We start from the raw sequence: 54,579 nt of genomic DNA, 5'->3' as shown, positions 1-54,579 counted from the left end.
TGCGGAGTGTCAGACACATAAATGCTGGATTACACACCGCGTTCGCCAGCAAGCCGGCTCCTACAGTTGGATCGCGGACAACAACACCGCGCGCCAAGCATACTTTTCAAAACGTAAATACAGGCATATCTCCATTAGTTCTAAAAATATGGAATTCAGTTCTTTTACGGAATAAATCACAACCTCTATAAATAGCCGACTTATTCCCAATTCCCAAAGCCACTGATTCCGCTCGAAGGATTTCTCATGGATGTTTTCTGGTTTCTACCGACACACGGCGACGGCCACTTTCTGGGTACCACCAAGGGTGCACGCCCGGTCACGCTCAACTACCTGAAGCAGGTAGCTCAGGCTGCCGACGATCTGGGTTTCCACGGCGTGCTGATCCCGACCGGTCGTTCCTGCGAAGATTCCTGGGTGATCGCCTCAGCGCTGGTGCCGCTGACCGAGCGTCTGCGTTATCTGGTAGCTATTCGTCCGGGCATCATCTCCCCGACCGTTTCCGCGCGTATGGCGGCCACGCTCGATCGCCTGTCCGGCGGTCGTCTGCTGATCAACGTCGTTACCGGCGGCGATCCTGACGAAAATCGCGGCGACGGCAGCTTCCTCAGTCACAGCGAGCGCTATGAAGTCACCGACGAATTCCTGAAAATCTGGCGCCGCGTGCTGCAAGGCGAAGCGGTGGACTTCGAAGGCAAGCACTTGAAGGTGCAGAACGCCAAGGCGTTGTACCCGCCGATCCAGAAGCCCTACCCGCCACTGTATTTCGGCGGTTCTTCAGAGGCCGCTCACGAGTTGGCCGCCGAGCAGGTCGACGTGTACCTGACCTGGGGTGAGCCGCCTGCGGCAGTCGCCGAAAAACTGGCCGATATCCGCGAACGCGCCGCGCGCAACGGCCGTACGGTCAAGTTCGGGATTCGTCTGCATGTGATCGTGCGTGAAACCAGCGAAGAGGCATGGAAAGCCGCCGATACCCTGATCGAGCACATCAGTGACGAAACCATCGCCGCTGCACAGAAATCCTTCTCCCGCTTCGACTCCGAAGGCCAGCGCCGCATGGCCGCACTGCACGACGGTCGCCGCGATAACCTGGAAATCGCCCCGAACCTGTGGGCCGGCGTCGGCCTGGTGCGTGGCGGTGCCGGCACTGCATTGGTCGGCAACCCGGAAGAAGTCGCCGCGCGGATCAAGGAATACGCGGACCTGGGCATCGAAAGCTTCATCTTCTCCGGCTACCCGCATCTGGAAGAAGCCTACCGCTTCGCCGAGTTGGTGTTCCCGCTGCTGCCTGAACCGTATCGCAGCCTGGCCGGTCGCGGCATCACCAACCTGACCGGGCCATTCGGCGAGATGATCGCCAACGATTTGCCGCCGCAGAAGTAACCCCCTGGGGGTGAGCTTGCACCAAGAGGTCGGCACATTCGCCACCTCTTCAGCGGATGTGAAACAGCATTCGTGAGCACGCTCACTTCCTCAGCAAACACCGTTTGCCGCGTAACTGTGTTGATCGTTCCCACACCTGCGTGGGAACGCATTCCCGGACGCCCTGGGTCCACTGTCTGACGCAGAGCGTCGTGGTTGCCATCCCCGCGCGAGCGTGGGAACGATCAGCCGCCGCGACAAGGAGTCCCCGAATGACCGCCAGCGTTCCGCTTCAACCACAAGTGATCCCCATGCAGCTACTGACGTTACCGCCCTCCCCGGCCCTGGCTACCTCGATCCGCGCCACTGCGCAGGTTTTCGAAGACCCCAAATCCCAGGCACTGCTGGCCCACGTGCAACAGGTCGCGCCGAGCGACGCCAGTGTGCTGATCATCGGCGAAACCGGCACCGGCAAGGAACTGGTCGCGCGTCATATCCATAATTTGAGCGGTCGTCGTCATCAGCCCTTCGTGGCGGTGAACTGTGGTGCGTTTTCCGAATCCCTGGTGGAGGCCGAGCTGTTCGGTCATGAGAAAGGTGCCTTCACCGGCGCCCTGACCGCCAAGGCCGGCTGGTTCGAGGAAGCCAACGGCGGCACGCTGTTCCTAGACGAAATCGGCGATCTGCCGATGGCCATCCAGGTCAAACTGCTGCGCGTATTGCAGGAGCGTGAGGTGGTGCGCCTGGGCTCACGCAAGAGCACGCCGATCAATGTGCGCGTACTGGCGGCTACCAACGTGCAGCTGGAACGGGCGATCAACGCCGGGCATTTCCGCGAAGACCTGTTCTACCGCCTCAACGTGGTCAACCTGGAGTTGAGCACGCTGCGCGAGCGCCCCGGCGATATCATGCCGCTGACGCACCACTTCATCGACGTCTACCGTCAGCGTCTGGGCTGCGGGCCGATTCAGATCAGCAGCGACGCCGAACACAAGCTGCGTACCTACAGCTGGCCGGGCAATATTCGCGAGCTGGAAAACGTGATTCATCACACGCTGCTGATTTGCCGCAATGGCGTGATTCAGGCCAGCGATTTGCGTCTGTCGAACCTGCGTCTGGAGCGCCAGGAAGAATCGGCACCGGTGGTCGACGACTCCACCGACGCCCTGCTCGCCCGGGCCTTTCAGAAGCTCTTTGAAGAGCAAGCCGGCGCCCTGCATGAAAAAGTCGAAGACGCCCTGTTGCGCGCCGCTTATCGATTCAGTCACTACAACCAGGTGCATACCGCGCAATTGCTGGGCCTGAGCCGCAATGTGATTCGCGCGCGACTGATCAAGATCGGGGAACTGGCGGTGAACAAACGTCGGCCCGGCGAACAGCTGCAGGGCGACCGGATGATGCAGCTGTCGGTTTGACGCCTTCTGCGTGGCCAGGGGGACGTCTCGCGAATGACGTGCTGGATGGATCGGCAGCGATCCTGCCGCCGCCACCGCAAGCCGGACCGCTAAAGCGGCAACAGCGTTTTCTGATCAGCGCGGCGCGACGGTTTCCCCCACCATTTCATAGGCATTGAACGTCATCGCCGTGGCGCGGTGGGTGCGGATCATTTCCCACAAATCCCCTTCCCCCTGCTCGGCATTCTCCAGCGCTTTTTCACAGTCCATTTTCGACCGCCACAGCACGTGACTGAGCACGCGCTTTCGATCTTCGCTCACATGCACGCTGGCGCGGATAAAGCCTGGGTAGGTTCGGGTGATGCGCTCGAAGCGCTCGTTCAGGGCCGTCACCAGACCGGCGTGATGGCGCGGATCTACTGCAAACTCGACGAACTGACTGAAAGGAAGGTTTGAGTCTTGTGACGTCATGAACGCTCTCCATTGATGACTGATGTCGCTGCACAGGATGCTGCTTCGCCCATTCACACAAACTACGTTTCTTGCGCTGTATAGCCTGTTGCGAACCGACGCCGCGAAGGGTAGAACCTCCACTTAGCTAGAGGTCAAGCTTCTTATTCCCGTCAATAGGCCATTAAAGGAACCGCATGCACACCACCGATGCACCGCAACTCGCCCGGGAATTGACTGTAGGCCAACTATCGGCACGTAGCGGCGTGGCGATTACCGCGCTGCGTTTCTATGAAGCCAAGGGGCTGATCAGCAGCCAACGAAACGCGGCCAACCAACGCCGCTATACCCGCGACGTGCTGCGGCGGGTGGCGTTGATCAAGACCGCGCAACGCCTGGGCATTCCCCTGGCGACCATTCAAGCGGCCCTGCAAACGCTGCCCCAGGATCATCCTCCCAGCCTTGACGACTGGACGCGGCTTTCAGAACGCTGGAAAAACGACCTCGATGAGCGCATCAATCGCCTGACCGCCCTGCGCGATCAGCTCAGCGGTTGCATCGGCTGCGGCTGCCTGTCCATGCAGGCCTGCCCGCTGCGCAACTGGGGCGACAGCCTGGGGGAAAGCGGCGCCGGGCCGCGCCTGCTGGATCAGGATTGAAGGTTCTGCGGGCTGGCCAGCGTCCCTGCCAGCGGGGGACGACGCAATGGTTCGCCACTCCGGTGGTAGTAATTGCACCAATGCCACCGCCGGCAAGCCGTGCTGCTACAGCGGATTGACGATCATTCGACAGCCACCAACCGCGCCGCCAGTGCCTTGGCCTGCAACGCCACATCGGTCACAGCCGTGCTTTCCCACCACAGGCCACGCAACGGCGGGCCCATCGCGAACAGGCGATCTGAAACCTCACCCGACGCGTCCAGCACTGCGCCTCCCGGATCCGCCGCGATCCCCAGTGCCAAGGGCCCCGGCTGAATCAGACCGCGCGCCAGCAACTGCCGAGGCAAAGGGCGATCAACGCGGCGCCAGTCGTATTGAATGCCGGTGGAATTGATCAACGCCGCGCCACTCACTTCGGTCGACTGATCTTCGCCGCGATAGCGAAGGTTGATTCGTACCTGCCCTGCCTCATGAGCCTGCACTGCCTGTAACGATGCGGCGTGAATGTTCAACCGCCCTTCGTGCAGCAACCGATCCAGCAACTGCGCGCTGGGCGGTGGTGAGCGGTGGTGATGACTTTCCCACCATGGCCGCACATGCCGCACGAACTGTCGACGCTGAAGGTCAGTCGCCTGCCCCCACAGCCGTGGGATATGCACCCGCACTGTGTCCAGCGGCGCCTGCCAGTCGATGCCCTGAGTGATCGCCTGTTCGCAGTGCTCACGCAGCGCACGGACCAGTTGCCGGGTGCTGCGAATGCTGTGATCGGCGGCGAGAAAGTCAGGCCAACTCGGTGGCTGACGGCGCACATGGGGCAGCAGACCATGGCGGGAGAACACATCGATGGGGCCACGATGCCCGGCCTGTTCCAGCGAGACCACGGCATCGACCATCGTCAGGCCAGAACCGATGATGAGCACCCGACCCTGGGGATCGAGCTGGCGCATCGCCTCGACATCCCACGGGTCCACTGCTGCGGCATTCAGGGTGTCGGATTTCCCGTCAGCGTTGCGTTGCGGCGTACGGGCGGCGGCGAACATGCCGGTGGCCAGCACGCCGAAGCGCCCGCTCAACTGGGTGTTGTCGGCCAGAGTAAGGCGGATGCCCGGGGCGTCGGTTTGCAGGTCGACGACCTCACCGCGCACATGCTCGACCGTTGAGCCATATTGCGCGCCTGCCTTCTGGGCTTCGGCGAGACGTTGCTGAACATACAGCCCGAAAATCCCGCGCGGCGGAAACAGCTCGGCGACCGGGACGTGTTGCTGGTCCGACTCCGGCCAGCCGCCCGCGGCAATGAATTCGCCCAGCCAGCGGGTCAGGTCGTCGCTATCGTCCGGGTCGACACTCATGCGCGCGGCATTGCCATTGAGGGTGTGACCCAGCTCGGTGGCGCTGTAGGCCTCGCCCCGACCCAGTTCGCTGCGAGTTTCGACGATCACGATTCGGCGCTGGCCCGGCTGACGCAACAACTGCACCGCGAGCATGGTGCCGCTGAGGCCGCCACCGACGATCAAGATGTCAGCGTCGGGTCGATTGTTCTCTGAAGTCATTGTTGTTCGCCTTTTCTCCGCCGTGACGGCGCGCATGCCCGATTATGGCGAGCATGGGGATGGATTCAAACAGGACCTTGGAAGGACTGTTTCGGTATGAAGGATGCAAGGCACGGAGAATGCCGGAATAGAAGGGATTTGCTGGGTACAAAGCGGGCAAAGTGTTGATCGGCTGTTGCCTCATCAACATTGGCGGCCCGGCAATCCCCTTGTGGAAGCGACTTCATTGGCGATTGGCGAGCGATACATCTTTATTGCCTGACATATTGTTCGCCAATGAATTCGCTCCCACAGGGGATCCACGGTCAACCGAAATATCTGCGATCACGAACTCTGCGACATCGCCTCACAGCACCACATTACGCACAAACCGCAGCCCCACCGCACCATCATTGCGATAGGCATGCGGCCGGTTGCTGGCGAACATGAGGAACTCCCCCGCCGCGACCTGTCGGGTTTGCTCCGGCAGGGCCACGGTCAGGCAGCCTTCGATCACGTAGACTTGCTCGCTCCAGCCATCGGGGTCTGCCTCGGCAACGTAGGCCTCGCCCGGTTCCAGCGTGAATTCCCACAGTTCCACGCCGCTGCGCGCCACCGCCTTGGCCAGCAATACTGCCTTGCTACCCGGCAACGACCCTGCCCAGGCGAGCTCATTGATGCGACTCGGGTCGCGCTCGTCCGGTGCCTGGATCAAATCGCTGAACGCCACGTTCAACGCCTCGGCCACACGATCGAGGGTCGCCAGACTGACGTTCTTCTCCCCCGCCTCGATCGCCACCAACATGCGCCGACTGACCCCGGACTTTTCCGCAAGTGCGGTCTGACTCAAATCCGCCGCATGCCGCAGACGCCGCACATTCAGGCTGACGTGTTGCAACACCGACGCGCGTTGCGAATGTTCCTTGTGCACTGGATCACTCCCCGTTGGCATCTTGCGCAATATATTGCCCGGCTTTCGGCAGCGTACGAATGGCTTCCTGTCGCAGTGCATCTCTGTAGCAGCGCGGCTTGCCGGTGGCAGCCATCTCGAAAACGCCACCGCCGGCAAGCCGGACTGTCACAGGGGCAAGGTATCTAAGCGGGGCTTACGCCTTTTGCTTCATATCCAGCCGCCGCAGATGGCAGGTGACTTCCTCGCGATCGTGGTACAGCTGTTTGCAGCCAATCGATACTCTGACGCCTCGGGCCTTGAAGCCTTCTTCGATGCGGTCCAGTAGCCGTCGCACTTCAGCATAACGTTGCTTCATCGGCAGCTTGAGGTTGACCACCGCCTCGCGGCACAGTCCCTCGCCCAGCCAGGTTTCCAGCAATGCCGCATTGCGCGCGGGTTTCTCGACAATGTCGCAGACCATCCAGTCCACTGGCTGACGCGGCTTGTAGGTAAAGCCGTCAGCCATCAGATGCTGCACCAGCCCGGTGTCCATCAGGCTCTCGGCCATCGGACCATTGTCGATGGCAGTGACCAGCATGCCGCGTCTGACCAACTGATACGTCCAGCCGCCGGGCGCTGCGCCCAGATCGACACCGGTCATGTCCCCGGACAGACGTTCGTCCCACTGCTCGCGGGGGATGAAGTGATGCCAGGCCTCTTCCAGCTTCAGTGTCGAACGGCTTGGCGCTTCACGGGGGAATTTCAGACGGGGTATGCCCATCGGCCACATCGCCGAATTGTCGGCATCGGCCAGCCCCAGAAACACCTCGCGCCCACTTTTGAAGGTCAGCAGCAGACGCGGCAAGCGCGGGTTGTCTACCAGCTTGCCGGCTTTCTCCAGCGCCTTGCGCAGTGGACCTTCAAACTTGCGGCAGAAAGTCGAAAGCTCCTTGCCGTCGTTGGTGTCGACCACTTCCAGCCACAGGCTGCCGCAGGTCGCAAAATCGACCATGTGCTCGAGGATGACGCTGATGCGGTCGGTTTCCGGCAACTGGAGGAACACCCCGCGGGCCCATTGCCGAGGGAAGATCAGATCGGTGAAACGCACCCCGTTCATCAGACGTTCGGCGCCATCCGGCTCGGTGCACACGAACTCGGCGCAGGCTGCATTGGGTTTGGCTTTGGCATAGCCGGACACGCCCAGGAGCGCGGCGTGATCGCTGATTTCCGAGCAGACCTCGCCCTCGAAACCGGGACGGCAATGCATGAAAAGGGTGTTCACTGAATCTTCTCCACGGCGCGTCGGTGAGGAATTCCACGCGGCCTATACTTGAGGCTTTCACCTCAATGACTCGAAAGCCGCGCATGATAGCGGAATCAGGAACCACTGGCGCAGGCCAAAGGTCCAGTACTATTCAATGACCGTTTAAAGCCGCCTGTCAGAGGGCCGACACATCGTCTTACCGTTTTGCGTGTTTCACCCGTCCGTACCGTGCGGACTCGTCAAGGAGTTAGTTCATGCCCTCCCTCGATAGCCTGAAAAGCCTCAAGACACTCGACGTCAACAACAAAACCTATCACTACTTCAGCCTGCCCGATGCCGCCAAAACACTGGGCGATCTGGACAAGCTGCCAATGTCGCTCAAGGTGCTGCTGGAAAACCTGTTGCGCTGGGAGGACAACAAGACCGTCACCGGCGAAGACCTCAAGTCCCTGGCCGCCTGGCTCAGCGAGCGCAAATCCGACCGGGAAATCCAGTACCGCCCTGCCCGCGTGCTGATGCAGGATTTCACCGGCGTGCCCGCCGTGGTCGACCTCGCCGCCATGCGCGCCGCGGTGGCCAAGGCTGGCGGCGATCCGCAGCGCATTAACCCGCTATCACCGGTGGATCTGGTGATTGACCATTCGGTGATGGTCGACAAGTTTGGCGACAAGCAGGCCTTTGGCGAAAACGTCGACATTGAAATGCAGCGTAACGGCGAGCGATATGCCTTCCTGCGCTGGGGCCAGAGTGCGTTCGATAACTTCAGCGTAGTGCCGCCGGGCACCGGGATCTGCCACCAGGTCAACCTCGAATACCTGGGCCGTACCGTATGGACCAAGGAAGAAGACGGCCGTACTTATGCCTTCCCGGACACACTGGTGGGTACCGATTCCCACACCACCATGATCAACGGCCTCGGCGTGCTGGGCTGGGGCGTCGGCGGGATCGAAGCGGAAGCGGCGATGCTCGGTCAGCCAGTGTCGATGCTGATCCCCGAAGTGATCGGCTTCAAACTCACCGGCAAGCTCAAGGAGGGCATCACGGCCACCGACCTGGTGCTGACCGTGACCCAGATGCTGCGCAAGAAAGGCGTGGTCGGCAAATTCGTCGAATTCTACGGCGACGGCCTGGCGGAACTGCCGCTGGCGGATCGCGCAACCATCGCCAACATGGCGCCTGAGTATGGCGCGACCTGCGGTTTCTTCCCGGTCGATGACGTGACGCTGGAATACCTGCGTCTGTCGGGGCGTCCGGATGACACCGTCAAACTGGTCGAAGCCTATTGCAAGGCACAAGGGCTGTGGCGTCTGCCGGGCACAGAACCGGTGTTCACCGATGCACTGGAGCTGGACATGGGGTCGGTGGTCGCCAGCCTCGCCGGCCCGAAACGGCCACAGGATCGCGTCGCATTGCCGGACGTTTCCCAGGCGTTCAGCGATTTTCTCGGGCTCGCACTCAAACCCAGCAAACACGATGAAAGCCGTCTGGAAAGCGAGGGCGGCGGTGGCGTGGCGGTGGGTAATGCCGAACAGGTCGGTGAAGCGGAATATGAATACCTGGGCAATACCTACCGCCTGAAAAACGGCGCGGTGGTCATTGCGGCGATCACCTCCTGCACCAACACCTCGAACCCCAGTGTGATGATGGCGGCCGGTCTGCTGGCGAAGAAAGCCGTGGAAAAAGGCCTGCAGCGCAAGCCGTGGGTGAAAAGCTCGCTGGCCCCCGGCTCGAAAGTGGTGACCGACTACTACAAGGCAGCAGGCCTTACCGAGTATCTCGATAAACTGGGCTTCGATCTGGTCGGCTACGGTTGCACGACCTGCATCGGTAACTCCGGGCCACTGCCCGACCCTATTGAAAAAGCCATTCAGCAGTCCGACCTGACCGTCGCTTCGGTGCTGTCAGGCAACCGCAATTTCGAAGGCCGCGTGCATCCGCTGGTGAAAACCAACTGGCTGGCCTCTCCGCCACTGGTGGTCGCTTATGCGTTGGCGGGCAGCGTACGCCTGGACCTCAGCAGCGAGCCACTGGGCGAAGGCAGCGACGGCAAGCCGGTCTATCTGCGTGACATCTGGCCGACACAACAGGAAATCGCCGACGCCGTGCTGAACGTCAGCACCGGCATGTTCCACAAGGAGTACGCGGAAGTTTTCGCCGGTGACGAGCAGTGGCAGGCGATTCAGGTCTCCAAGGACCCGACTTACGTATGGCAGGACGACTCCACCTATATTCAACATCCACCGTTCTTCGACGACGTCGCGGGCCCGTTGCCAGTGATAGCCGATGTGCAGAAGGCGCGGGTGCTGGCGCTTCTCGGCGACTCAGTGACCACCGATCACATCTCACCGGCTGGCAACATCAAGGCCGACAGCCCTGCGGGCCGCTATCTGCGCAGCAAAGGCGTGGAACCCAAGGACTTCAACTCCTACGGTTCGCGACGCGGCAACCATGAAGTGATGATGCGCGGCACCTTCGCCAATATTCGTATACGCAACGAAATGCTCGGCAATGAAGAAGGCGGCTACACCCTGCACGTGCCGAGCGACGAGAAGCTGCCGATCTATGACGCGGCCATGCGCTATCAACAGGAAGGCACGCCGCTGGTGGTCGTCGCCGGACAGGAATACGGCACCGGCTCCAGCCGCGATTGGGCGGCCAAAGGCACCAACCTGTTGGGGGTGAAGGCAGTTATCGCCGAGAGTTTTGAACGCATCCACCGCTCCAATCTGGTGGGCATGGGCGTGCTGCCGTTGCAGTTCAAGAATGGTCAGAGCCGCAAAACCCTGGAGCTGACCGGCAAGGAAGTGCTGAACATCACCGGCCTGACCGGCGCGACCCTGCAACCGGGCATGAGCCTGACGCTGCAAATCACTCGGGAAAACGGCCAACAGGAAAACGTCGATGTACTGTGCCGAATCGACACCTTGAACGAAGTGGAATACTTCAAGGCCGGGGGGATTCTGCACTATGTATTGCGACAGTTGATTGCGGCGTGAGTTGATCTTCTGTAGCAGCACGGCTTGTCAGCGGTGGCGCCTTTGGAATCGCCATCGCCAGCAAGCCATGCTAGCGGTGGCGCCTTTGGAATCGCCATCGCCAGCAAGCCATGCTGCTATAGATCGGTACGCCGCCCGCTGCCTCCCGCCAGAAGCCAGGCAATCTTCGTCTGCCCTCAGAAAAAACCTACAACGGCCCGCCGAATTCCTCACCAGATTTTCAGACACCTTTCATCCCGTTCCCACATACACACCTGTTTAATCAACGTTAAAATCGCCGGCCTCATTTCACGTTCAAGGACGACACCATGCCGGCGCTGCGCTGGAGCACGCTTACGCTCCTGTCCCTCGGTTACTGCATCGCGCTGGTGTACGGGCAACTGAGCATTCCCGTGGCGGTCATCGTCGGTCTGTTGATCATGGCGGGGATCTGCGTCAGTCATTTCACTCATTGGGCCGTCCGTGCCTTCGGCCACGCACTGTTTATCGCTTTGGCGGCGGGTCTGGCCAGCCATTGGCTTCCCGGCTTTTATAGCGCCAGGGTCATCGCCGCCGTGCGCTTTACCCCGGAAGCCGCGCCTTTTTCGATGTATATGAACCTCGATAAACCCTTGATCGGCTTCTGGGTTGCGCTGGCCTGTCCGTGGGTGTTTACCGCCATATCGGTACGCCGCTCGCTGATCACCACCAGCATGACGTTGCCGGTCACGGCCGCGGTATGCCTGATGATTGCCGTCGCGATGCACCAGACAGGCTGGGTACCGAAATGGCCCGAGCAAGGCGGCATCTGGGTGCTGAACAACCTGCTGCTGGTGACTCTCACCGAAGAACTGGTCTTTCGCGGTTACGTTCAAGGGGGCCTGACCCGTCTGCTGAAGCGCGCGCCTTGCCACCAGACATTGGCAATCATCATCGCCTCGCTGCTTTTTGGATTCGCCCATATGGGGGCCGGCTGGCAATGGACGGTGCTGGCGAGTATCGCCGGTATCGGTTACGGCATCGCCTATCGTTTCGGCGGCTTACCGGCGGCGGTCATCAGCCATTTCGGGCTCAATCTCGCGCATTTCAGCCTGTTCACCTATCCGATGTTCGATCGCTGACGCCTGATCTACCGCAAGCGCTCCATGATGCACTTCACAAAACGCTTAATTTCCTGGCAACCGGGCCGATAACCCATCAAAGCCTTCCCGGATTGAACAGCTTATGCGTAATAACCAGCCCATCACCCAACGCGAACGAACCTTCCCGGCGCAGCAACGGCTGATCTCGACCACCGATGCGCGCGGCGTGATCACCTACTGCAACGACGCGTTCGTCGAGATCAGCGGTTTCTCCCATGAGGAACTGCTCAAGGCGCCGCACAATACCGTGCGCCATCCGGACGTCCCGTCGGCGGTTTTCGAACACATGTGGAGCACCCTCAAGCAGGGCCTGCCGTGGATGGGCATCGTCAAGAACCGCTGCAAGAATGGCGACCATTACTGGGTCAACGCCTATGTCACGCCGATCTTCGAAAGCAAACAGGTTGTGGGCTTCGAATCGGTGCGGGTCAAACCTACCGCCGAGCAGATCCGCCGCGCCGAAGCGCTGTATCAACGCCTCAACAGCGGCAAATCCGCCGTGCCGACCCGCGATACCTGGTTGCCAGTCCTGCAGGACTGGCTGCCGTTCATTTTGGTCAGCCAGCTGAGCTTCCTGATCGGCGTGTGGCTCAACTCCTACTGGGGCTTCGCCCTGGCTGCGGCCTTGTCCGTGCCGCTGGGCTTGCTGGGCCTGAGCTGGCAGCAGCGCGGCATCAAACGTCTGCTGCGCCTGGCCGAACAGACCACCTCCGATCCGTTGATCGCGCAAATGTACACCGACAGCCGTGGCCCGCAGGCGCGTCTGGAAATGTCCATTCTCAGTCAGGAAGCACGTCTGAAGACCTGTCTCACCCGCCTGCAGGACACCGCCGAACACCTGAATGCCCAGGCGCGGCAGTCCGACAGTCTGGCGCAGGCCAGCTCCAGCGGTCTGGAGCGTCAGCGCGTGGAAACCGAACAGGTCGCCACCGCTATCAACCAGATGGCCTCCACCACCCAGGAAGTCGCGAGCCACGTTCAACGCACCGCCGACGCCACCCAACAAGCCAACGAGCTGACCCGCCGTGGTCGTGACATCGCCAGCGAAACCCGCGAAGCCATTCAGCGCCTGTCGGCCTCGGTGGGCGAAACCGGGCTGACCGTCACCCAACTGGCCAAGGACAGCGATGAAATCGGTGGCGTGGTCGACGTCATCAAAGGCATCGCCGACCAGACCAACCTGTTAGCCCTGAACGCTGCCATCGAAGCCGCCCGCGCGGGCGAAATGGGTCGTGGTTTCGCGGTCGTGGCCGACGAAGTTCGCCAACTTGCGCAACGCACCACCGAATCCACCGGCCAGATCCACTCGCTGATCGCCAAGCTCCAAGCGACCGCCAACAATGCCGTGCAGACCATGAACACCGGTCGCCGTCAGGCGGAAGAAGGCGTAGAACAGGTCATGGAAGCCGACAAGGCACTGGTGGGCATCAGCGACGCGGTGGCCAACATTACCGACATGACCACCCAGATCGCCGCCGCCACCGAAGAGCAAAGCTCAGTCGCCGAAGAAGTCAGCCGCAACATCACCACCATCGCCCAACTGGCCGACCAGACGTCCGACGAAGCTCGCCGTTCCGCCACCCTCAGCGCCGAACTGACCAACACTGCCAACAGTCAGTACTCGCTGGTGGAACGCTTCAACCGCTGATAATCAAAACGTTTACCCCAAGCCCCGGCAGCGAACCTGCCGGGGCTTTTTTATTGCTCGGTGAAAAAGTAGGAAGTTTCTGAAGTTTTTTGTCTGATAGTTTTTTAAGGCTTTAAGGGGAATTGCAGGGTTGACAGAGAAGGGAGATCGCTATTAGTTGAAATTCAGATAGCGATAAATAAATAACACCGCGAGGGTGTTTTCGCTGATCTAAGCCACTTAATAAATTGAGCGCTCGTCCTGCAGAAGGATCCAGATGACTATGCTTTATGGAGAATGTTATGAGCGATATAAATGTGAAAAGACCTCTTCCTCTGTCCCTACCCATCGTTTCTATTGCATACCCCGACGGGTTATTGAAATCAGCGGACCTTAGCTCGCCAATTCCAGTGCTGGTCGAGATGTGGGAGGCCGCTGAACCGGGTTATTACTTCCAACTCACGCTGAATGGCGAATTAGTGGGGGACATAAGGGCATTCACTGAGACAGACAAAAACGGAGAGCTGTTCACGGTTTTTCTTAGCGAAGACCTGTTGGCCGAGCATGGAAACTATCGACTGGGATACATGGCGTCCAGCCCTTATTCAGATTCACATACGCCTTCGCCGGAAGTCACGCTGAAGGTTGACCGCTCGGCCCCCGGCGCCGCGCTGCTCGCGCCGATGATGTTACAGACCATGCAGTCGGCGAGCGTTTCACCGGACTGGTTCCAGGCTACGCTGGCATGGAATCGGGCGACATCATCCAGATCACATGCAACGGGACCGCCGGGCCTATCCACACCGTACAGCCCGACGAACTGACCATCCGCCCCATCGAGATTGTTTTTGAACGCGAAGCTCTGCAGAGCTTTGCAGCCCAAAACGTGGTCATCGACTACTCGGTTACCGACCGGGCGGGCAATCACTCGATCAAATCCCTACCAGTGACCTTATCACTCACTTTGTAACAGCATAATTTAGATATTCGTTCGAATATTTGAGGGATAGACCTCCATGCATATGCGTAGGGGTTTGCTTAAACAATGCTCAACAGGAATTATCTAGATTTATTTTTTCTGCGCTTATTTCCCCAAAACCTACAGCCACGTAGGAATGCTCCGGATTTCAAACACGGTTCACAACAGAGTATGCGGTACATATGTACTTACAGACCCTTCAGAACAGGCGAAACATGGAGAAATTCACATCACAGCATTTTCTTCAAGTGAAAAAAATTATTCCGCGAAGCTATGTAAACCTCTGCAAGTCGCTTGATTGACAGTGGCTTTCTGCGAATCGAACATATGCAACCGAGACGCTCGCTTCCTACAAATTAGGTTGTCGCCGTCTGATTTTTAAACACTGAAACAACTATCTGACCAAGGAGCTTCCATGGAAGACGAAATGGACATCCAGCCACCCGCCAATCCACAAGATAACCACTTGGATAACCATAAAAAATCAACGAAAGATCAGTTAATGGATGACAGTGAGAAGTTTGACGAATCAACACTGCGCAAGGCTTCAGTTCCGCATTACGAAGACCTGCATGCCACTCAACCTCCCGGAGCCACGGCGAACGAAACCGCCACCTTCTACACCGAGCACCTGCAGGGCGCCTTGGGCTTTCCCTGGGAGCTTGACCAGGAGGCAATGAAAGCCACGCCTACCCTCCCTGCACCCTTTCTTACCGGCGATAAGGATGGCGTCGTAACCGAGGAACAACTCATCACCGGTATATACATCAACATCCCTCGTTCGGCCAAAATCTGGGCCGGCGATCAACTGAAGATGCGCTGGGGCAACAGCACGTTCTATACCACTGTCGGTGAGGCCAATGGTCGCTCCGGGCCGCGCATGATCCAGTACCTCAACGCCGAGAAACTGGGCAGCTACAAAACCGGCGCGGTGGAGATTCGCTACGAAGTGGTGCGTCGTGCGCGTCTGGTCGGGGTTTCGGAAACCTTGCAGATCGTGCTGCGCAGCGACGGGAAAAACCATCCCAAGACCCTGCGCGGCCGAGCGATTCGGCGACGCAAGCTGCAGCAATAACACCGTCTGGCGCGTCCAGTACTCGGGACCACCTGGATACAAACCGCTAAACCTACAGCTGAAAAAAGCCCCGGCTGCATTGCCGCAGTCGGGGCTCATCGAACGACATGAAAGCGATCAAATGCCGAAGATCAGAACGCCAGGCGCAGACCCACGTTGGCCCCCCATGGCTGCTCGACATGCTTGCCCTTCATGTAATCGAAGTCGGCATGCACTTGCAGCCGCTCGGACAGCGACACCGACACACCAGCGCCCAGCTCGGCCCGCGAACCAAACAGATCGTTGTCGAAACGCTGGTCGTTGACCCTGACGTCATTGCTACGGGAGAACTCATGAGCCCCCGCCACACGCACATAAGGCTGCACCACGCCGCCATCGGCAAGGGTGAACTGACGCCCCAGCGTCGCTCCGACCTTGCCCAATATCGACTGAGTCTGGCTAGTCTTGGCCTGCAGGCCATTGTCCAGGGTGTAGCTGTCGCCACCGATCCACACGCTCGACAACTGCGCGAACGGCGCCACGAAGTAATCGTCAGGCAGCTTGATGTGCTTGCCGAATTCCACGGATCCACCGACCGCCATGTTGCTGTAGTCGCCCTTGGCCTTCTCGCCATCGCTCATCGCCACCTTCGACGCGTTGTGGAACTGGTTAACCTTCACCACACCGTCCAGGTAATAGCCGTCCTCCGACAACCAGGTGCCATAGGCACCGATGTAGTAACTGTCCACCTCGCCAGACGTGCCACGTCCCATGTCCAGATCGGACTTGCTGTAGCCGCCCATCAAGCCCACCAGCAATTGTCCGTCGCTGACAGGCACCGGCGCATCGGCGCCGAACGACAACCCGCGCTGCTTCTGCCGATAATCCAGCCCCGAGTCCAGCGACGCATTGAAGCGGCTGCCATAACTGCGCATCCAGCCGCCGCCCTGCTCCTGCCCCCGCACCTCGCCCATGCGACTGCGCAAGGTGCTCAGCTCGCTGTTCCAGATCGTCGGACCGACGTTGAACAGCGCCAAAGCGCTTTCAGTGGACGGACTGATGATTTTGCCTGAACCGACGATGAACCAGTCGGTGCCTTGTTGCTCCAGCTCATAGGAATAGGCGCCAAGATCGGCACGCGCGCCTCTGAGCCGGAACTGAGCGTCGCCGCCTTCGGTATGAACCACCCGCAACGCATCAAACTCCGATGGCACGGTTTCCTCGCCGGTATTGCGGATATTGAGCAGATGATTGCCTGAGGCCTCGCCTTCGACATTCAGCAGGTCGCCCGCAGCATTCGCCAAGTCTATACGCATATCGAACCGGCCCCGCCCCGACAGCTGCCCGAGGGTCAGGGTATGAAAGCCTTCTTCGGAAAACCCCACGCTGCCACCGTCAATGGCCAGCGACTTGACCTCGTTATCGGCCTGGAGCTGCCAGTGGCCGCTTGAGTCGATGATCAGCGAGTTGCCGTTGATGATGTTGCCGTCCAGGCGACCGTGATTGCGTAAAATCACGTTCAGCGTGCTGGTGTCGTCGGCTACGAAGTCGCCGTTCAGGGCACTGTCGTTGACCTCAACCTTGGCGGAGCTTTCCTGCTTTACATCGACCAGACGGCCGTTGCCAGCTTCAAGAATGGAATGGTTGGCGATCAGGATATCCGCCGTCGTTTTCTCGTTCTGGATTTCGGGGCTTCTGATCACCTCTATAGCTGACCCGACGCGGGCCGTGACCGTAGAGCGATCAATCTCGAGGATATTCTTTTCCGAGTAGTAGCCCTTCGTTCCATTGAAAATTCGGACACCGGTCTCGTCCCCTGTTACATGACTGGCATCACCTATGTGCGCGATGCCTCCAGCCAGCGATAACCCTCCGTTGCTCCCTAGCGCTCCTGGACCACTACCTTCCAGGCTGGATCGCGTGAGCCACAATTCGCCCCCCCCCGATACAAGCGCACCGAAGCCTTTACCCTGGAGCTGACTGTCCGCGACGTGTGCCGTCGATTGGGTAAGAGGATCCCGTTCATCCACCCCGAGGATCAACGCCTCATTGCCAGTACTGATGACCCTTGCAGCGGTAATAGTTGCCGTCCCTTTCGTCACGTCAACTCCATCCAGAACCTCCGCTCCATTGACGTTTAGTTCTGCCCCAAAGACTCGAACGTGCTCGACCACTCCACCGCTCTCGACAGTCAGCACACCTCCGTTTGTGACCTGATAGCTTGCCATGGGCATTGAGCTATCAACAGTGAGCGGTACGCCATTGACTATCACAACCCTTTTCTGAACACCGTGCACCTCCAATACCCCAGTACCGATTCCGTTTGTCATCCCTTCCGCCTGTTTTCCCTCCGCCTCGCCCGCCCATGTTAGTGGCGAAAAGACACTGACGGACAGTGCGAGCAAGCTGCGCTTGAACCCAATTGACGACACATTCCCGATAGACACCCGCAATCCTCCTGTGTGTGAGAACCGCAAGTTTGCGAACAAATATCGTCTTCTTTAAAAAAATAAAAAAAAATCAAAGTAGGAAGTTTCCCAAGACAATGGCGTTTTTTCCTACTCCAAAAAAGACAACTGCTCCATATTTCAAGGCCAAGTCCGAAAAACCCTGCAGAGCTTTTTTTGAGTTTTTTTCAAACGTCCTACATAAATTAAAAAGCTCCTACAAACGTGGATTCTTACCACATTGACCACGGAAGAATCTTGCGATTAGTTTATTCGCAGAACAGGGAAATCCTGCTCACTCAGCGACGCTCGAAACGATTTCCGTTTCGCGCTGTTGGAGAAGCACATCGAGAAGGACTTTTATGAACGACATGAGCCAAACCCCCACTATTCTGCGCACCGGTAGCGGTTGGGCGCCTATTCCAATGCAGGCACCCGATATCGCGGTCGCCTTTCATGATGAAGATAGTCTGGGATTACTGCCCGTATCCGCGCTGGATGAGCCAATTGTGGTTGATCTCAAAGTGTGGGAAGGCGCACAGCCCACCTACACTTATCAACTTATGTGGAATGGTCAGCTTTACGGAGCCATCAAAGAGATTCAAGCGACTGAAACACCTGGAGACCCGCTTACATTGGAACTGCCAGTGGTGCTGCAAACCGAAGGCATTCATAGCCTTGCCTTTGAGGCAACAAGCCCGATCACTGGCGCCACCGCAGTATCGGAAACTTCCAGAGTTGTGATTGATCGGACAGCACCCGGTAAGCCGCGACTGGCCGCCATCCAATTCCCTGTTGAAGTCATCAACGGACTAACACTCGCCGAACTGGAACACCTGGGCAATAAACTTACCGTCGAAGTTGCCGGTTATAACGGCATGACTAAACATGACTTAATTCAAACATACTGGGGCGATGTTGAAGGCCCTTTTGCCACAGTCGACGAATCCGACATGGGATTGAATAAGGTCATCTTCGACTTCTCCCGTGAATTTCTTGAGTCCATCGCCGCAGGCCCGAAACAGGTCAAATACAACGTTACCGACCGAGCGGGCAACGTTTCAGAATATTCACTGCCCACCGAGATCATCCTGCTGCTCGAGGAGATTCCGGAAGACTACCCGGCACCGGTGATAGACCCTACCGTAGGCGACTTGATCGACTTCATCGAAGCCCGGCCAGGGGTACAAGTAGATATTCCGCACTATCCGGGCGCCGCGGCTTTCGATCAGATTACGCTGTACTGGGGAGAAGACAGACCCATGTTCCCGGTCGAGTTGCCAGCAGGTGGTGAAAACGAAGCGATTGTGGTTTCTTTGCGAGTGCCCTATGAAACCATCGCTGCCAAACCGGTGGGCGAGGTAGCCGTCAGCTATAAGATTTCCCGGCAAAATCAACTGAATGGCTCTTCGCTGCCGACCACCATCGATGTCTACGTGACGCTGCCAGTTCCAGAACCGGCAACGCCTCCGGTTATTCAAGGAACCAGCGTAGAGAATCCGAACAAGGCTGACAACTTCATCGATGAAGACGACTATGAACTCAATAGTAATGCAATTGTGGAGTGGAGTGATGACTTCCGTCTCAATGACAATTTGAATCTGGTCTGGGGTGATCAAGAGCGCCTGCAATGGCATCAGATCAGCGAAACCGATATCGCTGCAAAACAAGACCTCATCATCCCGATTGCAAACTCTATCATGAAAGCGCAAGGAACAGGCGCCGAAATCCAAGTTCGCTATACAGTCAGCCGTCAAGGCAATCCTAATACTACATCTTCGCCGACACAGAAGGTAACGGTACGCTCAAGGGAGGAGTTACCTGGCGGCGAAGATGGTATTGAAGGGCCGGAATTCGAATTGACAGCTACTGGCTATCTTGCCGTGACAGTTGCCCCCGACGGAACAAGCGGATTTATCAAGCCGTATGTCAATATGGTTGAACATCAAAAACTGTTTTTCATATTTAAAGGTTTTTATGACAACGGCAATCCGATTGAGGCAGCTACGGTGACAGCAAGCCGAGAACTTTATGAGGAGGACCTTATCAACGGTTGCAGCTTTGCTGTTCCGTATAACAGTCTTCGTTCTATCTGCACCGGTTATTGCGAAGCCTACGTCCGAGTAGAACCTGCACCCGGAAGCAACCAAAGTGCTGTAACTTCAAAAGTAACTCGAATCCCTGTCGACATGCGTTTTCCGAACGAAAACTTCTGCAGCCTTCGCCCTTAAAACGATATAACGCGCAGGCAGGTGCGGCACTTGTCGCCCTGCCCTTTCCATGAAAACAGAGGACTCAAAGATGAATCCGAAGGACATTGCAACACCCAGGGAGCCCATTCCTCTGGATCTAGCAACTATTCCCGTCGCCCTCGAAGGAGGGCTGATTCCAATTGAACACCTGGAATCCCCCGTCGTGGTTAACTTTCCGGTATGGCCGGCCGCCGAGCCTAGATATACCTATCAACTGGTGTTCGATGGAGAGCGAGTGGGACCGGAGAAAGATATTCTGGAAACGGACAAACCCGGTGATGTACTCACCGTCGAAGTGCCTGTGGAACTGTTAACCGAAGGTGACCACGCGGTTTCCTATCGGATTTTTAGCCCGAATACCCAAGCAGAGGTGTTCTCCGACAGCACGCCCATGCGCATCGACCGCACCGCCCCCGGCACCCCCGATCTCGCCCCCATCATCTTCCCCTCCGACATTCAGGACGGCCTGACTTCAGACGAACTGGAAGCAATGAACAACATTCTGCCCGGTCGTATCGCCAGCTACAACGGCATGACTGAAGGGGATGTGGTTCGCACGTATTGGGGCGAGCTGGAAGGCCCGTTGGTGACAGTCGATGCCAACGACATGGGCTTGAACAGTGTGACGGTGAACTTCACCCGTGAATTGCTGGAGCAGGCGGATGGTGTGAGTTCGCAGGTGTATTACACCGTCACTGATCTGGCGGGTAACGTCTCGATGAAGTCCGAGGCGTTGTCGATCGATCTGCGGCTGTCGGTGCTTAATCCCCTGCCCCTGCCCACCATCAAGGAAGCCACCAACGACATCCTCGACCCGGCCAATGCCGCCAACGGCGCGACGGTGGTGATCGATGCGTCGGCGAATCTGCGCGAAGGCGAGAAGTTCGTGGTGCGTTGGGAGGGTCCAAAAGGCAGCGATGTCAAAGAACACGTGGTCACCGCCGAGCAGGCTGGCCAGGAGGTTTCTCTGACATTTGCGGCTGCCCTGGTGACGGTCAACGACGGTCAGACGGTGGAGGTTTCCTACAGTGTCATGCGGCGCAGCGGTGTGGTGCAGGATTCCGGGAAGGTGGCGTTGAAGGTTCTCAGCGCGGCCCTGGATCTGCCAGCGCCGACGGTGGACACGGTGGGGCCAGACGGGGTGTTGCGGCCTTCGTTGATCTCGGGCGCGGAGGCGGTTGCGCGCGCCAGTTATCGGGGTATGGCGGCGACTGATGTAGTGAAGGTGCGTTGGGCGGGCAAGACCACCTACGACGGTGAGGCGCAGACGGTGGGCGACAGCACTCACCTGAAGTTCGGCATTCCCCGGCAGTACATCGACGAGGCCGAGGGCGGTAACGCGACGGTGTCGTATTTCGTCACCCGTGAGGGGGTTGAAACGGAGTCGCACAAGCTGGAATTGACGGTTCGTGAGGGCATGGTGCTGGACACTTCGCCGGTGGCGTTGCCGGGCAAAGTCTATCTGTTACCCGCTTATCCCGACCTGCTGCCGGCGTTCCCCACCGGTACGACGGTCAAGCGCGCCGCTGTGGGCGGTCTCCCTCCTTACACCTACACCTCGAACGATCCCAAGGTAGCGCATGTGAACGAGGAGGGACTGACGTCGGTGCGGAGTAAGGGCAGCGCGACGATCACTGTCACCGATGCCTCCGGCGAAAGCAAAAGCTATACGGTGTCGGTGACCGGCGTCATCGAGTGTCATGGCGTGGGAGCCGGCAATCTGACCCAGGTATCGGCGGCTGCTTCCAGAATTGGCGGTCGCGTGCCGAGTATTCAGGAGCTGATCGAGATATTTAATACCTATGGCAATCGCTGGCCAATGGGCAATGGTAACTACTGGTCGTCCACGGTCGCGAAAAATATTTTGGGCGCCAAGTGGTACTACGTGAAAAATCTGAATACCGGGAAGGATTTCAAACTGCTTCACATCAATCCGAGCCTCTGTGTCGCCATACGCTGATACAGACGCTTTGAACAATCACCATCTGACTGACAGATTCGCGTCCCGAGGACATTGCGACTGCAAGGCGGTGTCCTCGGCACGTGGATTTTCTATGCATTCATCCAATCAAAAGAGAAGCCATGGAAAACATTACTCATCTGCCGTCCCCCGGCTTTCCTCGCGACTCCGGCCAAGGCCATTTCCACGCCCTGATCAACAACAAACCCTTTACTACCACTGATCTGCAGGGGCTCTTATGCCTGCGCTCCGAGCTGGTGGGTCAGCGCACGTGCAGAATCTGGAAGATCCAAGCCACGGGCAAAGTCGCGCATCGTCGAACGGTGTTCGGCTTCTTCATTGACCAATCGCTGGAGCCCGGGACTTACGATCTGGTGCGCAACGAGCGCCTGACTGCGGTTTATCACCTGACCCCCAAGCAGCAGGCGCAGGTCTATCACTCGCGGGATTTTCAGCACGGCAGCGTGACGTTGATCGAGTGCAACGCTGAAACCGGCCGGCTGCGCGGAACGTTCGAGTTTTCGATGTCGGCGATCGATTTCACCGTATCTCATGGGGAATTCGATCTGCGCTGTAGCCCCGGAAAAGACCTCGCCGCCTCAGCCCGCTAGTCGTTTGGCGATCTGTTCGGCCGCATCCTGCAGACAAGCCTGGTAACTGACGCCCGCCGCCTTCAATGGCTTGAGGTCATGGTTGGCGGTGGGTAACCAGTGAACGAGGATCTGGCGTGAGAGTGTGTAGCCTTCGACGGCTTCGCGGTTGCCCAGCGCGTCGCGTTCGCCTTGAATGATCAGGGTCGGCGTCAGCAAATCGGCCAGGTGCGCGACTCTCGGTTTTTCCGGTTTGCCCACGGCGTAGAACGGGTAGCCCAGACAAATCAGCGCGTCGGGTTGCAGCTCGTCGGCGAGCAGGCTGGCCATGCGCCCGCCCATGGATTTGCCACCGATCGCCAGGCGACCCCGGATATTCAGGCGTATCTCTGCGTAGACCTCGCGCCAGCATTCGAGCAACTGCGGCTGAGGATTTGGTGGGCGTTTGCCGCCGTCGATCCGGCGCTGGGCCATGTAAGGAAATTCGAAACGCAATACGCCGACGCCCAAAGCAGCGAGACGTTCGGCGATGTCATTCATGAACTCACTGTCCATCGGCGCCCCCGCACCATGGGCGAGAATCAGCGTCGCAGGCGTGCCGTGATCGGCAGGCGCGGCTGCGCTCCACAACCACCCGTGGGTTTGTGCAAGGTGCGCACAGCGATCGGCGTCGGTGCTTGTTGGGTGTTCTTTGCTCATGCTTGTCTCGATCTGTCCTGCCCGTGAAGGTGACGCGCAAATGTGCCCATTATGCCGCGCCGGTCCCGGCGCCGGGCGCAGATCTGCTGCAAGGCCCGGCACCCGAGGAAATTCTCCGTCATACGGCCGCCGGGACCGGTGACATGAAGATCCTCACTCGAGACAGCCGCGGTTCAGTTCCGGGTACTTACCCTGCCAGCACACTTCGGCAGAAAAGCAACGTCAGCATGAGCGCCCCAAACCACACGTAACCGGGCCGGTTCATTGACGAAACAGCTCCTCCTGTCCGGTGCCGGTCGATCAACCGTGACGATCTCCGGCCTTGTCTGTCAGCTCGGGCCAAATTTTTGGGCAGTAAAAGTGCAATTGTCATCGGCTTTTGTATACAACTTTCGATGTCGAAACGCTCGATCAATACGCATGGAATGCAGGGAGGGAAACGTTTCAGCGAGCATCGAAAACGGGTAAATGCCGCGTCCCGCAAAGGGCGCGGCAACCTGCCCTCTTCACGTGGCGAAGTGTCGCAGCGTGCGTTCTTACGGCTTCCATCGCCGAGCAAACCCGTCTAAGCTACGTCCCACAGTGGTCCGGCAGCAGCTGGCCACAGGCTCAGTGAAAGGATTGTGCACGACCCCGCAACCCTCTTGCAGACAGACAGCGCAGCCATGTCCGTCACCCGCAGGGTTGTATCCAATTTTTCTCCACTCACGCGCGCTGCCTCACCGCCTGTTCCCCCGCCCCCTTCGGCCCACTTGGGCAGATCGCCTCGGCGCACCTTCGCGCAGGCATCTGCTGGAGCACCACAGCAGTCGATCAGTTGGCCCCGACACACGCTCCGGCGCGGCAAAAGGTCTACGCTTAAATCGATGTTGCGGCCATTACCACACTAATAAAATACCCAAACCGTGGAACCTTAGAATGAGCACTGCAATCACTCCGACTGCTTATAACTATAAGGTAGTCCGCCAGTTCGCCATCATGACGGTGGTCTGGGGGATCCTTGGCATGGGGCTCGGTGTTTTCATCGCCTCACAGCTCGTGTGGCCTGATCTGAACTTCGGTCTTGAGTGGACCACGTTCGGACGCTTGCGCCCTTTGCACACCAACCTTGTGATCTTCGCCTTCGGCGGCTGCGCGCTGTTCGGCACCTCCTATTACGTCGTGCAGCGAACCTGTCAGACGCGACTGATCTCCGATGGCATGGCCGCGTTCCACTTCTGGGGCTGGCAAGCAGTAATCATCGGCGCGATCGTGACCCTACCGATGGGCTACACCACCACTAAGGAATACGCCGAACTCGAATGGCCGATCGCGATTCTGCTGGCCATCGTCTGGATCACTTACGCAGCGGTGTTCTTCGGCACCATCGTCAAGCGCAAGACCAAGCACATCTATGTCGGCAACTGGTTCTACGGTGCCTTCATCGTGGTCACCGCCATGCTGCACATCGTCAATCACATGTCGCTGCCGGTGAGCCTGTTCAAATCCTATTCGGCCTATTCGGGCGCCACCGACGCGATGATCCAGTGGTGGTACGGGCACAACGCCGTAGGCTTTTTCCTGACCACGGGTTTCCTCGGGATGATGTACTACTTCGTGCCGAAACAGGCCGAGCGCCCGATCTATTCGTATCGTCTTTCCATCGTCCACTTCTGGGCCTTGATCACCCTGTATATCTGGGCCGGCCCGCACCACTTGCACTACACCGCCCTGCCCGACTGGGCACAGTCGCTGGGCATGGTGATGTCGATCATCCTGTTGGCTCCCAGCTGGGGCGGCATGATCAACGGCATGATGACCCTCTCCGGCGCCTGGCATAAGTTGCGCACTGACCCGATCTTGCGCTTTTTGGTGGTCTCCCTGGCGTTTTACGGTATGTCGACGTTCGAGGGGCCGATGATGGCGATCAAGACCGTCAACTCGCTCTCGCACTATACCGACTGGACCATCGGCCACGTTCATGCGGGCGCCCTGGGATGGGTGGCAATGATTTCCATCGGCTCGGTCTACCACATGATTCCGCGTCTCTACGGCCGGCCACAGATGCACAGCATCGGTCTGATCAATACGCACTTCTGGCTCGCGACCATCGGCACCGTGCTGTACATCGCCTCGATGTGGGTCAACGGCATCACGCAGGGCCTGATGTGGCGTGCGATCAATGACGACGGCACCCTCACCTATTCCTTCGTCGAGGCGCTGCAGGCCAGCCATCCGGGCTATATCGTGCGTGCCGTGGGGGGTGCCTTCTTCGCCAGCGGCATGTTGTTCATGGCCTACAACGTGTTCCGCACCGTGCGTGCATCGAACGCCGAAGAAGCCGACGCTGCCACCCAGATCGCTGTCGTGGGAGCCCACTGATGATCAGACACGAAGCACTCGAAAAGAACATCGGGCTATTGGCGCTATTCATGGTCATCGCGGTCGCGGTGGGCGGCCTGACACAGATCGTCCCGCTGTTTTTTCAGGACGTCACCACCAAGCCGGTCGAAGGCATGAAGCCGCGCCCTGCTCTGGAAGTCGAAGGCCGCGATGTGTTCATCGCCAACGGTTGCGTCGGCTGTCACTCGCAGATGATCCGGCCGTTCCGCGCCGAAACCGAACGCTATGGCCATTATTCCGTGGCGGGCGAAAGCGTCTGGGATCACCCGTTCCTGTGGGGCTCCAAGCGCACCGGGCCGGACCTGGCCCGCGTCGGCGGCCGCTACTCGGATGATTGGCACCGCGCGCACCTGTATAACCCGCGCAACGTAGTACCGGAGTCGATCATGCCGGCCTATCCGTTCCTGGTGGAGCACAAGCTCGACGGCAAGTTGACCGGTCGCAAACTGGAAGTCCTGCGTAGCCTTGGCGTGCCGTATACCGATGCAGACATCGCCGGTGCCGCAGATGCCGTGAAGGGCAAGACCGAGATGGACGCGCTGGTGGCCTACCTGCAGGGCCTGGGCACCCTCATCAAGAGCAAACGGTGATCGCTATGGATATCGGAATGATTCGAGGCCTGGGCACCGTGGTCGTGATGGTGGCCTTCATCGGTCTGGCGCTCTGGGTTTTCAGCCCGCGGCGCAAAGCCGAATTCGACGATGCGACCCTGCTGCCGTTTGCCGATGACCCCGAGGCCATCAAGCACCTCGAGCAAGAAAAAGCCTCCAGGAGCCACAAAGAATGACTACGTTTTGGAGCCTGTACGTCACCGTACTGTCGTTGGGCACGATCTTTTGCCTGACCTGGCTGCTGCTGGCGACCCGCAAGGGCCAGCGCGCCGATACCACCGACGAGACCGTCGGCCATTCCTTCGATGGCATCGAGGAATACGACAACCCGCTGCCCAAGTGGTGGTTCATGCTGTTCATCGGCACCATCATCTTTGCCTTGGGCTACTTGGCGCTTTATCCAGGGCTGGGCAACTGGACGGGCCTGCTGCCGGGTTACGACTACGCCGACAACGACAAGAAAATCGCCTTCTCCGATGGCAAGCAAGGCTGGACCGGCGTGCACGAATGGGAAAAGGAAATGGCCCGTTCCGATGCGCGCTTCGGTCCGATCTTCGCCAAGTTCGCCGCCATGCCGATCGAGGAAGTCGCCCAGGACCCACAAGCCTTGAAAATGGGCGGTCGGCTGTTTGCCTCCAATTGCTCGGTCTGCCACGGCTCCGACGCCAAAGGCGCCTACGGCTTCCCCAACCTGACCGACACCGATTGGCGCTGGGGCGGCGAGCCGCAGACCATCAAGACCACCATCATGGGTGGACGTCACGCGGTAATGCCTGCCTGGGGTGAAGTGGTCGGCGATCAAGGCGTGCGTGACGTTTCGGCCTATGTCTTGACCCAACTGGACGGCCGCAAATTGCCGGAAGATGCCAAGGCCGACCCTGCTGCCGGGCAGAAAATCTTTGCCGCCAACTGCGTCGCCTGCCACGGCCCCGAAGGCAAAGGAACCCCCGCCATGGGCGCTCCCGACCTGACCCACCCCGGCGCGTTCATCTACGGCTCCAGTTTCGCCCAACTGCAACAGACCATTCGCTACGGCCGCCAGGGGCAGATGCCAGCGCAGGAATTTTTGCAGGGGAACGACAAGGTGCATTTGCTGGCGGCGTATGTGTATAGCTTGTCTCATGGGGAAAAGCAGACGGAGGGACAGGAATAGAACGGTAGCGACATCCTCACAGCTTTTTGATTCTGCCCGGAGGGCGATATCGGACGCGATCCGACGCTTTTGATTCTGCCCGGAGGGCGTAGGAGCTTGGCTTGCCAGCGATCGGCTGCGAAGCAGTCGTAAACCCTGACACTTCGTCGGTGTCAGGCATGCCGCATTCGCCGGATTTGCTGCCGCTTCGCGCCAGATCGCGAGCAAGCTTGCTCCTACGGCCTCCGGCCAGAGTCAAAAGCCATCAAGCTTTTGCGTCTACCTGGAGGGCAATATCGGACGCGATCTGTACGGCCTCCGACCAGAATCAAAAGCCATCAAGCTTTTGCGTCTACCCGGAAGGCAATATCGGACGCCATATGTACGGCCTCCGGCCAGAATCAAAAGCCATTCGGGGTCTAAGGCACTGCAACGAGGCGACCCGATGCCACACCCCTCGACTAAAATCACAGGGGGTAAGATGCGCGGCTTTACACCACACACGACCCCCGACCGGCACGCACTGGCCGGAGCAACTTTCCCCTGCCGTGGGATGTTTTCGATGAGTAACCAGATTCCGGTACACAACGTCACGCCGCCTGCCAGGAAGGACGGTGACAGCGTTGACCTCTACGCATCCCGGGAGAAGATCTACACCCGGGCGTTCACCGGTGTGTTTCGCAACCTGCGAATCGGCGGCGGGATTGTGCTGTTTCTGCTGTATTTCGGCACCGTTTGGCTCAACTGGGGCGGGCATCAGGCGGTCTGGTGGAACCTGCCGGAGCGCAAGTTCTACATCTTCGGCGCGACCTTCTGGCCCCAGGATTTCATCCTGTTGTCCGGCATTCTGATCGTCAGTGCGTTCGGACTGTTTTTCATCACCGTTTTCGCCGGCCGCGTGTGGTGTGGCTATACCTGCCCGCAGAGTGTCTGGACGTGGATTTTCATGTGGTGCGAAAAGGTCACCGAGGGCGACCGCAATCAACGCATGAAGCTGGACAAAGCGCCGATGACCGCCAGCAAATTCGGACGCAAACTCGCCAAACATAGCCTTTGGCTGTTGATCGGCCTGATCACGGGTCTGACCTTCGTTGGCTACTTCTCCCCCATACGCGAATTGACCCTGCAATTCTTCACCGGCCAGGCGGATGGCTGGTCGTACTTCTGGGTTGGCTTCTTCACCCTCGCGACCTATGGCAACGCGGGCTGGTTGCGCGAGCAGGTGTGTATTTACATGTGCCCGTACGCGCGGTTTCAAAGCGTGATGTTCGATAAGGACACGCTGATCGTTTCCTACGACCCACGTCGCGGCGAGAAGCGTGGCCCGCGTAAAAAAGATCTGGACTACAAAGCTCAAGGATTGGGTGACTGCATCGATTGCACCATGTGCGTCCAGGTCTGCCCAACCGGCATCGACATCCGTGACGGCCTGCAGATCGAGTGCATCGGCTGCGCGGCCTGCATCGATGCCTGCGACACCATCATGGACAAGATGAGCTACCCTCGCGGTCTGATCAGCTACACCACCGAACACAACCTTTCCGGTCAGGTCACGCACAAATTGCGGCCGCGCCTGATCGGCTATGCGGTGGTACTGCTGGTGATGATCGGCGTGTTGAGCGGGGCGTTTTTCATGCGTTCGCTGGTGGGCTTCGACGTCAGCAAGGATCGCATGCTGTATCGCGAAAACGCCGAGGGCCGGATCGAGAATGTCTACAGCCTGAAAGTGATGAACAAGGATCAGGTCGACCACACTTATGTCCTCGACGCCACCGGTTTGCCGGACCTGAAACTGCAAGGCCGACGCGAGATCAAGGTGCCCGCCGGCGAGATCTTCACCCTGCCGGTGGAGCTGTCGGTTGCCCCCGAGCAGCTGCCTTCGAGCACCAACGAGATTCGCTTCATCCTCAAGGACATCGAAAACAGCGATACCGAAGTACAAGCCAAGAGCCGATTCATCGGCCCACACGTTCGTTGAGAGAAGTCAGCCATGACCGTAGCAACTGCTTCAAGCCCCTGGTACAGGCATCTCTGGCCATGGATCATCATCGGTATTCTGACCTGCTCGGTTGCCCTGACGCTGTCGATGGTGACCATCGCCGTGACTCACCCCGATAATCTGGTCAGTGACAATTACTACGAGGCCGGTAAGGGCATCAACCGCTCGCTGGAGCGCGAACTGCTCGCGCAAGCCCTGAAACTGCGCGCCAGCGTCAGCCTGGACGACGTCACCGGTGAAGCGAACCTGCGCCTGGCCGGCAACAGCCAGCCGGAAACCCTGGTGCTGAACCTGATCTCACCGACCCAGCCGGAAAAAGACCGCAAGATCGTCCTGGCTCGCAGCCCCGCACAACCAGGGCGCTACGTTGGACAGATGAGCGACCGGGTCGAAGGTCGCCGGTTCGTCGAATTGCTCGGCGTGGAAAACAGCCAGACCTGGCGCCTGTTCGAAGAAGAGTCCATCTCCCGCGGCAAGGATCTGATCCTGGGCGACGAGCCGATTCAGGGCGCGGAAGAGACTAAAAAGTGAAAGTGATGAATGAGCGCTTCCATCCTCAGCGTGGTAGCGCGGACCATGACGCTCAGCGTCAACCCATCGCGAACGCGCGGCGTCCGTCGAGGCATTCCCATGCGCAGCCTGGGAACGATCCGTGGGCATAACCATCCCTTGTTACCACTGCGCCCTGCCCGTCCCGCGTGGCGGTCGCTACGGCGCTGTCGTGCTCGGTGAAATGCGCGAATTCTGCTGCCCCGGTTGCCAGGCGGTGTCGCAGGCGATTGTCGACGCAGGGCTGGAAAGCTACTACAGCCATCGCAGCGAATCCTCGACCAATCCTCGGGCATTGCCCGCGCAGTTGGCGGACGAACAGGCGCTTTACGATCGCCCGGATGTACAGGCCCCGTTCGTGCGCCACGAGGACAATCTGGCCGAAACCACGCTGCTGATCGAAGGCATCAGTTGCGCGGCATGCGGCTGGTTGATCGAACGACATTTGCGCACTTTGCCTGCCATTGCCGAAGCCCGCCTGAACCTCTCCAACCATCGCCTGCAACTGCGCTGGAACGATGCAGAACTGCCGCTCAGTCAAGTATTGAGGGAGGTGCGCAATATCGGCTACGCCGCACACCCTTATCAAGCCGATCAGGCTACCGAGCAACTGGCGCGAGAAAACCGCCGTAGCCTGCGCCAACTGGGCGTCGCGGGATTGCTGTGGTTCCAGGCGATGATGGCGACCATGGCAACCTGGCCGGAATTCAACATTGATCTGAGCCCGGAAATGCACACCATCCTGCGCTGGGTGGCGATGTTTCTGACGACCCCAATCGTGTTTTACAGCTGCGTGCCGTTCTTCAAAGGCGCCGTTCGTGATCTGCGCACCCGCCATCTGACCATGGACCTTTCGGTGTCGCTGGCCATCGGCATGGCCTATCTGGCGGGCATCTGGACGGCGGTGACCGGTATCGGCGAGCTGTATTTCGACGCGGTAGGCATGTTTGCGTTGTTTCTGCTGACCGGACGTTATCTGGAACGTCGCGCCCGCGAGCGCACCGCAGCTGCCACGGCGCAGTTGGTCAATCTGTTACCGGCGTCCTGCCTGCGTCTGGATGAACACGGGCAGAGCGAGCGCATTCTGCTCAGCGAACTACGGGTGAACGATCGGGTGTTGGTGCACCCCGGCGCGGTGCTGCCAGCAGATGGCCGCATCGTGGTCGGTCGGTCGAGTATCGATGAATCGCTGCTGACCGGGGAGTACCTGCCCCAGCCTCGCAGCCCTGGCGATGCGGTCACAGCCGGTACGCTGAATGTCGAAAGCGCGCTGACCGTGAAGGTCCTCGCCCTTGGTCACGACACTCGGCTTTCGGCCATCGTCAGGCTGCTCGAACGGGCGCAATCGGAAAAGCCGCGAGTGGCGCAAATCGCTGATAGCGCAGCGCAATGGTTCTTGCTGATTTCGCTGATTTTCGCGGCCGGTATCGGGCTATTGTGGTGGCAACTGGACCCCCATCGGGCTTTCTGGATCGTGCTGGCGATGCTGGTAGCCACCTGCCCTTGCGCGCTGTCGCTGGCGACCCCGACGGCGCTGACCACAGCGACCGGCACCCTGCACAAGCTCGGCCTGCTGCTGACCCGAGGCCATGTGCTCGAAGGGTTGAATCAGATCGACACCGTGATCGTCGACAAGACCGGCACTCTCACGGAAGGCCGCCTGACGCTTCGGGCCATTCGCAGTCTGGGCTCGCTCGGCAGCGACGAATGCCTGTGTCTGGCAGCGGCGCTGGAAAGCCATTCCGAGCATCCCATCGCCCGCGCATTCGGCAGTACGCCGTTGAACGCTGAGGAGGTGATCAGCACGCCAGGGTTGGGTCTGCAAGGTCGCGTTGGCGGCCGCTCATTGCGGATCGGCCAACCGGCGTTCGTCTGCGCCTTGAGCAACTGCCCGATACCAGCCATGCCGAACGAGCCGGGTCAGTGGCTGCTTCTGGGCGATGAACGGCAGGCGCTGGCGTGGCTGGTGCTCGATGATCGTGTGCGCGACGATGCCGCGTCGTTGATCGAGGCGTGTAGGCAACGAGGATGGAGAACCTTGCTGCTATCGGGCGACAGTTCGCCGATGGTTGCCAATGTCGCCGCGCAGCTGGGAATCGACGAGGCGCGCGGGAGCCTGCAGCCGGACGAGAAGTTGAGGATCCTCCAACAATTGCGGGCGCAAGGGCACAAGGTGTTGATGCTGGGTGACGGGGTGAATGATGTGCCAGTGCTGGCAGCGGCTGATATCAGCGTGGCCATGGGTTCGGCTACCGATCTGGCCAAGACCAGCGCCGACGCGGTATTGCTGTCCAACCGCTTGCAGGCGCTGGTACAGGCATTCGAACTGGCCCGGCGCACGCGGCGCATCATCATCGAGAATCTGTTGTGGGCCGGGCTGTACAATGGCCTCATGCTGCCCTTCGCCGCCCTGGGCTGGATCACTCCGCTGTGGGCGGCGGCGGGCATGTCGGTCAGTTCGCTGATCGTGGTGCTCAACGCACTGCGTCTGACTCGGGTGAGGCCTGACCAAGACGCACCCGCCCGGCTTGGCCTTCAGCGGCCACTGCCCGCGTAACGCATTCCGGAGGCTCAATGCCAGCGCTTTACATCATGATTCCGGTGGCCCTGTTGATCGTGGCGGTGGCGATCTATGTGTTTTTCTGGGCGGTGGACAGTGGCCAGTACGACGACCTGGATGGACCGGCCCATAGCATTCTGTTCGATGATCAGGACCCGAATCATAAAGCGGGTGTGGATGAGGCATCGGGCAAGGATATGCAGAAAACCGAAGAGAAGCCTATCGGGTGAAAAGCTCAGCTTTCGTGGCGCATTCGCTACCCTTTTCGCGAGCAGGCTCGCTCCCACACAGCACGCTAATGGTGCAATACCGGCGCTCAGCAACCATTCGCTGCAGGGGTGAGCTTGCTCACGGCATCCGCACAGACATCCATGAAGCATCAGGCCAACGTCATGATTGACCTGCTTCCCCAAATGCTCTCGGCGTTGATCCTTGGCCTGCTGGGCGGCGGCCATTGTCTGGGCATGTGCGGCGGGCTGATGGGGGCGCTGACCTTGGCCATACCCAGGGAGCAGCGCAGCCGACGCTTACGCTTGCTGCTGGCCTACAACCTCGGGCGAATTTTCAGTTACGCCTGCGCCGGACTTCTGATCGGTCTAGCGGGATGGGCAGTGGCCAACAGTCCGGGGGCGATGTTGTTGCGGGTGCTCGCCGCGTTGCTGTTGATCTGCATGGGGCTGTACCTGGCGGGCTGGTGGAGCGGGTTGACGCGCATCGAAGGGCTGGGACGCGGGTTGTGGCGTTACATCCAGCCGTTGGCCAGCCGGATGCTGCCAGTATCGAACCTGCCCCGGGCGCTGTTGCTCGGCGCGCTGTGGGGCTGGCTGCCGTGCGGGCTGGTCTACAGCACCCTTTTATGGGCCGCAAGCCAGGGCAATGCATTATCCAGCGCGCTGTTGATGCTGGCGTTCGGCATCGGCACCTGGCCGGTTCTGCTGGCTACCGGCCTTGCCGCGGAACACACCACCGCGCTGCTGCGCCGACGCGGCGTACGCATCGCCGGAGGAGTGCTGGTGATCGTTTTTGGCCTGTGGACCTTCCCTGGCCCGCATCAGCATTGGTTGATGGGGCATTGAGGCATGCCGCCGCAATGCATGTGTACGCAACGCCGTTGTAAGCGCGCTGGCAGGCCCAGGAGCAACCCGTATCCCCTGTGGGAGCGAATTCATTCGCGATGGGCTCTGCCAGGCAATAGACATGCATCGACGAAGTAACGCCTCGCGAATGAATTCGCTCCCACAGGGGGGAACAGCGTATAGCCTCCAAACGCCATCAAATCCATTGATACAGATCAAAAACCCCCACTCACCCTCGCTTTAAACTGTCTTACCGCCAGCCTTTTTCGGGAATGCCCGCATGCTCGACGACATTCGTTGGGATTCTGAACTCATCCGCCGCCACGATCTGACAGGACCGCGTTATACGTCCTACCCCACTGCTTTGCAGTTTCATAATCAGGTGGGTGCTTTCGATCTGCTGCACGCGCTGCGTGAAAGCCGCAAGGCCATGCGCCCGTTGTCGCTGTACGTGCACATCCCGTTCTGCGCCAACATTTGCTACTACTGCGCCTGCAATAAAGTCATCACCAAGGACCGGGGCCGCGCGCAGGCCTATCTGCAGCGTCTGCAGCAGGAAATCCAGATGATCGCCTGCCATGTCGATGGCCGTCAGGTCATCGAGCAGTTGCACTTCGGTGGTGGCACGCCGACTTTTCTCAGCCATGTCGAACTGCGTCAGCTGATGTCGCATCTGCGCAAGCATTTCACCCTGATGGACGACCACACCGGCGATTACGGCATCGAAATCGACCCCCGCGAGGCCGACTGGTCGACCATGGGCCTGCTGCGTGAACTGGGCTTCAACCGCGTCAGCCTGGGCGTGCAAGACCTCGACCCCTTGGTGCAGCGCGCCATCAATCGCCTGCAAAGCTTGGACGAAACCCGCGCCATCGTCGAAGCGGCGCGCACCCTGCAATTCCGCTCGGTGAACATCGACCTTATCTACGGCCTGCCGCTGCAGACTCCGGACGGTTTCGCGCGCACCGTGGACGAGGTCATCGCGCTGCAGCCAGATCGTCTGTCGGTGTTCAATTACGCGCATCTGCCCGAGCGCTTCATGCCACAACGGCGCATCGACAACGCGCAGCTGCCCAGCGCCGAACACAAATTGCAGATGCTTCAACGCACCATCGAACAGCTGACCGGCGCAGGCTATCGTTACATCGGCATGGACCATTTCGCCCTGCCCGACGACGATCTGGCAATTGCACAGGAAGAAGGCACGCTGCAACGCAATTTTCAGGGTTACACCACTCACGGCCACTGCGATCTGATCGGTCTGGGCGTGTCGGCCATCAGTCAGGTGGGCGACCTCTACGCACAGAACAGCAGCGATCTGGCCGACTACCAAAGCCTGCTTGGCAGCGATCAACTGGCGACCAAACGCGGGTTGGTGTGCAATGTGGACGATCGCATTCGTCGGGCGGTCATCGCGCAATTGATCTGTCATTGCTCACTGGATTTCGCCACTGTCGAAAACAGGTTCAGTATCGATTTTCGTGGCTATTTCAACGAGATATGGCCCAGGTTGCTGACCATGGCGAAGGAAGGATTGATTCATCTGGACGCCAACGGCATTCGCGTGACACCCGCCGGACGTCTGCTGGTGCGCTCGATCTGCATGGTCTTCGACGCATACCTCGACCTACAAAACCGTCAGAGATTTTCTAGAGTTATCTAGGAAGTTTCCGCAGAAGCGGTAGGAATCATTTTCACGCCATGGAGGGCGCGTGCTAGTCGGAGCTTTAACCCCTGGGTTACCCTTACGACTAATGTGTGTTTTCTTACAAGGAATTACCCGATGTCTGAGCCAGTCAAATTGCGTGCTCACACCCAGGCTCACTGCAAGGATTGCAGCCTGGCCCCGTTGTGCCTCCCGCTTTCATTGAATATGGAAGACATGGACGCTTTGGACGAAATCGTCAAACGTGGCCGTCCGCTGAAGAAAGGCGAGTTTCTGTTTCGTCAGGGCGACGGGTTCGATTCGGTCTATGCCGTGCGCTCCGGCGCCTTGAAGACCTTCAGCCTCAGCGACAGTGGCGAAGAACAGCTCACGGGCTTTCATTTGCCAAGCGAACTGGTCGGCCTGTCGGGCATGGATGCCGAGGCGTATCCGGTTTCCGCCCAAGCCATGGAGACCACGTCGGTATGCGAAATCCCCTTCGAGCGTCTGGACGAACTCTCGGTGCAATTGCCGCAACTACGTCGCCAGTTGATGAGGGTCATGAGTCGGGAAATTCGCGACGATCAGCAAATGATGCTGCTGCTGTCGAAGAAAACCGCTGACGAGCGCATCGCCACTTTTCTGGTCAACCTGTCGGCCCGCTTTCGGGCGCGGGGGTTTTCCGCCAATCAGTTCCGTCTGAGCATGTCGCGCAATGAAATTGGCAACTATCTGGGGCTGGCCGTGGAAACGGTGTCGCGGGTTTTTACGCGCTTCCAGCAGAACGAACTGATCGCCGCCGAAGGCAAGGAAATCCACATCCTGGACCCTATCCAGCTGTGTGCGCTGGCGGGCGGTTCGCTGGAAAGCTGATGCAAGTCAGGGTCGGGCAGGCTTAGACTACGCTCTTTGCGCGTGCTTCCTGCCCAGGACCCTTTTGATGATTTTCGACGAATTCAGCTTTAAATCCCTGATCCGCCCGGTGGTGGACTTCCCTAAGCCCGGCATCATCTTTCGTGACATCACGCCGCTATTCCAGTCGCCCAAGGCCTTGCGCCTGGTGATCGACAGCTTCGTCCAGCGCTATATCGAGTCGGACTTCACCCATGTGGGTGCGATGGATGCGCGTGGATTTCTGATCGGTTCGATCATCGCATATGAACTGAACAAACCGCTGGTACTGTTTCGCAAGCAAGGCAAGCTGCCGGCTGACGTTCTGGCCGAGGGTTACCAGACTGAGTACGGCGAAGCGTTTCTGGAAGTCCACGCCGACAGTCTGTGCGATGGCGACTCGGTGGTGATGTTCGATGACCTGATCGCGACCGGCGGCACCCTGATCGCCGCGGCCAACCTGATCCGTCGCATGGGCGCGAAGGTCCATGAAGCCGCGGCGATCATCGACCTGCCGGAACTCGGCGGCTCGCAACGCCTGGAAGACATGGAAATCCCGACGTTCTGCCTGACGCAGTTTGCGTTGACAGATAAATAGCGCGAAGCCGCGCTCCTGTAGGAGCCGGCTTTCTGGCGAACGCGGGGGGCCAGTCGACAAAGATGTATCTGGTCTTAAGCATTCGCCAGCAAGCCGGCTCCTACAAATATCGGTGTGATCTCAAAGCTTGATCGGCTTACGCCCGGCAAACGAATGCGCCAACGTTCCGCCATCCACCAGCTCCAGCTCGCCACCCAGCGGCACGCCGTGGGCGATGCGGGAAGTGATCAGGCCTTTGTTGTTGAGCAACTGCGCGATGTAATGCGCGGTGGCTTCGCCCTCCACCGTCGGGTTGGTGGCCAGGATCACTTCGGTAAAGGTGCCCTGCTCTTCGATCCGTGCCATCAACTGCGGAATGCCGATCGCCTCAGGCCCCAGGCCGTCGAGCGGCGATAAATGCCCCTTGAGCACGAAATAGCGGCCCCGATAACCGGTCTGCTCGACCGCATAGACGTCCATCGGACCCTCCACCACGCAGAGCAGCGTGTCATCGCGGCGGTTATCTGCGCATTGCGGGCAAAGCTCGTCTTCGGTGAGTGTCCGGCACTGTTTGCAATGACCAACGCCTTCCATGGCCTGGCTCAACGCCTGAGCCAGACGCGAGCCACCGCTGCGATCGCGCTCAAGCAACTGCAACGCCATGCGCTGGGCGGTTTTCTGACCGACGCCAGGCAAAATGCGCAGGGAGTCGATCAATTGGCGAATCAGAGGGCTGAAGCTCATTGAAGAAAAGTCTCACAAAAACACGAGACGCGGTTTATACCCGCGCCTCTGGCAAGCGTCAAATCACCCTTGAGACACCTTGACCACCAGCTTGCCGAAGTTCTTGCCCTCCAGCATGCCGATGAACGCGTCCGGGGCATGTTCCAGCCCGTCGACCACGTCTTCTCGGAACTTGACCTTGCCGTCCTTCACTAGCGGCACCATGGCCTGCATGAATTCTTCCAGGCGATGGTAGTACTCCTCGAAAACGATGAAACCCTGAATCCGCGCGCGTTTGGTCAGCAGTGTGCGCATCAGCAGCGGCAAATGGTTCGGACCCTCCGGCAGGCCTTGTGCGTTGTATTGTGCGATCAGCCCGCAGAGAGGGATCCGGGCGTGCTCATTGAGCAACGGCAACACGGCCTCGAACACCTTGCCACCTACCAGCTCGAAATAGATGTCGATGCCGCTGGGACAGGCCTCGTTGAGTTGTTCGGCAAAATGCTCGCTCTTGTGATCGATGCACGCGTCGAAACCCAACTCGTCCATCACATAGCGACACTTGTCGATGCCGCCGGCAATGCCGACCACGCGCAGCCCATGCAGCTTGGCCACTTGTCCGACCACCGAACCCACGGCACCTGACGCGGCCGCCACCACCAGGGTTTCCCCGGCCTTGGGCTTGCCGATGTCCATTAACCCCATGTATCCGGTGATCCCCGGCATACCGAGCACGCCAACGGCCATCGACGGGCTAGGCAGATCCTTTGGCATCGCCAACAGGTTTTTGCCATCGGAAATGCTGTGGGTCTGCCAGCCAGTCTGACCGACCACCAGATCGCCCTCCTTGAACGTGGGATTGCGCGACTGTTCAACCACACTGACGGCCCCGCCCGCCATCACTGCGTCGATCTCCACCGGCGGCGCGTAGGAAGGCGCATCACTCATGCGACCGCGCATGTAGGGGTCCAGAGAAAGATAAAGCGTGCGCAGTTGAACCTGGCCCTCTTCTAGGTCAGGCAACGCCTCGCGCTCAAGCCGAAAATTCTCCGGTGTCGGTGCGCCCTCGGGGCGGGAGGCAAGGACGATACGTTGGTTGAGGATCAATTCTTGCGACATCGGAGCGGCTCCTTGAATGACTATAAAAAGCAGACCGTGACTGTCGGTGGGCGTTCGGTTGAATGTGGGGAAGCGGTACACACGAATATCAGCAACGGCACGGACTACTGTGGGAGCAAATTCATTCGCAATGGCAGGCACTACTGAAACATCTCTACCGCCCTTGAGATTTTCGCGAATGAATTCGCTCCCACAGGCCATGCGTAAACCGCAGAATCGGTCCACGTCACAAACAAAAATGCCAGGCACGGGGCCTGGCATCGGGTACTACAGCTGACGCACGATCAGAACGGCAGTTTCATACCCGGCGGCAGTTGCATGCCGGCGGTCATGCTGGCGGTCTTTTCCTGGCTCGCGGCTTCGATCTTGCGCACGGCGTCGTTGACGGCGGCAGCGATCAGGTCTTCAAGGATTTCCTTGTCTTCCTGCATCAGGCTGTCATCCAGAGTGACGCGCTTGACGTCATGGCGACCGGTCATCACCACGCTCACCAGGCCTGCGCCCGACTGGCCGGTCACTTCGGCGTTGGCCAACTCTTCCTGCATCTTGGCCATTTTTTCCTGCATTTGCTGGGCCTGCTTCATCAGGCCAGCCATGCCACCTTTCATCATGGGAATACTCCTCGAAAGTCGATGGGGTTATTGCGCGGCGCCAAACCCGCTTGGCGCCTCGCGGTCATTAAGGGGTTACCGGGACGTCCACCGGAGCAATGGTATCTTCGCGGATGCTCGCGCCAAACTGCTGCATCATCTGTTGGATGAACGGATCGCCGTGAATCGCAGCCTCGGCCTCGCGCTGACGATCGGCACGCCGACGCGCAGCCGCCTGGGCCGGGGTTTCCTGTTCGGGCTTGATCAGCTCGATACTCAGATTGATGGTGCGTTCATGGTATTGGTTCAGCGCATCGTTAAGACGACGCTGCTGCGTGGAGTTGAACAGCGCACTGTGGGCCGGATCAAGGTGCAACAGCCAGCTATCGCCCTGTACCGAGATCAGCGTGCAGTTGGCGGCAATGCTGCCGGTCATGCCGGAGATCGGCAGTTTCGGGAACAGCTCCAGCCAGTCCGCGGCCAACCCGGTAGCGGGCTTGGCGGCGGGCAACAGTTCAGGCTCCTTCTCCACCGCCTCGACGGTTTCGTGGGCCAGATCGTCGAGATAGGCGAACGACGCCGGATCAATGTCGACATCCGGTTCGTAATAATCGTCATCTGGCGGGGGCTCGTCGTCACGCTCCATCGGCGCGGGCACATACGGCACCGCCTCAGGCACGTGTTCGAGCATGGCCGGGGTGACCATATCGGCCGCCGCCTGCAGTTGTTCCTGTGACTCGACCTCCGGCGCATCCGGCACGGGGCTGGCCGGCGCCGGGGCAGGCATTGGTGTGAGCTCGGGCTGCTCGGCCACGGTGTCGAGCATTGGCTCCGGGATTTCTTCGGCAACAGGTGCCGGAAAAGGGTCGGGCTCAGGCGCGCTGATCGGCTGCGCAGCCTTGGGCTCGTTCCAGGGCAGGTCGATTTCTTCCGTTGGCGGGGCTGCAGGTGCTTCTTCAGGCGCAGGTGCCGCGACCGGAGCTGCAGCAGCGGGCGCGACCTGCTCGGCGACAGGCAAGGCGGCAACGGGTGAAGCAGCAGGTGATGGCGCAGCAGTGGCCGGAACGTAAGCGGGTGCCGACGCAACAGGCGCTGCACCGGCCACCGTTGTCTGGGAATCAACCGTGGCCGGGTTGATCCCCACCGGCTTTAACGGCCGTCTCGGCGCGTTGTCGTTATCGGCCGGACGGAAGGCCAGCATGCGCAACAGCACCATTTCAAAGCCGCCACGCGGGTCCGGCGCCAGGGGCAGGTCACGACGACCGATGAGCCCCATCTGGTAATAGAATTGCACGTCTTCGGCGGGCAGCGCCTGGGCCAGTGCCAGTACGCGGTCGCGATCACCGTGACCGTTGTCGACGCCTTCGGGTAATGCCTGGGCGATGGCTACGCGGTGCAGCACGTTGAGAATCTCCGACAGCACGCCACTCCAGTCCGGGCCCTGCTCGGCCAGATGGCGAACGGCTTCGAGCAGGGAGCGCGCATCGCCATCGATCAGCGCGGTGAGCACGTCGTAGACCTGGCCGTGATCCAGTGTCCCGAGCATGGCCCGCACATCGGTCGCCAGCACCTTGCCTTCGCCGAACGCGATAGCCTGGTCGGTCAGACTCATGGCGTCACGCATCGAGCCGTCGGCGGCGCGACCGAGCAACCATAACGCGTCGTCTTCGAACGGAATGTTTTCCGCGCCCAGAACGTGGGTCAGATGCTCGACCACACGTTCGGGGGTCATGTTCTTCAGCGAGAATTGCAGACAGCGCGACAGGATGGTCGCTGGCAGTTTCTGCGGATCGGTGGTCGCGAGGATGAATTTGACGTAGGGCGGGGGCTCTTCCAGCGTCTTGAGCAAGGCGTTGAAGGAGTGGCTGGAGAGCATGTGCACTTCGTCGATCAGGTAGACCTTGAAGCGCCCACGGCTCGGCGCGTATTGCACGTTGTCCAGCAGTTCGCGGGTGTCTTCGACCTTAGTGCGGCTCGCGGCGTCGATCTCGATCAGGTCGACGAAACGCCCTTCATCGATCTCCCGGCACACCGAACATTCGCCGCAGGGCGATGACGTGATACCGGTTTCGCAGTTCAGGCACTTGGCGATAATCCGCGCGATGGTGGTCTTGCCGACCCCGCGCGTACCGGTGAACAAATAGGCATGGTGCAAGCGCTGGCTGTCCAGCGCGTTGATCAAGGCCTTGAGCACATGGGTCTGGCCGACCATTTCGCGGAACGAGCGCGGACGCCATTTACGTGCAAGAACCTGATAACTCATTGAAAACCGTCGCGACTGGGTTGCGGAAGACCGCTAATGCTAGCGGAGCGGGGGCAAAATTGCATCCGGGCAATATGGTGGCGCATATAAACAACCTGTTGCCAGACTGCCATCACTGCTCGATCGTGCTGGAATCCACACTGAGCGGCGCCGAATTGAACAGCGCCATGGTCCCCCGCAGACAGACGCCCATGGCCGATCTGAGCGGGGCGCCGATTTTCGTGGAGTGATTGAAGGCGACGCCGCAGATCGCGACCGAGACCTTTTGCAACCTTTGCTCCGTTGACCTGTTGCCGCGACACGTATTCTTTTCAGGACTCCAATCACCCTGCAAGGAAGCAGCAACATGAATGCATCACACCCGGCTTACATACCGAGCGTTCGCAAGACCACGGACCTGTTGGTCGTGCATTGTTCGGCCACCCGCCCCAATCAAGACATCGGCGTAAGGGAGATCACCCAATGGCATCGCCAACGCGGCTTCGATACGGTGGGCTATCACTACGTCATCCGCCGCAACGGCGATGTGGAAACCGGTCGACCGGAAAATGCCATCGGCGCCCACGTCAAAGGACATAATGCCAACTCCATCGGCGTGTGCATGGTAGGTGGCGTGGACGCAGCGGGCAAACCGGCGAACAACTTCACCGCAGCGCAATTCGTTGCCCTGCACGGCTTGCTCGACCAGCTACGCAAGCGCTATCCCGAAGCTCGCATCCTGGGGCATCGGGATCTGTCTCCAGACCGCAACGGCGACGGCATCATCACGCCGAACGAGTTCATCAAGGCCTGTCCGTCATTCGATGTCGCGGCCTGGTTGAAACGCTACTGATACTGGCGCGGTTCTGGCCTCCGCCGACCACACACATTCCATGTGAATGGGTGTGGAACTGTGCATATACAGCGCGTTTTCTCCTGACTAGAGTGACCGCGCCCTACAGCACATCAGGAGAGCGCCATGCCCCAGACACTGAGTTTCCAACAAGTAGACGTCTTTTCCGGCGCCGCCACCGAAGGCAATCCGCTTGCGGTGGTGTTTGCCGCCGATGACCTGACCGACGCGCAGATGGCCGCATTCGCACGCTGGACCAACCTCAGCGAAACCACTTTCCTGCTGAGCCCAACCCACCCTGACGCCGATTACAGCGTGCGTATTTTCACCACCACCCGCGAGTTGCCGTTTGCCGGTCATCCAACGCTGGGCAGCTGTTTCGTCTGGCTCGATAACGGCGGCATCCCCAAGGCCGACGAGATCGTTCAGGAGTGTGGCGTGGGGCTGGTGCGTATTCGCCGCGACGAGTCGGGCCTGGCGTTCTCCGCTCCGCCGTTGTTACGCAGCGGCCCGGTGGAAGCCGAGGTGTTGCACAACATCGCCGCCGGGCTTGGCCTGGCACCCGAGCGCATCGTCGCCAGCCAGTGGGCCGACAATGGTCCGGGGTGGGTCGCGGTCATGCTGGAAAGCCGCGAAGAATTGCTGGCGATCCGCCCTGACTACGTTGCCTTCAAAGGCCTGAATGTAGGCGTCGTCGCACCTTGGACCGGTCCTGACGCCGAGGCGGACTTCGAAGTACGCGCCCTGATCAGTAGCGACAATGGTATCGAAGACCCGGTCACCGGCAGCCTCAACGCCAGCCTCGCCCAGTGGCTGATCGGCGCGGGCCTGGCGCCGAGCAAATACACCGCACGCCAGGGTACCGTGATCGGTCATCGCGGAAGGATCAGCATCGAGCAGATTGGCGAGCGGATCTGGGTCGGGGGTGATGTGCAGAAATGCGTGGAGGGTAGTGTCACGCTGTAACTCTCCAGCGAATGCCGACCCGTTATCGGCGAGGTCGGCCATTTCACACTTCCGTCAGGTGCTGGCGGGGACCACCGTATCCCTCAGTTGTATGTCACTGGCCTCTTTCGGCAAGCGCAGGGTCAACCCCGCCAGCAGCACTGCGACCAGGCCAATGGCGATGTATACCCCCACGAACGAGCCGTTGAAACTGGCCAGCACTGCGCCGCTGAAGTTGCCGATCATCCCACCCACGCCCTGAAGAATGTTGGCGACGCCGAAGATGGTGACGGCCAATGCCGCGCTGCCGACCATTTTCGACACATACGCGGGGATCAGGCCGAAGATGGGATAGAACGCCAGGGCGAACAGCACCCCCGCCACCAGCGGCCAGTAACCCGCAGGATGAGTGACGAGGATCAGCGCAGCGAGGGCTACGCAGCCGTAGACCAGCATCATCGCTATGCGCAGCCCGATGCGGTCAGACAGCCAACCGACCGCGAGGCCGGCGAACATGCCGACGAAACCGATGCTGGCCCAGATTTGCGCGGTGTAGGTCACGTCGAAACCCAACTCTGTGCGCAGGTAGGAGGACAGGTAGTTCTGAAAAGGAAAGGTCGAGAAGCCCAGCAGGAAATTCATCATCCATACCGTCAGCACCCAAGGCTGCATCAGTGCGGTTTTGCCGACCTTGGTTGTCGGATCATCGGTTGTTGTGGAGTCAGTGTTGATGACGAACAACGCTGCCCGCTTGAACACCACCACCACGCCAATCGCCATGGCCACGGTGATCAGGCCGACAATCCACCAGACCATGCGCCATTCACCCTGTGGTGCGTAGAGCGGCACCAGCAGACTGTTGACGAACACGCCGTAACTGGTGCCGCTGGACACCAGTCCCATGGCCATGCCCCGATATTTGAAGGCGACCGTGCGCGAGATCACGTCCACCATGGGTACGAACACCGTGGCCGCGGTGCCCGCCAATACCGTGAGCAGCGCGCCGATCAGCAGGATATCGTGGGTCAGCGGGATCAGCAGCAGGGCCGTCGCGCAGACTACCCCCGAGCCAAAGATCACCCAGCCGCCGCCGACTCGCGGTGTGATCCAGGCCGCCAGCAGTGCGCACAGCAGAAACCCGAACTGCCCTGCCGCCGTGATGCTGCCGACGTAGGAGATGTCGAAACCGAGGCTGGCACGCATGTCCGGCACCAACTGCGCAAACAGGTAGATACCGAAACCGAACGTTGCGGCCACCAGGCCGGTCAGCAACACCACAATCAGAGCATTAATACGCATCGTCAGCTTCCTTTCTGGGGTGAGTGAGGGAAAAGCCTTACGCAGATTGCGCTGCGGTGATCAGCTCTGCCGCCAAGTCTTTGGCTATCAGAAATACGCTGTCATCGTTTTCGAGAGCTCCGGTGAGAAACGCTCCCTCAAGCAGCATGAATATTCGTCTCACCAACGTCTGCGGATTTGACAGGCCGGCTGCCTCGGCCAAGTCCAGCAGATGCCTTTTCACACCGCGCTTATGCCGGTCAACCGCCAGGCGCACCGGATGCGTACGGTCGGGGAACTCGGCTGCGGAGTTCACGTAAGGGCAACCCCGCCATCCGCCCTCGCGAAGCCATTGCTGGTGCAGGTCGAATAACCCCAGCAATTGCGCTGCGGGGGACTCATTGGACGCCAGCGTCTGCTGCACTGCGGCGTCCCAACGCTCGTTGCGCTTGTCGAGAAACGCTACGATCAGTTCGTCTTTCGAAGCGAAGTGCGCGTAGAGCGTCATCTTCGATACGCCAGCGAATTCTGCGACAGCGGCAATCCCCGTGGCATTGATACCGTCGCGAAAGAACAGCGCGGAGGCAGCGTCGATCAGGCGTTGGTGGTTGGCACTGAAATCCCGAGGGGTCGGCATTGGCTCAATCCTGACTGGCATATGTACTGACCGGTAAGGATAGATAAATAGTCAAATCTTGCCATTCGCTGCTTGGTCCACGCGACGGACGGCGAAAAGGCGGGTTGGATTTATCGGCAGGGAAAGGCGTTCTTCAGCGCCGAGACGACGAGCACAGATTCATTCAGGTGCAGGCTCTGCGGATGCTCTTCGAGCGACTGAACCACAATGCGCATCGACTGGATCATCGGAATTCCGCCTTCGGGCACGCAGACCAGTTCGGGCGTGCCACCGGCTTCGTGAACGAGGTCAAGGGTGTCGATGGTCGCTTGCAGCACCCCGACGCAGTGACCGATACCCAGCGGGTTTTTAGCCGCACCGCCGCTCATGCTGTTGATACCGTCCTGGCATTCGAGCAACAACTTGTTGCCGTCGGCCATGGCGGCAGCGCTGAAGCACAAGGCGAGTGCCGTTGAGCACAGGATTGTCTTGGCCATGATTGAGCTATCCCCCATCGTCCTACGCCTCTATAGCAGTCCGGCTTGCCGGCGCAGGCGGGCTTGAAATAGCTGCCGCGGGCAAGCCGTGCCGCTTGGATGTTGTCTCGGTGCCAAGGAAAAATACCAAGGCTCATACAAGTGCTGCGTAGCTGTAGGAGCCGGCTTGCTGGCGAACGCGGTATATCGGTCAAATCTACAACAATGCCTGACACAGCCAGTTCGCCAGCAAGCCGGCTCCTACAGAGTCAGGCGGCGCCTAGAAGAACGTCACCGCCAACGGAGTATCTACAGGGGCTTGCATAGAGCACCATGAGGCACGCGATCCAGGCCGCTATCGCAACCACAATTCCTTTACCGAATGATCCGCCGTCTTGCGCACCACCAGGCTCGCACGTTCACGGGTTGGCAGAATGTTTTCCAGCAGGTTCGGCCGGTTGATGTCACGCCAGATCTTGCGTGCAGCCTCCGGGGATTTTTCCGGCGGCAGATCGGCCAGCTCCCGGAAATAGGCGCCGCGTGCGCGAAACGCAGTGCGTTGCAGCATCAGGAAACGCTCGACATACCAACGCTCGATGTCACCCTCGTCAGCGTCCAGATAGATCGAGAAATCGAAGAAGTCCGACACGATGCTCCCAGGCTTCTGACCATCGTTGCCTGCGGTCTGCAGCACGTTCAGCCCTTCGAAAATCAGGATGTCCGGTTGACTGATCTGCAGGAATTTATCCGGCACGATGTCGTAACTGATGTGTGAATAGACCGGCGCGCTGATGACGGCGACACCTGCCTTGAGATCGGACAGAAACTTGACCATGCGCTTGCGATCGTAGCTTTCCGGAAAGCCTTTGCGATGCATGATGCCGCCAGCATCGAGCTTGGCATTGGGATGCAGGAATCCGTCGGTAGTGACCAGATCGACCCGCGGATGATCCGGCCAGCGCGCCATCAACGCCTGCAACACACGGGCAAACGTGCTTTTGCCTACCGCGACACTGCCAGCGACTGCGACCACGTATGTCTGTCGCTTCGCAGGCCGACCGAGGAAAGTGTCCTTGATGCTGGCCAGGTTGCGCGCGGCGCTGACGTGCAGATTGATTAAGCGCGACAGGGGGAGATAGATGTTGACGACATCTTCCAGAGAAATATCTTCGTTTACGCCTCGTAACGCCGCCAGATCTTCTTCGGATAAAGTCAGTGGCGTGCTGGCGCGCAGCCCCGCCCACTCTGCGCTGGTCATTACGAGATAGTCATCAGGCGCCATCTATAGCCTTCCAATCCAGGTGTCCGTATCGACAATGGTGCGAAGACTATCGTATTGACCCAAAAGCGGGGCAGATTTCTTTGATTTGCCACGCATTATTGGCGCAGCTGACGTTGAGCCGGTGCCGGGGAATGCGCCAGATCAGGCGTCTGAGAAAACGACTGCCTTACGCGATCCGGTACTAGATGATGACCACTCAGCAAATACTCGCAGGGGTTTCGCAGCCTGAAACCTAAGGACACGACGGCCCATCCTTGAAATGTCATGGACCTGGAGAATTCATCTCAAATAAATGGAACTCCATCGGACGTGGTGGTGACAAATAGCCACCAAAACCGACGCTCCCAGAGGCGCTTCCCCATGCGGATTGAATCCTTGGCTTTCCGACTACTCGCTACGCTTGCTGATGAAGCCGTTTCAAGAATCAATCCGCTGGATTTCACGGCGCTGCTTTATCTACGCGATCAGGGATATGCCGCCGTGTCGATCAAGGATGGATGCGTGGTGGCAGAGCGGACGCCTGCAGGGAAACAGTTTGCGAGCGATCATGCAGGCGGCAGTGCGCACCTTCGTCGCTGAGTCGGCTGGGGCGCCTTTTATGGCGAGAACAAGCTACCTCGCGAGTACGGAAAAAAAGCGCCGTCAGTAGCCATGAGACTCACGGTATTTCTGATACCGGTGGTAGTCGATCCACTCCACCACATCGTAAGGAACATAGAGCTGCCGTCTCGCCCGAGAAATAGCTATATATACCGCGCAAATGCGTTGGTCGAACTCGTAGGCGTCCTTGAATTTCACGTTGGTCAGTAACTCAGGCGTCAGCAGCACCTGATCGAACTCCATCCCCCCCGCCTCCTGCGCCAGCACCAGAATGCAGCGCTTGCCAATAACGCCCAACGTCCTGTTCAAGCGGGAAACATCGGCCATATTGAAGCCCCTTTCCAGCTGGGCCTCGACCCAAAGAAACGACTCGTCGAACCGATTGGCGTCACGTACCTGCTGCCAGTCTGTCAAGTCGCTGAAAAAAGGATGCAGTCCCTGTGCGCTGCGCTCCGGCGAGTAGAAGTTTGGTTTGAACAAACCGACGGCAGTGGTCATGAAGTGTTCGAGGTCTTTCTGCGCCGCATGGTCCAGGTAGCCAAACGGGCAATTGGCCGCTTGCAATTCGATGGCCCATTTCATGCTGTCCCAACGTGATGCGGTCAGCACCACGCAGCCTTCCGGCGGCACGAAACCTTGCGGGTACTCTTCAATGCTGACGTCCGCATCACGCGAACCTTCGAATGGAACCTTGCCTTTCTCCGAGTGCTGGAAGATCAACGGATTGACTATGCGCTCGACATTGCGGCCAGATCGGACGGAATAGCTGATGTCGGTCTGACGGATCTCCCGCTTGCGTTTGACCATCCCGCCGCTGGCCCGCTGATACTCGTCTCCCAAGGTAATCAACACCTGGCGACCGCCCTCGATGATCTGCAGCAGCGAGGCCGGAATATCTTGGCTTTCATCAATGAGGATGTGCGTATAGCGGGCCGGGATCACACAGCCTGCGAGGCTGGCGCGTTTTATCATCGACAACGCCTCGAATCCGGTCTGAGCGCCCCAGGCCGGGTTCGCCTCCAGATAAACCCAGAGCCGGCTTGAGTACTCCAGAATCACCTGGACATCCACTGCGGCCAGGGGCAGCTTGAAATGGGGCAGATGTTTGCTCGAAAGACTGTGATCCCGAGACTGACAGTAGCGCTCGAGTACATTCAGGCAGATTTCCAGCGTCGCCAGCGCGCCATGATCGCGAAAGCCGAAAACGTTCAGTTCCTGCGCCAAAGCCTGTTTGCTCAGCCCCTTACCCGTTGCGCGCTCGGGCTCAAACAGAGGACCGCCCAATAGCGCTTGGGCAAAGGCCTTGAAAGTCGAGCCAGGTTGCCTGTCCTTGTCATGCGTGCCTTTTAAACGCTTGCGCAGAGCACCGAGCTTGCCGGGCGTTCGCGCCAACAAAAGCGTCCTCTCGGGACGCAGGCACTCCAACAACACCCCCAACAGGTGGCTTTTGCCGATACCTGCATAACCCTGAACATGCAGATCTTCATCCAGATTGGCGCGGAAAGTCCTGACCAGTTTGTCCTGCGCCGTACTCAACCAGCGCTCACGATGCCGCCGCGTGACCATCTGCTCGCTAAACGGATCATTGCTCCGGTGATGACGAATCTTGTATCCGACATCCCATTTCCCATCGGGCAACAAATAATCCCTGGCCGACACCTCCTCGGCCAGCAGCAGACGCACGTTCAGGCCTTTGATGGCGTTGAGGCCGAAGTACAACTTGCGCGCGTCGAACAGTCGGCGCGCTTCCGATAATAAGCTTGTGGAGGAAGAAGAGCGGGTGTCGACAGACCACGCAATAAGCCTGCTCAGAATTTTTTCGGCTGCGTCGCAAGTCAGGTCTTTTTCTGACGCCTGCGCCAGATTCTGGATGACCAGAACCGCTGCCAGCTCTGTGTCCGTCAAATCATCGAGAACTGCCGTACCGGCTTTAAGGTTCTCGCAGGTTTCAGCGGTGACAGGCAGGAAAACCGGGCTGGACAGATCAAAGTGTTCCGGGCGCATACAGCCTCACAGCCATGAAAAAGCAAGCGACGGGGTCACTCGTGACCCCGGTCGTCATTTGGTCCAAAATCGTCATATTCATACTCGTCCTCCCAAGAGGTCGAGCGGGACGCCGGCTCGTCATCAACGCGCACAGCCTCCTTTCTGGTGGACGAAGAGTGACGAACGTCGTTGAGCCAGCCCAACTCGACGAGTCTTGCCCTGATTTGATCAACGGGAACATCCAGGCTTGCACTTAGATCGGCAACTATCCTGTAAGCCGTGTCAATGTTGTAGTGCTGGTCGTCGACATAGATCATCCCGTGCCCACGCCATTTGACATCGTAAAGCTCAAGCAAAGGCACCAACTGTTTTGCCAGCGTTTCACGCACCATCCACGGTGCAGCCTGTCCTTCGCTTGCCTCACTCATGACCTGCCTCGTCATTAATGCCGAGTTCGAAGTGGTAGTCACCCAAGGTGCCTGACATGGCTCCGGGATATTTCCGGCGCTCACTCCCAACCTTGCCGTCGGCCATATCGATCTGCCTGTTCATTTCGTAGATAGCGATATCGAGCAATTTACGCAGGTCATCAGCGTTATTTGCCGTGATTTTCAGTTGAAGATCGAGTGTGCTTGCACCCAAGCGAGATGAACGCTGCGCAGTTTCCGATGACTCGTTCGGCGCGCTCTTCTCGGGCACATCCGCGCTCTTGCTGAACGTCGCGCCAGCCAGAATCGCAGCATGCTCGTCATCCATAAGGTCCAGCACCCGCGAAAGCTCAAGGGTCTGGTCGGGATGCGACTGCATCCGGTCCTTGATCTCCAGGCGACGCATCTGCCACTCCCGGATTTTTTCCTGGGTGATGTCGTCAATTTTGTCCACTTGCTCCACCTCGCAATGCCAGGCACGCAAGTATGCCACTCTTCAACGATGAGGCTGAAAAGTCATGAAGGCGCGAACGGAAAAGGCTGTCACGAAGTGGGGATTTGTTGCTTGAGAACCCTAGCGCAGCAAGGGATCAAAGATAGGAGGCAACCCCACCAGCCACACCCCGGCACACAATGTTCCCGCTGTGGCTGCTTCCTTCCGGATCTGACCAGGTTCACGGGTAATCGTTGCGGGGGGACCGATGGGGTCACCATAACGACACTCGCCAGTCGGCGAGCCGCGCCATTGTACCGGTCTGGCGCGAAGTTACAACCTCTGGTGCCAGATAAAAAATTTGATAGCGCTCAAGCACTTGTGCAGTGCCAGAGGAGTCGGGCTGTTCGGCGATATCGAGGCATCAGCAGCCACCAGACTCTGGACATAAGGGCCAAGGACTGGGCAAGGTGGCGCTCATGGAAAGTACATTGATGAAATACGAGGCATTATCTGCCTCGCAGCGCTCGCAGGTGCAGCAGATCGAACTGCTGGACGAGCAGAAAACAACCTTCGGCGATATTCACGGCGCCTTGCATGGGCTCACCGCTCGCCCTTTCCCTGATATCCAGGGTTACGTGCTGCTGGTGGAAGACGTCCCGAGGGGTTTTTTTCTGCTGAAGCGCCGGACGCTGTTGCCAGCTTGGGCACAGGGTCGGACCGCGACGTTGCACGCGCTGATTATCGATCACCGCTATCAAGGGCTCGGGCTGGGGCATACGTGCTTGCGGTTGCTGCCAACGGTGGTGTCGGACCTATGGCCAGAGATCGAGCAATTGATGCTGACGGTGCATCCCACAAACCACGCGGCTCTGGCGCTTTATCAGGCCGCGGGCTGGGCGTTCAGCGACGATACGGTCATAGCGGCAGCGGGTTTCGAGCGGCGGATGGTCCGCAGATTGCCCTGACATTGTTTTGACCGGCCTTCAGCCCTTCAGCCGCCCAGCGCCCGCAATTGCCTGACCTTATTGTTGCGTTCGCCATTCATCCAGTGCTCCAGCGCGCTGGCGGTCATGGGACGCGCGACCAGGTAGCCCTGCACTTCATGGCAGCCGAGCTGGCAGAGGATTTGATAGACGCCTTCGGTCTCCGCCCCTTCTGCCACCACACGGTAGCCGAGCCGTCGGGCCAGATCGACGATAGCTTCGACCAGTCGACGATCCTTTTCATTGGCTTCCAGGTTTTCCACGAGCGATTTGTCGAGCTTGACCGTGGTGGCCGGCAATTGACGCAGGTAGGTCCAGTTGCTGTAACCGGTGCCGAAGTCGTCGATCGCGATGTCGACGTTCAGCGCGCGCAGGCGTTCGAGTTGCTGCCGTGTAATGTCGGGGTTGTCGCAAAGCGCGCTTTCGGTGAATTCGAGCTCGAAGCGGCCTGGATCCAGTCCGCTGATCGCCAACTGCTCGAACAAGGCATCGCTGAATTGCGAATTGGCAAGGTCGATGGCAGAAACGTTCATCGCCACTTTGAAGGCGTAGCCCTGCTGTTGCCAGGTTCTTGCCTGAGCGACCGCATGGCGTAGCACCCACAGGCTCAACGAGCGAATCAGCGCGGTTTTTTCCGCCAATGGGATGAACTCGGCCGGACTGATCGGCCCCAGCACCGGATGTTGCCAGCGCAACAGTGCTTCGACGGTGACGATGCGGCCGGTGCTCACCTCCAGCCTCGGTTGAAACACCAACGAGAGCTGATCCTGGCTGCGCACCGCTTCGGCCAGCGACGCCAGCAGCAGAAACGCGCGCTGCTGGGCAAAGTCCAGGTGTGGCTCGTACCAGCGCCAGCCAGTGGCCTTGCCCCGTGCCTCGTCCGCAGCGCTGACCACCAGCCGAATCCAGTCCTTCTCATCACTACGCCCCAGCCCCAACGGCAGCACGCCAATGCCCAAGTCCATCTGGATCGGGATGTTGCGGCAGATCAGGGGCCGTTGGAAATGTGCGATCAGCTTGCGAAACAGTTGCTCGGCCTGCTCCGGGCCGTCGTGCCGCGTGAGCAGCGCTATGCGGGTCGGGCTGACCTTGTACAGCGCGGTATCGGCGGGCAACTGCTCGCGGCAGGCATCGATCATGCTGCGCACCAGTTCCTGGGCGAAGCTATAGCCCAGCGCCTTGACGATGCTGTCGAGAAAAACCGGGTTGACCATGTCCAGCGCCACCAGCGCGTGATCGTCACGGTCAGCCAGGGCAATGATGTCTTCTTCCAGACGCAGCCGGTTAAACAGCCCTGTCGGCTGATCGACATAGCTGGCCTTGCGCAGGTTGTTTAAGCGTTTCATCACCAGCTTGCCATACATCTCAAGCATGGTGACGTCACGGGCATCGAGCGGCAGGCGGGTATTGCTGTCGATGATGCACAGCGTGCCCAAGGCGAGGCCATCGGCGGTCACCAGGGGCACGCCGGCATAGAAACGAATGTGCGGCTCGCCCACCACCAGCGGGTTGTCTTTGAAACGCTGGTCAAGGCGCGCATCAGCGACCTGAAACACTTCGTGGCTGAGGATCGAATAGGCGCAGAAAGATATTTCCCGTGGCGTCTCGCGCTCGTCAAGACCGGTGCCCGCGCGAAACCATTGCCGGTGCTCGCTGACAATCGAGACCAGAGCGATGGGCACATCGAAGTAATGGGTAACCATATCAACGATGTGATCCAGCACTTCATCGGAGGCCGAATCGAGAAGACCCATATGAGTGATACGGGAAAGCCGGGAGGCCTCGTTCAATGGTATTGGTGCGCTATTGGCCATTTGCGGATCCCTGTGCAACTGCTTTTCGCCAGTAGTATCAAAACGATATTGTTGGGGAAAATAGCATTAGATCCAGGCCCTTGCAGGCACTCGCAGACCGGCGGCGATGACAGATCCGCGGTCGCGAAGTTGCAGAAAACAGCCTCTGCATTCCAATCGAATGGATCACTGCACCTGCAGCACTTCATCCGCCTTGCCGCCCGCGTCTTGTATCACCAGATGAATGAAATGCAGCTTGGTAATCACCGCGGGTGGCAACACGAATGGATAAAAATCTGGCTGACCCATGGCACGCGAAAGTTCGTTGAGCATGCCCGCCAGTTCGATCCAGGCGTTGACGAATGCGAGGAACGCCGGCCCACCCGGATGCTGCGGATCATAGAGGGTGTTCAGCTCGAATGGCTGATAGTCGAGGTCCATGTCGCGGGCACTCATGCCCAGGCTCAGGGCGGTATCGACCGCATCCATCATGTGCAGGTAGTGCGCCCAGGTTTCGGCCCAGTCTTCCCATGGGTGCATGGTCGCGTAGGCGCTGACATAAGTCTGCTGCCAGTCCGCCGGGGCACCGTGCTGATAATGATGGTCGAGAGCGTCGGCGTAGCTGGCGCGGTCATCGCCGAACAGATTGCGGAAGCCATCTTGCCAGTAGGTGTTGGCGATCAGACGATCCCAATAGTAATGCCCTACCTCATGACGGAAATGTCCGAGCAACGTGCGATAAGGTTCATGCATCTGCACGCGAACTTTCTCACGGATGGCGTCGTCCCCTTCTTCAACGTTGAGGGTGATCAGGCCATTCGCATGGCCGGTAGTGGGCAGGTTGCCTTGCAGGTCGACGCCGAGAAACTCGAACGCCAGGCCGCGCTCTTCGTCGGCACTCTTGGCAATGACAGGCAACCCAAGGGTAATCAGCTGCGCGATCATGCGACGCTTGGCGGTTTCGATCTTGAGCCAGCGTTCAGGATTTTCCGGGATGGACAGGTCCGGGATGGTCCGGTTGAGGCTACAGGCGACACAGAATTCTCCGGCATTGTGCTCAGGAAAAATCCAATTGCAGGCAGCGGGCGTGTCGAGATTGGCGCAACGGCGGTAAAGCCCCGCCTGCGGTTCGTCGCTCAAACGCCACGTATTGAGATCCGGGCCAGGTTCCAGGGCGGCAATCTTGCTCTGTTCGGGGAGATAACCCAGTGCAGCCGAGCATGCCAGGCATTGGCTGTTGCGGAAGAACACTGACTGGCCACAGCGGCATTGCCAGACCTTGCTGTTACGCTTGCTCTCACCGACGAAAGGCGCCGCGATCCTTGTGCTGAGTTGTTCGAAGAACTGGAACATGGTGATCTCCTGAATGGGCTGCAAGCACTAGATCACTGCGTGGTTGCAGGGGTTCCAGATATTTTTTTCAGGGTTGTAACTGTGCTGGAAACGGCGTGATGGCTGTCGGTAATTAGCCTCAATTGTAGGAGTCGCTGCTGGCGAACCGCGTTGGGTCAGTAAACGCATAGGTATCTGAC

The 54,579-nt window shown here is 59.2% G+C and carries 47 protein-coding genes and 1 other RNA gene; 27 read left to right on the top strand and 21 right to left on the bottom strand.

What is annotated here, in order from left to right; all coding sequences use genetic code 11:
* Positions 1–246: 246 nt before the first annotated feature.
* Positions 247–1,383 (top strand): FMNH2-dependent alkanesulfonate monooxygenase, encoded by a 1,137-nt coding sequence (gene ssuD / locus ACRER8_RS15525; protein ID WP_431747120.1) that lies wholly within the window; start codon positions 247–249, stop codon positions 1,381–1,383.
* Between the two features lie 290 nt (positions 1,384–1,673).
* Positions 1,674–2,777, top strand: a complete 1,104-nt coding sequence (locus ACRER8_RS15520) for a sigma-54 interaction domain-containing protein (RefSeq protein ID WP_431747121.1) — start codon at positions 1,674–1,676, stop codon at positions 2,775–2,777.
* Between the two features lie 114 nt (positions 2,778–2,891).
* On the opposite strand, the gene ACRER8_RS15515 is transcribed toward ACRER8_RS15520, so the two are convergent.
* Positions 2,892–3,227, bottom strand: coding sequence for an antibiotic biosynthesis monooxygenase (locus tag ACRER8_RS15515; RefSeq protein ID WP_431747119.1), 336 nt, complete (start codon positions 3,225–3,227; stop codon positions 2,892–2,894).
* 176 nt (positions 3,228–3,403) lie between these two features.
* On the opposite strand from ACRER8_RS15515, the gene soxR reads away from it, so the two are divergent.
* Positions 3,404–3,865, top strand: a complete 462-nt coding sequence (gene soxR / locus ACRER8_RS15510; RefSeq protein ID WP_431747118.1) for a redox-sensitive transcriptional activator SoxR — start codon at positions 3,404–3,406, stop codon at positions 3,863–3,865.
* Between the two features lie 122 nt (positions 3,866–3,987).
* On the opposite strand, the gene ACRER8_RS15505 is transcribed toward soxR, so the two are convergent.
* From ACRER8_RS15505 to rlmM, 3 genes are all read right to left on the bottom strand, one after another.
* Complete coding sequence (locus tag ACRER8_RS15505) at positions 3,988–5,415, bottom strand: FAD/NAD(P)-binding protein (RefSeq protein ID WP_431747117.1); 1,428 nt, start codon at positions 5,413–5,415, stop codon at positions 3,988–3,990.
* Between the two features lie 346 nt (positions 5,416–5,761).
* On the bottom strand, positions 5,762–6,325 hold the full coding sequence (locus ACRER8_RS15500) for a helix-turn-helix domain-containing protein (RefSeq protein WP_431747116.1): 564 nt from the start codon (positions 6,323–6,325) through the stop codon (positions 5,762–5,764).
* 175 nt (positions 6,326–6,500) lie between these two features.
* Positions 6,501–7,568 (bottom strand): 23S rRNA (cytidine(2498)-2'-O)-methyltransferase RlmM, encoded by a 1,068-nt coding sequence (rlmM, locus tag ACRER8_RS15495; RefSeq protein ID WP_431747115.1) that lies wholly within the window; start codon positions 7,566–7,568, stop codon positions 6,501–6,503.
* Between the two features lie 236 nt (positions 7,569–7,804).
* On the opposite strand from rlmM, the gene acnA reads away from it, so the two are divergent.
* The 5 genes from acnA to ACRER8_RS15470 all read left to right on the top strand — a co-directional run bounded on the left by acnA (position 7,805) and on the right by ACRER8_RS15470 (position 15,348).
* On the top strand, positions 7,805–10,546 hold the full coding sequence (acnA, locus tag ACRER8_RS15490) for an aconitate hydratase AcnA (protein WP_431747114.1): 2,742 nt from the start codon (positions 7,805–7,807) through the stop codon (positions 10,544–10,546).
* Positions 10,547–10,854: 308 nt separating this feature from the next.
* Positions 10,855–11,646: a CPBP family intramembrane glutamic endopeptidase gene (locus ACRER8_RS15485; RefSeq protein WP_431747113.1), complete on the top strand. Its 792-nt coding sequence runs from the start codon at positions 10,855–10,857 to the stop codon at positions 11,644–11,646.
* A gap of 103 nt (positions 11,647–11,749) precedes the next feature.
* Complete coding sequence (locus tag ACRER8_RS15480) at positions 11,750–13,315, top strand: methyl-accepting chemotaxis protein (protein ID WP_431747112.1); 1,566 nt, start codon at positions 11,750–11,752, stop codon at positions 13,313–13,315.
* 281 nt (positions 13,316–13,596) lie between these two features.
* Complete coding sequence (locus ACRER8_RS15475; RefSeq protein ID WP_431747111.1) at positions 13,597–14,118, top strand: hypothetical protein; 522 nt, start codon at positions 13,597–13,599, stop codon at positions 14,116–14,118.
* Positions 14,119–14,688: 570 nt separating this feature from the next.
* The gene (locus ACRER8_RS15470; RefSeq protein ID WP_431747110.1) at positions 14,689–15,348 is read left to right on the top strand and encodes a hypothetical protein; all 660 of its coding nucleotides are present in this window, start codon (positions 14,689–14,691) and stop codon (positions 15,346–15,348) included.
* Positions 15,349–15,479: 131 nt separating this feature from the next.
* Here ACRER8_RS15470 and ACRER8_RS15465 read toward each other — a convergent pair whose 3' ends face one another.
* Positions 15,480–17,030: an autotransporter outer membrane beta-barrel domain-containing protein gene (locus tag ACRER8_RS15465; RefSeq protein WP_431747109.1), complete on the bottom strand. Its 1,551-nt coding sequence runs from the start codon at positions 17,028–17,030 to the stop codon at positions 15,480–15,482.
* A 1,106-nt stretch (positions 17,031–18,136) separates the two neighbouring features.
* Between ACRER8_RS15465 and ACRER8_RS15460 the strand changes: the two genes are divergently transcribed.
* From ACRER8_RS15460 to ACRER8_RS15450, 3 genes are all read left to right on the top strand, one after another.
* Positions 18,137–20,005 carry a hypothetical protein gene (locus tag ACRER8_RS15460; RefSeq protein ID WP_431747108.1) on the top strand — a complete coding sequence of 623 codons (1,869 nt, stop codon included), beginning with the start codon at positions 18,137–18,139 and terminating at the stop codon, positions 20,003–20,005.
* A 70-nt stretch (positions 20,006–20,075) separates the two neighbouring features.
* Positions 20,076–21,986, top strand: coding sequence for an Ig-like domain-containing protein (locus ACRER8_RS15455; protein WP_431747107.1), 1,911 nt, complete (start codon positions 20,076–20,078; stop codon positions 21,984–21,986).
* 122 nt (positions 21,987–22,108) lie between these two features.
* Positions 22,109–22,597 (top strand): hypothetical protein, encoded by a 489-nt coding sequence (locus ACRER8_RS15450; protein WP_431747106.1) that lies wholly within the window; start codon positions 22,109–22,111, stop codon positions 22,595–22,597.
* On the opposite strand, the gene ACRER8_RS15445 is transcribed toward ACRER8_RS15450, so the two are convergent.
* Positions 22,586–23,275, bottom strand: coding sequence for an alpha/beta family hydrolase (locus tag ACRER8_RS15445; RefSeq protein ID WP_431747105.1), 690 nt, complete (start codon positions 23,273–23,275; stop codon positions 22,586–22,588). The two genes, ACRER8_RS15450 and ACRER8_RS15445, sit on opposite strands and share 12 nt — an antisense overlap.
* A 918-nt stretch (positions 23,276–24,193) precedes the next feature.
* Between ACRER8_RS15445 and ccoN the strand changes: the two genes are divergently transcribed.
* The 12 genes from ccoN to ACRER8_RS15385 all read left to right on the top strand — a co-directional run bounded on the left by ccoN (position 24,194) and on the right by ACRER8_RS15385 (position 36,718).
* Complete coding sequence (ccoN, locus tag ACRER8_RS15440; RefSeq protein ID WP_110947157.1) at positions 24,194–25,636, top strand: cytochrome-c oxidase, cbb3-type subunit I; 1,443 nt, start codon at positions 24,194–24,196, stop codon at positions 25,634–25,636.
* Entirely contained in the window at positions 25,636–26,247 is a 612-nt protein-coding gene (ccoO, locus tag ACRER8_RS15435; protein ID WP_431747104.1) for a cytochrome-c oxidase, cbb3-type subunit II, read from the top strand. Before ccoN ends, ccoO begins: the two co-directional genes overlap by 1 nt.
* Positions 26,248–26,252: 5 nt before the next feature.
* Complete coding sequence (locus ACRER8_RS15430) at positions 26,253–26,444, top strand: cbb3-type cytochrome oxidase subunit 3 (protein WP_431747103.1); 192 nt, start codon at positions 26,253–26,255, stop codon at positions 26,442–26,444.
* Entirely contained in the window at positions 26,441–27,421 is a 981-nt protein-coding gene (gene ccoP, locus ACRER8_RS15425) for a cytochrome-c oxidase, cbb3-type subunit III (RefSeq protein WP_431747102.1), read from the top strand. The genes ACRER8_RS15430 and ccoP overlap by 4 nt, the downstream gene beginning before the upstream one ends.
* 541 nt (positions 27,422–27,962) lie before the next feature.
* Entirely contained in the window at positions 27,963–29,378 is a 1,416-nt protein-coding gene (ccoG, locus tag ACRER8_RS15420; RefSeq protein ID WP_431747101.1) for a cytochrome c oxidase accessory protein CcoG, read from the top strand.
* 12 nt (positions 29,379–29,390) lie between these two features.
* Positions 29,391–29,930: a FixH family protein gene (locus tag ACRER8_RS15415; protein ID WP_431747100.1), complete on the top strand. Its 540-nt coding sequence runs from the start codon at positions 29,391–29,393 to the stop codon at positions 29,928–29,930.
* A 121-nt stretch (positions 29,931–30,051) separates the two neighbouring features.
* A complete protein-coding gene (locus tag ACRER8_RS15410) occupies positions 30,052–32,505 on the top strand; it encodes a heavy metal translocating P-type ATPase (RefSeq protein WP_431747099.1) in 2,454 nt (817 codons plus the stop codon).
* Positions 32,506–32,522: 17 nt separating this feature from the next.
* Complete coding sequence (gene ccoS / locus ACRER8_RS15405) at positions 32,523–32,738, top strand: cbb3-type cytochrome oxidase assembly protein CcoS (RefSeq protein WP_431747098.1); 216 nt, start codon at positions 32,523–32,525, stop codon at positions 32,736–32,738.
* A 162-nt stretch (positions 32,739–32,900) separates the two neighbouring features.
* On the top strand, positions 32,901–33,584 hold the full coding sequence (locus ACRER8_RS15400) for a sulfite exporter TauE/SafE family protein (RefSeq protein ID WP_431747097.1): 684 nt from the start codon (positions 32,901–32,903) through the stop codon (positions 33,582–33,584).
* Positions 33,585–33,864: 280 nt separating this feature from the next.
* On the top strand, positions 33,865–35,247 hold the full coding sequence (gene hemN / locus ACRER8_RS15395) for an oxygen-independent coproporphyrinogen III oxidase (RefSeq protein ID WP_431747096.1): 1,383 nt from the start codon (positions 33,865–33,867) through the stop codon (positions 35,245–35,247).
* Positions 35,248–35,367: 120 nt separating this feature from the next.
* On the top strand, positions 35,368–36,102 hold the full coding sequence (gene fnr / locus ACRER8_RS15390; protein ID WP_404630786.1) for a fumarate/nitrate reduction transcriptional regulator Fnr: 735 nt from the start codon (positions 35,368–35,370) through the stop codon (positions 36,100–36,102).
* 67 nt (positions 36,103–36,169) lie between these two features.
* The gene (locus ACRER8_RS15385) at positions 36,170–36,718 is read left to right on the top strand and encodes an adenine phosphoribosyltransferase (RefSeq protein ID WP_431747095.1); all 549 of its coding nucleotides are present in this window, start codon (positions 36,170–36,172) and stop codon (positions 36,716–36,718) included.
* 120 nt (positions 36,719–36,838) lie between these two features.
* Here the strand turns inward: ACRER8_RS15385 and recR are convergent, their stop codons facing one another.
* The 5 genes from recR to ACRER8_RS15360 all read right to left on the bottom strand — a co-directional run bounded on the left by recR (position 36,839) and on the right by ACRER8_RS15360 (position 41,663).
* Positions 36,839–37,441: a recombination mediator RecR gene (gene recR, locus ACRER8_RS15380; protein ID WP_431747094.1), complete on the bottom strand. Its 603-nt coding sequence runs from the start codon at positions 37,439–37,441 to the stop codon at positions 36,839–36,841.
* A gap of 63 nt (positions 37,442–37,504) precedes the next feature.
* The gene (locus ACRER8_RS15375) at positions 37,505–38,539 is read right to left on the bottom strand and encodes an NADP-dependent oxidoreductase (protein ID WP_431747093.1); all 1,035 of its coding nucleotides are present in this window, start codon (positions 38,537–38,539) and stop codon (positions 37,505–37,507) included.
* 284 nt (positions 38,540–38,823) lie between these two features.
* Entirely contained in the window at positions 38,824–39,150 is a 327-nt protein-coding gene (locus tag ACRER8_RS15370) for a YbaB/EbfC family nucleoid-associated protein (RefSeq protein WP_110947173.1), read from the bottom strand.
* Between the two features lie 67 nt (positions 39,151–39,217).
* Positions 39,218–41,392: a DNA polymerase III subunit gamma/tau gene (gene dnaX, locus ACRER8_RS15365; protein ID WP_431747092.1), complete on the bottom strand. Its 2,175-nt coding sequence runs from the start codon at positions 41,390–41,392 to the stop codon at positions 39,218–39,220.
* Between the two features lie 112 nt (positions 41,393–41,504).
* On the bottom strand, positions 41,505–41,663 hold the full coding sequence (locus tag ACRER8_RS15360; RefSeq protein WP_431747091.1) for a hypothetical protein: 159 nt from the start codon (positions 41,661–41,663) through the stop codon (positions 41,505–41,507).
* 75 nt (positions 41,664–41,738) lie between these two features.
* Between ACRER8_RS15360 and ACRER8_RS15355 the strand changes: the two genes are divergently transcribed.
* Positions 41,739–42,224 (top strand): N-acetylmuramoyl-L-alanine amidase, encoded by a 486-nt coding sequence (locus ACRER8_RS15355; protein WP_431747090.1) that lies wholly within the window; start codon positions 41,739–41,741, stop codon positions 42,222–42,224.
* 126 nt (positions 42,225–42,350) lie between these two features.
* Positions 42,351–43,190 (top strand): PhzF family phenazine biosynthesis protein, encoded by an 840-nt coding sequence (locus ACRER8_RS15350; RefSeq protein WP_431747089.1) that lies wholly within the window; start codon positions 42,351–42,353, stop codon positions 43,188–43,190.
* A gap of 54 nt (positions 43,191–43,244) precedes the next feature.
* Here ACRER8_RS15350 and ACRER8_RS15345 read toward each other — a convergent pair whose 3' ends face one another.
* The 4 genes from ACRER8_RS15345 to coaA form a co-directional block, all read right to left on the bottom strand.
* The gene (locus tag ACRER8_RS15345; protein WP_431747088.1) at positions 43,245–44,468 is read right to left on the bottom strand and encodes an MFS transporter; all 1,224 of its coding nucleotides are present in this window, start codon (positions 44,466–44,468) and stop codon (positions 43,245–43,247) included.
* Between the two features lie 37 nt (positions 44,469–44,505).
* Complete coding sequence (locus tag ACRER8_RS15340; RefSeq protein ID WP_431747087.1) at positions 44,506–45,084, bottom strand: TetR/AcrR family transcriptional regulator; 579 nt, start codon at positions 45,082–45,084, stop codon at positions 44,506–44,508.
* 110 nt (positions 45,085–45,194) lie between these two features.
* Positions 45,195–45,560, bottom strand: coding sequence for a Rap1a/Tai family immunity protein (locus ACRER8_RS15335; RefSeq protein WP_431747086.1), 366 nt, complete (start codon positions 45,558–45,560; stop codon positions 45,195–45,197).
* 334 nt (positions 45,561–45,894) lie between these two features.
* Positions 45,895–46,797: a type I pantothenate kinase gene (gene coaA, locus ACRER8_RS15330; protein WP_431747085.1), complete on the bottom strand. Its 903-nt coding sequence runs from the start codon at positions 46,795–46,797 to the stop codon at positions 45,895–45,897.
* A 384-nt stretch (positions 46,798–47,181) separates the two neighbouring features.
* Here coaA and ACRER8_RS15325 point away from each other — a divergent pair, with 384 nt between their 5' ends.
* On the top strand, positions 47,182–47,400 hold the full coding sequence (locus ACRER8_RS15325) for a hypothetical protein (protein WP_431747084.1): 219 nt from the start codon (positions 47,182–47,184) through the stop codon (positions 47,398–47,400).
* A gap of 63 nt (positions 47,401–47,463) precedes the next feature.
* Here the strand turns inward: ACRER8_RS15325 and ACRER8_RS15320 are convergent, their stop codons facing one another.
* The 4 genes from ACRER8_RS15320 to ffs all read right to left on the bottom strand — a co-directional run bounded on the left by ACRER8_RS15320 (position 47,464) and on the right by ffs (position 50,539).
* Entirely contained in the window at positions 47,464–49,425 is a 1,962-nt protein-coding gene (locus ACRER8_RS15320; RefSeq protein ID WP_431747083.1) for a hypothetical protein, read from the bottom strand.
* Between the two features lie 35 nt (positions 49,426–49,460).
* Positions 49,461–49,835: a hypothetical protein gene (locus ACRER8_RS15315; RefSeq protein ID WP_431747082.1), complete on the bottom strand. Its 375-nt coding sequence runs from the start codon at positions 49,833–49,835 to the stop codon at positions 49,461–49,463.
* Positions 49,828–50,328: a hypothetical protein gene (locus tag ACRER8_RS15310; RefSeq protein ID WP_431747081.1), complete on the bottom strand. Its 501-nt coding sequence runs from the start codon at positions 50,326–50,328 to the stop codon at positions 49,828–49,830. Before ACRER8_RS15310 ends, ACRER8_RS15315 begins: the two co-directional genes overlap by 8 nt.
* A 114-nt stretch (positions 50,329–50,442) precedes the next feature.
* Positions 50,443–50,539, bottom strand: an RNA gene (gene ffs / locus ACRER8_RS15305) — signal recognition particle sRNA small type.
* A 208-nt stretch (positions 50,540–50,747) separates the two neighbouring features.
* On the opposite strand from ffs, the gene ACRER8_RS15300 reads away from it, so the two are divergent.
* A complete protein-coding gene (locus tag ACRER8_RS15300) occupies positions 50,748–51,236 on the top strand; it encodes a GNAT family N-acetyltransferase (protein WP_431747080.1) in 489 nt (162 codons plus the stop codon).
* 26 nt (positions 51,237–51,262) lie between these two features.
* On the opposite strand, the gene ACRER8_RS15295 is transcribed toward ACRER8_RS15300, so the two are convergent.
* Complete coding sequence (locus tag ACRER8_RS15295) at positions 51,263–53,068, bottom strand: putative bifunctional diguanylate cyclase/phosphodiesterase (protein ID WP_431747079.1); 1,806 nt, start codon at positions 53,066–53,068, stop codon at positions 51,263–51,265.
* Between the two features lie 165 nt (positions 53,069–53,233).
* Complete coding sequence (locus ACRER8_RS15290; RefSeq protein WP_431747078.1) at positions 53,234–54,400, bottom strand: zinc-binding metallopeptidase family protein; 1,167 nt, start codon at positions 54,398–54,400, stop codon at positions 53,234–53,236.
* Positions 54,401–54,579 lie beyond the last annotated feature (179 nt).

Origin of the sequence: Pseudomonas sp. (assembly GCF_050739935.1) — a bacterium.
Lineage (GTDB): Bacteria > Pseudomonadota > Gammaproteobacteria > Pseudomonadales > Pseudomonadaceae > Aquipseudomonas.
The sequence above is the reverse complement of the archived record's forward strand: the minus strand, read 5'-3'. Positions and strand labels throughout refer to the sequence as shown.

Excerpts from the sequence above, each read along its gene's own strand:
- ACRER8_RS15430 (WP_431747103.1), top strand. The coding sequence starts at position 26,253 with ATGGATATCGGAATGATTCGAGGCCTGGGCACCGTGGTCGTGATGGTG.
- ACRER8_RS15300 (WP_431747080.1), top strand. The coding sequence starts at position 50,748 with ATGGAAAGTACATTGATGAAATACGAGGCATTATCTGCCTCGCAGCGC.
- ACRER8_RS15515 (WP_431747119.1), bottom strand. The coding sequence starts at position 3,227 with ATGACGTCACAAGACTCAAACCTTCCTTTCAGTCAGTTCGTCGAGTTT.
- ACRER8_RS15445 (WP_431747105.1), bottom strand. The coding sequence starts at position 23,275 with ATGAGCAAAGAACACCCAACAAGCACCGACGCCGATCGCTGTGCGCAC.
- ACRER8_RS15315 (WP_431747082.1), bottom strand. The coding sequence starts at position 49,835 with ATGAGTGAGGCAAGCGAAGGACAGGCTGCACCGTGGATGGTGCGTGAA.
- ACRER8_RS15480 (WP_431747112.1), top strand. The coding sequence starts at position 11,750 with ATGCGTAATAACCAGCCCATCACCCAACGCGAACGAACCTTCCCGGCG.
- dnaX (WP_431747092.1), bottom strand. The coding sequence starts at position 41,392 with ATGAGTTATCAGGTTCTTGCACGTAAATGGCGTCCGCGCTCGTTCCGC.
- ACRER8_RS15295 (WP_431747079.1), bottom strand. The coding sequence starts at position 53,068 with ATGGCCAATAGCGCACCAATACCATTGAACGAGGCCTCCCGGCTTTCC.
- ACRER8_RS15475 (WP_431747111.1), top strand. The coding sequence starts at position 13,597 with ATGAGCGATATAAATGTGAAAAGACCTCTTCCTCTGTCCCTACCCATC.
- ACRER8_RS15350 (WP_431747089.1), top strand. The coding sequence starts at position 42,351 with ATGCCCCAGACACTGAGTTTCCAACAAGTAGACGTCTTTTCCGGCGCC.
- ccoG (WP_431747101.1), top strand. The coding sequence starts at position 27,963 with ATGAGTAACCAGATTCCGGTACACAACGTCACGCCGCCTGCCAGGAAG.
- ACRER8_RS15325 (WP_431747084.1), top strand. The coding sequence starts at position 47,182 with ATGCGGATTGAATCCTTGGCTTTCCGACTACTCGCTACGCTTGCTGAT.
- ccoO (WP_431747104.1), top strand. The coding sequence starts at position 25,636 with ATGATCAGACACGAAGCACTCGAAAAGAACATCGGGCTATTGGCGCTA.
- ACRER8_RS15345 (WP_431747088.1), bottom strand. The coding sequence starts at position 44,468 with ATGCGTATTAATGCTCTGATTGTGGTGTTGCTGACCGGCCTGGTGGCC.
- fnr (WP_404630786.1), top strand. The coding sequence starts at position 35,368 with ATGTCTGAGCCAGTCAAATTGCGTGCTCACACCCAGGCTCACTGCAAG.
- ACRER8_RS15340 (WP_431747087.1), bottom strand. The coding sequence starts at position 45,084 with ATGCCGACCCCTCGGGATTTCAGTGCCAACCACCAACGCCTGATCGAC.
- ACRER8_RS15385 (WP_431747095.1), top strand. The coding sequence starts at position 36,170 with ATGATTTTCGACGAATTCAGCTTTAAATCCCTGATCCGCCCGGTGGTG.
- ACRER8_RS15355 (WP_431747090.1), top strand. The coding sequence starts at position 41,739 with ATGAATGCATCACACCCGGCTTACATACCGAGCGTTCGCAAGACCACG.
- ACRER8_RS15400 (WP_431747097.1), top strand. The coding sequence starts at position 32,901 with ATGATTGACCTGCTTCCCCAAATGCTCTCGGCGTTGATCCTTGGCCTG.
- ACRER8_RS15505 (WP_431747117.1), bottom strand. The coding sequence starts at position 5,415 with ATGACTTCAGAGAACAATCGACCCGACGCTGACATCTTGATCGTCGGT.
- ACRER8_RS15450 (WP_431747106.1), top strand. The coding sequence starts at position 22,109 with ATGGAAAACATTACTCATCTGCCGTCCCCCGGCTTTCCTCGCGACTCC.
- ccoN (WP_110947157.1), top strand. The coding sequence starts at position 24,194 with ATGAGCACTGCAATCACTCCGACTGCTTATAACTATAAGGTAGTCCGC.
- ccoS (WP_431747098.1), top strand. The coding sequence starts at position 32,523 with ATGCCAGCGCTTTACATCATGATTCCGGTGGCCCTGTTGATCGTGGCG.
- ACRER8_RS15370 (WP_110947173.1), bottom strand. The coding sequence starts at position 39,150 with ATGATGAAAGGTGGCATGGCTGGCCTGATGAAGCAGGCCCAGCAAATG.
- coaA (WP_431747085.1), bottom strand. The coding sequence starts at position 46,797 with ATGACCAGCGCAGAGTGGGCGGGGCTGCGCGCCAGCACGCCACTGACT.
- ACRER8_RS15455 (WP_431747107.1), top strand. The coding sequence starts at position 20,076 with ATGAATCCGAAGGACATTGCAACACCCAGGGAGCCCATTCCTCTGGAT.
- recR (WP_431747094.1), bottom strand. The coding sequence starts at position 37,441 with ATGAGCTTCAGCCCTCTGATTCGCCAATTGATCGACTCCCTGCGCATT.
- ACRER8_RS15470 (WP_431747110.1), top strand. The coding sequence starts at position 14,689 with ATGGAAGACGAAATGGACATCCAGCCACCCGCCAATCCACAAGATAAC.
- ACRER8_RS15290 (WP_431747078.1), bottom strand. The coding sequence starts at position 54,400 with ATGTTCCAGTTCTTCGAACAACTCAGCACAAGGATCGCGGCGCCTTTC.
- ACRER8_RS15320 (WP_431747083.1), bottom strand. The coding sequence starts at position 49,425 with ATGCGCCCGGAACACTTTGATCTGTCCAGCCCGGTTTTCCTGCCTGTC.
- ACRER8_RS15375 (WP_431747093.1), bottom strand. The coding sequence starts at position 38,539 with ATGTCGCAAGAATTGATCCTCAACCAACGTATCGTCCTTGCCTCCCGC.
- ACRER8_RS15485 (WP_431747113.1), top strand. The coding sequence starts at position 10,855 with ATGCCGGCGCTGCGCTGGAGCACGCTTACGCTCCTGTCCCTCGGTTAC.
- hemN (WP_431747096.1), top strand. The coding sequence starts at position 33,865 with ATGCTCGACGACATTCGTTGGGATTCTGAACTCATCCGCCGCCACGAT.
- ACRER8_RS15520 (WP_431747121.1), top strand. The coding sequence starts at position 1,674 with ATGCAGCTACTGACGTTACCGCCCTCCCCGGCCCTGGCTACCTCGATC.
- ACRER8_RS15460 (WP_431747108.1), top strand. The coding sequence starts at position 18,137 with ATGAACGACATGAGCCAAACCCCCACTATTCTGCGCACCGGTAGCGGT.
- ccoP (WP_431747102.1), top strand. The coding sequence starts at position 26,441 with ATGACTACGTTTTGGAGCCTGTACGTCACCGTACTGTCGTTGGGCACG.
- ssuD (WP_431747120.1), top strand. The coding sequence starts at position 247 with ATGGATGTTTTCTGGTTTCTACCGACACACGGCGACGGCCACTTTCTG.
- acnA (WP_431747114.1), top strand. The coding sequence starts at position 7,805 with ATGCCCTCCCTCGATAGCCTGAAAAGCCTCAAGACACTCGACGTCAAC.
- ACRER8_RS15415 (WP_431747100.1), top strand. The coding sequence starts at position 29,391 with ATGACCGTAGCAACTGCTTCAAGCCCCTGGTACAGGCATCTCTGGCCA.
- ACRER8_RS15335 (WP_431747086.1), bottom strand. The coding sequence starts at position 45,560 with ATGGCCAAGACAATCCTGTGCTCAACGGCACTCGCCTTGTGCTTCAGC.
- soxR (WP_431747118.1), top strand. The coding sequence starts at position 3,404 with ATGCACACCACCGATGCACCGCAACTCGCCCGGGAATTGACTGTAGGC.